Raw genomic sequence first — 54,976 nt, 5'->3', positions numbered from 1 at the left:
CTGTCGCTCCACCGCTCACCAATCAGCAGATTCACCGGCTGACTGCACTCCTGCGCACGTCGGGCGGTGCGAAATGAGCACCCTGGCAGTCGCGCCCTTCACCGAAGCCGAGTACCCGTCGAAGCTGAGGCTGTCACGTTCCGAGGCGATGGTTGTGCTGCGCCTCGGTCCTCCGATCGAGTGGTTCCGCCCGTTCGCTGAGCACGCAGGCGTAGCTCCACGCACCGCCCCGCCGTGGGGGATCATGCACATCCACGGCGAGTGGGGTGAGCCGCCCGTGTGGGAGAACGTGGGGTTCTGGTCGCCGGATGAGCTGCGCTGGGGCATGGAACGCCTGTACGCCGCGCACGACTGGCACCTGCTCGACATCAACGGGTACCTGAACGATCACGAATGCCACGGGGTGTTCTACTGGCTCCCCTCCGATCCGCGTGTGCTGCGGCTGCCGGTGGGGGTGACCCGATGACTCCCATGCTGCGGGCTGCGCTCAACCTCGCTGAGAACGGATGGGCGGTGCTGCCCCTCGACGGCAAGACCCCCACCACGGGCCACACGCCGAACGGTCACCTGAGCGCCAGCACCGACCCGCGCACCATCCGGCGCATGTGGGCCGACGGCGACTGGAACATCGGCTGCCCGGTTCCTGACAGCTTGCTTGTGCTCGACGTTGACCCGCGCAATGGCGGCAGCCTCGAAGCCTTGGAGCAGCGCGCCGGGGTGGAGCTACCGCCCACGCTCGAGGTCATCAGCGGTCGCCGTGACGGCGGGCGTCACCTGTACTACATGCGCCCATTTCGGCAGCCGTACAGGGGCGCTATCCCCGCAGGCATCGACCTGAAGACGAACGGGTACATGGTCATGCCGCCGAGCGTGCATCCGGACACCGGCAAGCCCTACGAGTGGGTCTATCGCGAAGCTGGGCACCTGCCGCGTCAGGTAGTGGCGCTGATGCTGCCTCGCACCCGGATCACCCGCCGCAATCCCAGGGCCACGGACCCTATCGCGCTCGCCGCTTTCGTCCGCACCTTGCAGCCGGGGGAGAAGCATGACGGGCTGCACTGGGCCGCGCGCCGTGCACACGAGGCCGGGGTGGATCAGCGCGGGCTGGATCGCCTCATCGACGCCGCCGAGGACATCGGCATGGACCCCAGGGAGGCCCGCCGTGTGGTCGAGTCGGCCGGGAAGGGGTTGGGCGCATGACCGTCCGCAAGAAGAGCGCGCCCGTGGTGCCGGAGGCCGACCTGGTGCCGGAGGACGAAGTGCAGGAGCTAGAAGCCGAGGCGTCGGGCTGGGTTCCGGAGGACTTCGGCAAGGTGCTGCGGGGCATCGTCAACGGCACGCTCGCACCCATCGAGCCGGAGCTACTGGCCGTCGAGGGCGCGGGGTACCTGCTGTACGCGGGGCGCGTCAATGGCATCCACGGGCACAGCAACGCCGGGAAGTCATGGTCGGCCCTGATCGCCTGCGCGCAGGAGCTCAAGGCAGGCAACCGCGTGGTCTACATCGACTACGAGGACACGACGCAGGGCATCCTGGAACGCCTGGTTCACAACTACAAGGTGCCGCCGAGGGTGATCCGTAACCGGTTCACGTACATCTCGCCTACAGGCCGGTTCGCGCCGCTGGTGGTTCATGACCTGATCGAGAGGCTGTCGCCGTCGCTGGTTGTGTTCGACTCCACGGGCGAATCGCTCGCGATGGACGGCTTCAAGCCGAACGACGATGACGACATTGTCGAGTGGTTCCAGCTGGCTCCGCGCTTCGTGTCCAGGTTCGGGCCTGCGGTGCTGCTGCTGGATCACAGCCCGAAGAACACCGAGGGTGACAGCCTCTGGCCTATCGGCAGCCAGCGCAAGCGGTCTGCAATCACCGGCGTTCAGTACTTGCAGAAGGTGGTGACGCCGTTCAGCAAGAAGCAGTCGGGCAGGGCACGGCTGGTGTGCGCGAAAGATCGCCTCGGCAACTTCGCGGAGGGCGAGACGGTAGCCGAGCTGAAGGTTGATGTGGTCGCCGGCCGGAGCAGCAGGTTCCACCTGGTGGCGCCGATGCCGCGTGAGCTTGCTGACGAGATCGCCTACAAGGCGCGGCTCGTGAAGATCTGCAAGGTGCTGGCCGAGGCCGACAAGCCCATGTCGAAGACGGCGCTGCGCATGGCAGCCGGGGGTGACTCCACGAAGGCGGGCGCTGCTATCGACTGGCTCGTTGACAGCGGATACATCGAGCAATCACCGGGTGCGCGGGGCGGGCTGCTGCACACCCTGATCCGGATGTACGAAGCCGGCTCGGAGGACTCCGAATGAGCACTCGTCGTTTGCCGTTTGCACCCGTTTTCAGCGGTTTGCCAAAAGGTGCCAGCGAGCCGTTTTCCCGTTTGCCGCCCTTAGGCAAAACGGTAAACGGGTCCAGGCGGGGGTGGGAAATGACCCCGAGTCGTTTTCGCCCTCGCAGCGCGTATCGGCGGGCGCAGGCCATGGAAAAGCTTCACGGCTGTACGGCGGTTCTCGTCAGCACGCAGGAGGGCTGGCATGAGCGCTGATGACGCCTGGGAAGACCTGAAGGCCGTGCTGGAACACTACGCACCGCCTTGCAGCGGCCTGCACCTGTTTACCGCCGACTCTCGAACCGACGACCAGCGGGACGCATGTGCCGTCATCTGCGGGCGCTGTCGCATCCGTGACCTGTGCAACCACTACGCCGTCGCATCGCGAGTCGATCACGGCTTCTGGGCTGGCATCGACCGGGCCGGACGTGGCAGGGGTCGCCCGCGCACATCAACCACCGACGCCGGGGCGGTATCTCCGGCACTCATAACACAGAAGGAAGAACCATCATGAGCAAGGCAACCGCTAAGTCCGTCGAGCAGACCCTCCCCGCCGCCCTGAACGGCTTCAAGGAGCAGGCCGCGCAGGTGAAGGAGGCGCACCGCGCCACCCGACAGGCGATCAAGGACGACCCCATGACGTCCGACCTGGCCAAGCGCGGCAAGCTGGAGGCCCTGGACAAGGACACCCGCAGCAAGCTCGACAACATCAAGGCCGAGCAGGAGGCGTTCGTCAAGAACCTGCGCGACCAGGTTGAGAAGGAGTTCCGGGGCACGCAGCCGATGGACGCCAACTCGATCATGCTGCGCCGTGACGCCGCCGACCGTGCCCGCAAGATCATCGACCAGCAGGAGGCGGTGGACATGCTCAACGACTCCATCGCCAACGGTGACGCCGAAATGGCACACGCCATCGGCAACCGGGCGCGCTTCACGGGCATGACCGGCGTGGTCGAGACCTGGCAGGCCGCGTTCCCGGAGACGGCCGACGCTGCGGCTGCACTGGCCTACGTCGAGGCGAACACCTCCGGCGGCGCATACAACCTCGCGAATCAGATCAGCTTCTCGGCTCCGACCGACTGAGGCTCACACACGGGGTGAGGGATCTTCCTCCTTTCAGCCCTCACCCGCTGGGCGGTGCATCGCCCGGCACCCGGAGGCTCCCTGGCACACGCTAGGGGGCCTCTGGCGTACCTGGGGCCATGGTGTGGGCGCTAGGCCGGCGAGCACCCGCTCAGAAGTGCTCGCGGACGGACGCTCAGCACGGCCAGACGACCAGCAGTGCCGAACGGGTCGGCAGAATGCAAAGCGGCAGGCGTAGTAACTGCACATTGTGTTTGCTGAAGGGTCCCCTTGTGGCTAAGGTTCACACATTCGAACAGATGTTCGATATCTAGGGAGCTCTCATGAACGCCGCACAACGCCGTCACTACGCCGCCATCCACCAACTCGCTCGCGACGAGTGGCCAGCCGAGACTCCGCTTGAAGGTGACCTCAGCGACCGGCACGAACTGGATGAGGCCGAGGTGAAATGACCACGATGGTCGGCTACCTGCGTGTGTCCACCGAGGAACAGGCGAGCAGCGGCCTCGGGCTCGACGCGCAGCGTGACACTATCCAGCGCTACGTGGACGCGCAGGGGTGGGACGTCGTCTGGTACGTCGATGAGGGGCTATCGGCTAAGTCCCTGGCCCGCCCGCAGCTACAAGCTGCGCTCACCCGCCTGCGCGTCATCCCTAAGCGTCGAGATGTTGAGGGGATTGTGGTGGCCAAGCTCGACCGCCTGAGCCGCAGCGTGCATGACTTCTCGGGCATCCTCAAGCTCGCCAGCGCTCGCAAGTGGGCCGTCGTGGCCATCGACCTTGGTGTGGACACCAGTACACCAACGGGCAAGCTGGTAGCCAACGTGATGATGTCTGTAGCCGAGTGGGAGCGAGAGGTCATCGGGGAGCGCACGTCAGCCGCCATGCAAGCAGCTAAGCGGGCGGGGAGGCATATGGGGCGGGTGTCAACGCTGCCGCGCCACACGGGTGAGCTTCTCATGAGCCTGCGAACCCGCCACACTCTCGCTGATACTGCAGGGCAGCTAAATGCCGCGGGGCTCACCACCGCCACCGGCAAGCCTTGGACGGGTAACGCCGTCGCGAAGGCGCACCGGCGCCTCTCTGCTGTTGGCGTGGCCACGACATCCTGAGGCGGCTAGCTCACCTTGTTCCGGTGAGCCTCGAAGTAAGCGTGGCGGCTGTGGTCCTCCTGGCCCGTAAACCCCTTGAATTCGCCGAGGCGGTACGCGGTGCCCTTGGAAGTTGTCCGTACGTCCAGCTCAAAGTCTTGGGCTAGCACGGCAAGCCGTCGCTCGACAGAAGCCTCGCCGAACTCGTTCAGCGCCTCGATAAGTCGCTCTATGCTGACGTAGCCGTCGGCGGAGGCAAGCGCCCTGTATACCGGGTCGTGGACGTCCGCGCTCAGTTCAGGGATCTCGTGAGGAACGCCCTTGTGCTCGAGGGCATCACGGATAGCTCGACCAACTGCTTCAGCTACGGGCGGCGGGAAGGCATTTCCGATCTGGCGATACTGCGAGGTTTTGCGTCCCGCGAACTGCCAGTCATCTTCCTCGCGCCAACCCTGCAGGCGGGCGACCATCTCCACCGTCAGCCGGGGGAGCTTCACGGATGGTGGCGGCGCGTCTGGCCCCGGTGCCTCGTCTGCGACTCCCTTGCCGTCGACACCAAGCGCCGCCCACGCGGCCTTGGCGCGAGTCGGACCCAGGTCAGCACCGCCGTGCTTCTTGCTACCGCCGACGATGGTGGGCCCCACGCGGTTGGCAAGGGCTGCCCACTCATCGACGTGCTTCCATCCATTAGCGCCCATCAAGTCACGCAGCGCCTCGCCGACAGTTATGTGCGTCTCGCGCGGTTCAGGCCACCGGAAGTAGGCCGCATCTTCTGGCTTCATGGCCACCAGCACAAAGCGGGGCCGAAGCTGGGCCAATCCAAAGTCCGAAGCCTGGATTAGTCGCCAATCCGCAACGTAGCCAAGTTGGGTCAGCCGGTCCAGGACGCGCTGTCGATAACCGGAGAAGCGTGCGGCAGCCAGCCCACGGACATTCTCAAGGAGCAGTGCTCTCGGCTGGATGACGGCGACTTGCTCGATGGCCCATGCGAAAAGGTCACGCTCGTCCGAAGATCCCAGCTGCTTCCCCGCGAGGGAGAACGGCGGGCAGGGGACTCCGCCCGCGAAAAGGTCAACCCCTTCGTAGTCCGCAGGGGACCAGACGGTTGGGTCGGCGACGTCGCCAACTTCCACGCGCCCCTTGCTGTTCAGCCGCAGGGTTTCTGCTGCTGTCGGGTCTAGCTCGACTGCGAGGGCATGCTCGAAACCGGCCCGGTGCAGCCCAAGGGCCTGACCGCCCGCTCCGGCACAGATCTCGACCGATGTCAGCTTGCTCATCCTCAGTGCTCCAGAATCAGTTGGCCAGTGGGAAGGTAGGTGTCAGGCATCTCTATTCTCGCTTCTATCGAACGGAAACCGGCCACACGATGACCGATGAGTCTGCGACGGCCCCGAGCGCGGGTCGGTCGCGCAACATGGCTGCGATCCGCCGGTCCGAGACCAAGCCGGAACGCGAGTTCAGGTCCGCGTTGCATCGTGCGGGCTACCGGTTCCGGAAGGACCTGCGCATGCCTGTCGAGGGCGGCTATGCCCGCCCTGACGTGGTCTTCACTCGCCGTCGTATTGCGGTGTTCATCGACGGCTGCTTCTGGCACTCGTGTCCGGCGCACGGCACTGAGCCGGGAGTTAACCGCGGCTACTGGGGACCTAAGCTGCAGCGCACGCGCGAGCGCGACGCTCGCGACAATGAAGCGCTCTTGGCCGATGGTTGGGTTGTGGTCCGCATTTGGACGCACGTCCCTCTGGCGCAGTCGCTGGCGGTCTTCGAACACATATTCGAGAATACGTCACGGCCAGGTGATGCGCGCGCAGGCGCGCCGGAGCGGATGTGGCGGGTGGAGTGAAGTCTTCGGCAACGTTCGGCACAAGGTGCGGCGAGGAATGGCTATTGACTCGGCGGTGATCGGCTGTCAGGATGGCAGTGCGAGGCGAGATGCGTCGCGCAGAAAGGAGCCGAACATGGCGGATGCACCGCGGCAGTCGTCCCTTGTGAAGGTGGCCACGTTCGTGGCAAGCGTGGGTGAGGGAGGCAAGTTCACAAAGTTGAACCTGCTGGAGGCGGTGCCAGGCGTAGCGCAGGCCGACCGCCGTATGCGCGACCTTCGCTCAATGGGCTGGGTCATCGACAACTACAAGATCAATCCGAACCTCTCGCCGGACCAGTACCTGCTGCGCACCATCGGTACGCGTGTGGACCTTGGCGAGAAGCCGACCGGGCAGCGCAAGACCATCACTGGCGCAAAGCGCCGCCGCATCCTCGACCGTGATGGACACGTTTGCCAGTCATGTTTCACCGCGGGCGGCGAGGAGTTTGCGGACGCGCCCGGACGCCGCGCCACTCTCACCATCGGTCACATCGAGCCAGTCGCGCGGGGCGGATCCGATGACGACTCCAACCTGCGCGCGGAGTGTCAGCGCTGCAACGACGAGGCACGCGACAATACGGACAATCCGCCCGACCCGGACGAGGTTCTTACACAGGCCTCACGGGGCAGCCGGAAGGACAAGCGTGAGCTGTACCTGTGGATGCAGCAAAACCGCCGCTCCATCAGCGACCGGGAGCAGCTTTTCATCAAGTGGCGACGTCTTCCTGCAGATCAGCGCGAGCGGGTTATGAATGCGCTTGCCGCTCAGGTGATCACCGAAGAGGGGTGAAACGGGGCCGGGCGATCGACCGCCTTCCTCTCGGGGCGGCCGGTTGCCGGAACGGCACCCTTCCGGCAAAGTAAGGTAAAGGCATGGTGAGAAGGGTGAGCGATGCGGTTCATCGTTGACGCGACCTGGGACGCACCCCGTCAAGCAGACTCCCTGGTGCTGCGCCTTCGGAATTGGAATGACTGGTACCAATACCGCACCACGTTCCTCTTGACCTATATCGACAGCGAGTTGACCACTACACGCATTGGCGTCGTGAAGATCGCTGACATCACCCACGAGTATGTGAACGAGCCTGGATCGGCTACGCCGCTTCCAGCTGAGTTCAGCTCCCCGTTGCCTCGTGACCGGTACGCGTCGATTGGTCAGACGGAGGAATACTACGAGCGTATGCGTTCCCTTCTGGGCGCGGAGCGGATGCAAGAAGCGCTGCACGCTCTTGGCGACCTCGCGGAGGATCCGACTCGACTTGACTTTTTCCGAGAGCATGATGTCGTCTCGTCATCGTTGATGCGCGAGGTCTCCGCGGCGACCATCAAGAACAAGTTCCGTCGGATGGTCCTCAGTGGAGGTGGTAATGCCGCGTACGACTTCGTCTATGCGCGCCCGTCGCAGAGTCCGCTCCCAGTCCCGGACACGACACTAGAGTTCGAGGTTGTGCCTGGCTCCACGCCTCCGAGTAATGTGCACGCGCTCATCGGGCGAAACGGGAGTGGAAAGACCACAATCCTTCGCTCAATGGCGAGGGCGCTCTTGGGTGGGGGAATAGTCACTCCCAAGGACGGCAGCTTCCGATCCCGAGATGGAGGCAGCCTGGACATAGCGAATCTCGTCTATGTCTCCTTCAGTGCGTTCGATGAAGCGGAGCTGCCCGTCCTCGACAAGCAACTCCAGTGGAGTGTGCCTTATTCGTACGTTGGGCTGCAGTACATACCGGGCCACGAGCCTGACCCGCCCGGCCCCGAACTGCCAGAGCCGCTGACGATGGAGAAGGCGACGAGGCCGCCTTCAGCGCTCGGCACAGACTTCGCCGCGAGCGCCAAGAATGTGATCGCGAAGGGGTGGCGTGAATCATGGCTCACGGCGCTTCGCACTCTAGAGTCCGATCCCAACTTTCACGAGGCCGAAGTCTCGCAACTCGCCTCCGAATCGGCGGATGAAGATCGCATCGTCGCTGACGCATTGGCGCTGTGGCAGACTCTCAGCACCGGACACAAGATAGTGCTGCTTACGATCACGCGCCTCGTCGAGACAGTGGTCGAGCGGACGCTGGTCCTGGCCGACGAGCCCGAGGGCCACCTGCATCCGCCGCTCCTGGCCGCGTTGATCCGCGCCATTTCGGACCTGCTGCAGGAACGCAACGGCGTCGCGATAGTCGCTACCCACTCACCTGTTGTCCTACAGGAAGTGCCCCGTAAGTGCGCTTACAAGCTTCTCCGCGTGGGGCGATCCCAATCGGCCGAGCGGCCTACGATCGAGACGTTCGGGGAGAGCGTTGGCATGCTGAGTTCCGAGGTTTTCAGCCTTGAACTCTCCGACTCTGGGTTCCATCGAATGCTGACCGCGGCAGCCCTCCAGCTAGGATCGTACGAAGCTGTGGTGGACCACTTCCACGGTGAGCTTGGCTTTGAGGCGCGCGCGCTGCTGCGGTCATGGTTTGCAGCTCAGAGGGTCTGAATGATTGAGCTACCCCAGCCTCGCTTTGGCGTGAGCGAAATCGTGGCCGCGTGCACACTGGACCCAGAGACTGCCGCGTTCGCCGATGCCAGTGCCGCGTTGGCACGGGTCGAAGCGACCTATGCGGCGCTCGCGAGCGACGGCCGGATCTTTGAGTTTGAATCCCAGCAGCCAGGGATTTCTCCTGAGGTCGCGGACAACGTTTCCTGGGCCTATGACATTCGCCTCTCGTCGAAGAAGGGCCCGGGTCGGGCCTACTACGACGAGATGCGCCTGCAGGCGCCGGGCGGAAGTTGCACCAACTGTATGGCGCGCGACGCGGCCGCCCTCGACCACTACCTGCCCAAGATCGACTTTCCAGTCGTTGCGATCCAGCCCACGAACCTCCTGCCAATCTGTACGGCGTGCAATGGCACGAAGCTGAAGACGTCGGCGACCGAGGCGAACGAACAGTTCCTGCATCCGTTCTTTGATCGATTGGGACCGGAGCGCTGGATGGGTGTGACAGTGCTGGAGGAACCGTCGTCACCCACGGTTTTCGAGGTGAGAAGGCCTGCCAATTGGGATGACACGCTTTATGAGCGGGTGCAGAATCACTTCGAACGATTCCAGTTAGGCGTGCTCCTCAGTCAGAAGGCAGGCACGCTAATGGGTAACCATCGTTTGGCTTTCGAGTCATTCTTCGCAGATGCACTGGATGGTGATGGCCCGGCGGCCGTCCGGCGCGAGGCTGCGCGCCTGGCTCTCAGTTACGCGGCTCAGCCTCAGAGCGCGTGGGCTGCGGCAGCTTTCGAAGCGTGGAGTAACAGCACTTGGTTCTGCAGTGGCGGCTGGCGGATGGAGGACGACCGTCCCCTCGACAGTGCTATGGCCCATCGGCTTGCGCCTGCGGACTCGGCAAGCGCCGGTTAGGCGAAGTGCCTTGGAAACGTGGCGCACAACTCAGCGACGTGCGCGCCACGCAAGCGGGTGTGCCTGAATGGGGCCCTTCAAGCAATCGAAGCGCGCACGAGAGCTATCCGGGCAGATGCCTCACCGACCCCATTCCTGTGGGCGTGGCGGAAGCATCGGGTCGAGGATCGTGGGCTTTTTCACTCCCACTTGGTTTAGTGCTGAGGTCGCAAGCGCCATCGCGGCTCGGATGAATTCGGCGTCGCTAACCGAAGGATTGACGGTGGCCCGCACGGCGCGGAAGCGCGCACTGAGCGGGCGATGCACGCCTGACGGAGGGGCAGCGTTGCGTTCATGAAACTCAGGTGTCAGGCCAGTAGAGTCCTCGAACTCAACGCCGAGAATGACGTCGTAGTCTCCCGCCGGTCCGTCAGCCGCCACTGTGTGGACTAGTGCAAGTAATGCGGCAGCGAAGGCTTCGACCGCCAGTGTGGGGGACCTGATGCGCTTCGTAGTGCTTGCCCGACTTATCCCGCTCGTGGCCCCCGGCACGCCAGGACAGGCCCAACGACCCATCGTCCAGCACCACCGCATGAGCTTCCCGGTAGTCACCGGGACTGTTCGGTGGCAAGTACTGACCATTGAGCGTCGGGCGGGGACGATACGGCTCGACATCCTCGAGCGGACTGTACTTCTCGATGCCTGCCAACCACCAGCGGGTAACGAGGGACGCGCGGTCAACGAGGATCGGGACGTCGTCAGGCTCAGCGTGTCTCGAACTTCTAGTGCGAGGCCTTGCTGCCCCGACCAGTACTGCGCACTCAGTCTTGCCAGCGGCCGACGCTAGGTCGTCGTAAATCTGTTGCAGTGCTTCCTCGCCCCGGCGACCGCCCTCGAAGCGAGACCGGTATGCGGCTTCGATCTCGCGTTCCCTCATCCAGTGCGTGTCTGCTCCGACACGCAACGGTGCACCGAACTGGTCGTTTCGATACACCAAATGCGGGCCGTCCGGGCTAGCTGGGATCACGATTGCGACCGCTCGCACGCCGGTAGTAGAAGGAATAGCGATGGCCCGGACCCCGTGCACTGGGGGAGTGATGGCCGCCATGGTCACTTGCCGGATGGTTCGTTCGTAGCCCTCGGTGAGTTCACCCGCATCGTGCCGACCGTCTGCCGCAGCGCCTGTGTCCGTCACTCCGAAGACAAGCATGCCGCCACCTGCATTCGCGAACGCCGCGATGTCCTTCACGATGTCCGAGTCGCGAAAGCTCTTTTCGGGTGGCAGAGCCGTCTTCCAGTCGAGCTCGTCGCCCTCCGCGATGCGCTGAGCGACGGCGTCGTCAATCATCTGATCGGTAAGGGGGCCAGGGCGCTCCCCGAGTGCTCGGTGCAATGGCGTGTGCAGCATAGCCTCAGCATAGGGAGTGGGGTGAGAGGGAGCATCTAGCTCCTCCACGTGACGCGCACGGTGTTCGGGTCGAACGCCTTGCCGCTGCCGCTGGGCAGGATGGTCACCGTTACGAGGGTGTCCAGTACGGCGCGCTTGACGTCCATAGACAGCCGGTCCCACACCTGACGCGCGTTGGGCCCGATTAGCTCAGCAGGTACGGCGGGGGGCAGTGCAGCATCCACGGCAGCGGCAGCCAACGCACGGTCAGCCCGAAGCCGTTCAGTAATGCGCGTCAGCTGGGCCGCGTCAATGCTTCCCGAGGCGTACATGTCGGCCGCGTTGGCCAGGCGGGCATCCAGCGCGTCGATGGTGTCACGCGCCTCCTGCAGCGCAGCGGGGTCACCCTGGCTGAACAGCAACGCGGCATCAGGCATCTGCAAGCGCCCGATGACGAGGGCTTGCACGACCTTGTCCACGTCCTCTTGCTTGCGGCGCACGCGGTAGCACTCGCTGCACACGTAACTGGGGGGCTGACGCTTCGCCCCGCCCGTTTTGGTGGTGGTCTTTCGGCCCACGGCACGCACCATCACGCCGCCGCACTCCACCGGCTCGCCGGCCTGATCCCGCGCGCCGTCAGATCGGCCACATCGAGCGATGCCGCCCAGCAGGTACTTCGGCGCACGGCCTGCGGGACTGGTGCGGCGTAGCGGGTCAGTGAGCACGGCTTTCAGTCGCTCGTGAGTGTCCTCGTCGATGACGCGCGGGGAGTTGGCAGGGGAGCGGCCTATGACCTCGCCACGGTGCACCGTCAGCCCTGCCAGGCTGGGTCGTAGTAATAGCTGCTTCAGGGTCGTTGTGTTCCAGCCCGCGCCCCGTCCCGGGGTCGGCACATGCTGCGCGTCCAAGTTCTTGCACACCGCCCGCAGCGACTCACCATCGAGCACGCGCCTCACGGCTGCCCGGATGATAGCGGCCTCAGCATCGTCCAGCACCACGGCGGCACCGTCCCGCCGGTAGCCGTAGCCCACGCGCCCCTGATGCACTCCGCTGGCGGCGCGTTGCACGTTGGCGGCTACCTGACGCGTGGCTTTTTGCTCGCCCTCGTACTGGCTCCACGCGGCCACGGTGCGCGCCACGGCACGGCCTGCGGGCGTGGTCAGGTCCAGGGTGCCTGCGGTGACGGTGTAGACGGGCACGTTCAGCGCGATAACCCGCTCCAGGTCACGGGTCAGGCGCAGTAGCCGGTCCTGATGCCAGGCGACGATGGCCCCAGGTTGAGCGTCCAGCATGGCTTCAAAGCCGGGGCGCACCTTGCCGCTGGTGGCGCTGATGTCGTTGTCGCTATATACGTGGACAACCGTCATGCCCAGGCGCTCGGCGAGATCGCGGCACTCCTGCTCCTGGCGGGCCACCCCTAGTCCCTCACCCGTACGGTCGAGGCTGATGCGGGTGTAGATAACGCAGTCCATGAAGGTACGTTAACGCAATGCCTGTGCCGCTGGTGTTCCTGATCCTTCCGCTGTCGGTGCTGTTCGCCGTCTTCCCAGGACTCTTCATCCTCCGACTCGGCCTCGGCTGAGCCGGTTCGCATTCGACACCGATGGAAGGAACAGACATGAGACGACTGCAGCAATGGCGCATCCGGCTCGCGGGGCGCACACGCGCCCTCGTGGAGGACGAGACAGGCGACGTCCCGGGGTGGGTCCTGGTCACATTGATGACCGCCGGACTCGTGGTCTTGATCTGGGCCGTGGCAGGACCTGCGCTGACTTCGCTGTTCGAGCAGGCGATCGCGCGCGTCTCAGGGATCTGAGCGTGTTCCGGCGGATCGCGCGCGACGAGGACGGCTCCAGTCCCGTCGAGTTCGTGCTCGTCGGCACGATCCTGACCATCCTCACGCTCGCGATCCTGCAACTGGGCCTCGCGATGTACGTCCGCAACGTCGTGCACGATGCCGCGGCGGAAGGCGCCCACTATGCGGCGCTCGCGGATACCGGCATCGAGTCCGGCGCCGCGCGCACCGCTGACGTGATCACGACGGCGATCGGCGGCGACTACGCCGAGGACATCACGGTCAGCACGAGCCGGACACCCGGCCACGAGGTGGTGGTCGTGCGGGTGCGCACGACACTGCCCGTGCTGGGTCTGGTCGGGATCCCGTTCGGGCTGGAGGTGGAAGCGGATGCGCCGATGGAGTCTCTGGGCGAGGGATGACGAGGGCTCGGCGGCGCTCGAGTTCATCGTCGTCGGCGTGATCCTGCTCGTTCCGCTCGTGTATCTCGTGCTCACGCTCGGGGCTGTCCAGGAGCAGACGCTCGGCGCGGAAGCCGCCGCACGGCACACGGCCCGCGCCATGGGGCAGGCTCCGGACGCGGAGACGGCCGCAGCGCGGGGCGATGCCGTCATCGCCGCCGTCATCGAGGAGTACGGCATGGATCCCGAGGCCGTCCAGGTCTCGATCACGTGCACCCCCGCATCCGCGACCTGTCCCGCGCCCGGCGCGACCGTCATCGTCACCGTGTCGAGCAGGGTCTCTCTGCCGTTCGTGCCGCCGATCCTCGGCCTCGACTCGGTCGCGGCGATTCCGGTCGAGGCTGTGGCGGCGCAGAAGATCTCGCGCGTCTGGGGCACGGGATGACCGGGTGGCGCGGACGGGCGGCAGCCGACGACGGCAGCATCCTGCCGCTCATGCTGGGCTACGCCGTGCTCGCGATCGCCGTCATCTTCGCCTGCGTCTGCGCCACGGACCTGTACATCGCGCAGAAGCGCCTCGACTCCCTTGCGGATGCGGCGGCGCTCGCCGGCTCGGACGGGTTCACCCTCGTCGTCGAGGCGGAGTCGGTGCGTGCCGAGCTGAGCGATGCCGGAGTGCGCGAGCAGGCCGCGGCCGTCGTCGCCGCGATGCCCGGCGGAGCTGATCTGGTGTCGGCGGAGGCCCCGGACGGCGTGACCGCACGCGTCACCGTGGTCGCGACCTGGCATCCGCCGCTGTTCTCGCCGTTCGTGCCCGACGGCGTCGCGCTGGAGGCGACGGCGACGAGCCGCACCGCGCTGCGCTGACCGGCCTCGGTCAGTCGCGCTGACGCGGGCTGAACCTCGGGATCCAGCGCAGGAATCCGACCGCGCCGATGAAACCCAGCGCGCCGATGAGCCCGGTCGCCACCGACAGCGACGCCAGAGCCGTCACGCCGGACACGACGAGCGGGGCGACCGCGCCACCGGCATCCGTCAGCGTCCGCCACGACCCCAGGAACGCGGCCGGCTCCGCCTTCGGGGCGACATCAGCACCGAGCGTGAGCAGGATGCCGCTGGAGAGGCCGTTGCCCACGCCGAGTACCGCCGCGCACATCCCGAACCACAGCACCGCAGCGTCGCCGTCGTGCGTGAACGACAGCACGACGAACCCGCTGCCCATCAGCACCATGGCCGGCACGGCGGCCCAGAGCCTGCCGAACCGGTCCATCACCTGCCCGCTGACGTAGAACAGCGCGAAGTCGATCGCTCCGGAGACGCCGACGACCAGGGCGATGGTCTGAGCATCCAGACCCAGCGAGACGCCCCACAGCGGCAGCACGACCTGGCGAGCGGACCGGACCGCCGACAGAGATGCCGCGGCCAATCCGAGTCTGCCCAGCACGCCCCGGTGGTGCCACATGGTGCGGAAGATCCCCGGCCGCCGGATCGTCGGGATCGACCCGGACACGGGCTCGCCGGTGTCCTCGGCGAACGTCCCGTTCGAGGTGACAGGGGGAGTGGTCTTCTCCGGGTCCGGCCCGAACAGCACGAGGACGACCATGACGGCCAGGCATGCGAGAAAGAACCAGATCGCGACCGTCTCGTCGCCGAACACCTGCAGGAGCGCGGCGGTGACGAACGGTCCGATGAAGATGCCGAGCCGGAAGCTGCCGCCCAGCAGCGACAGCGCACGAGCGCGGAACGCGATCGGCACCCGCGTCGTCATGAACGCATGCCTGGCGAGTCCGAACGCTGCGGCGCAGAAGCCGAGGAGGAACACGGCGGCGGCGAAGACGCCGATCACCGGGGCGAAGATCATCCCGACCACGGCCAGCATCGACACGACGCCGGCGATGACCATCGTGAACCGCTCCCCGATGCGGGCGACCGCCCAGCCTGCTGGGAGATTGCCGCAGAGCTGACCCACCACGAGAGCCGACGCGACCAGCGCGGCCGAGGCGACGTCGGCGCCCATGTTCGCCGCGATCACGGGGATCAGCGGCAGGACGGCGCCCTCGCCGAGCGAGAACAGGATGGTCGGCAGGTACACCATCGGCCCGAAACTCCTCAGGACCGCTGATGCGCTGCTCATCGCTGGCCACTCTACTCGCGGCGCCTCGGCCTCTCGCAGTCGCGCGAAGCAGGATAGGCTGGGGTGTCATGCTCGAACTCGATCTCTCCGCCGAAATCCAGGCGCTCAGGCAAACCTTCGGCGACATCAGCGAGGTCGTCGATGTCTCCCGGCTCCGCGACGACATCGCGCGACTCAGCGAAGAGGCCGGTGCGCCCGATCTCTGGGACGACACCGAGCGCGCTCAGAAGGTGACCAGCGCCCTCAGCCACCGCCAGTCCGAGCTCGCGCGCATCACCGGCATCGCGCAGCGTCTCGACGACCTCGAGGTGCTCATCGACCTCGCCAACGAGATGGGCGACGAGGAGTCGGCCCTGGAGGCCCGAGCCGAGCTGACCGCGCTGACCGAGATGATCAACCAGCTCGAGGTGCAGACGCTGCTGGACGGCGAGTACGACGACCGCAGCGCGATCATCACGATCCGCTCCGGCGCCGGCGGCGACGACGCCACCGACTTCGCCGAGATGCTGATGCGCATGTACCTGCGCTGGGCCGAGCGGCACAAGTACCCGGTCAAGGTCATGGACACGTCCTACGCCGAGGGCGCGGGCATCAAATCCGCGACGTTCGAGATCGACGCGCCCTATGCCTTCGGCACCGTGTCGGTCGAGGCCGGCACGCACCGTCTCGCCCGCATCAGCCCGTTCGGCTCGGCCGACAAGCGGCAGACCTCGTTCGCCGCCGTCGAGGTCATTCCGCTCATGGAAGAGGCCACCGAGGTCGACATCCCCGAGAGCGACATCCGCGTCGACGTCTTCCGCTCCTCCGGCCCCGGCGGCCAGTCCGTCAACACGACCGACTCGGCGGTGCGCATCACGCACCTTCCGACCGGGATCGTCGTGTCGATGCAGAACGAGAAGTCGCAGATCCAGAACCGTGCCGCCGCCATGCGCGTCCTGCAGACTCGCCTGCTGCTGCTGCAGAAGGAACAGGAAGCGGCGAAGAAGAAGGAGCTCGCGGGCAACATCACTGCGAGCTGGGGCGACCAGATGCGCTCGTACTTCCTCTACGGCCAGCAGCTCGTCAAGGACCTGCGCACCGGCTACGAGTCCGGCAACCCGGCATCGGTGTTCGACGGCGACCTGGACGGGTTCATCTCCGCCGGCATCCGCTGGCGCAAGCGTCGCGACGACGACTGACCCGTCGGACACGAAAGCGGCCCCGGTGATCCACCGGGGCCGCCTTCGTCATGTCGTGGCTGTCACTGAACGGCGACGAACACCTCGTCCGACAGGATGCCGGGCGTGACACGCAGCAGGCCGTCGTCACCCACCGGTACCTGGAGCACGACGTTGCCGGTAGCGGATGCGTCGGTGTAGATCTCCTGGAGCGCGAGCGCGGGCTCCGGCGGGAGGACGAGCGCGTCCGTGCTGGAGACGACTTCTCCGTCGGCGGTCACGTAGTCGAACATCACCATGGCGGCGTAGCCGGAATCCTCGCCCTTGTACGTCACCGTCGCGTTGATGAGAGCGTAGGTGGTGCCTTCGGCCGGCGCCTCGTTGTACGGGTTGGCCGCCAGGATGTCCTCGGTCGCATCCAGTGTCACCGTGTTGACGACGACGTCGTACTCGTCGCCGCTGATCGTGCTGCCGAGCGCCGCGGGGTTCTCACGCGAACCGACCTCGCCGGAACCGGCGTCCGCGTCCTCGTCCGCGTCATCCTGCGGGGACTCGGACACCGTCGTGTCGGACATCTCATCGATCGCCTGCACGCCGGCCGCGATGAGTGTGCCGACCAGCACGATCGAACCGATGATCCCGCCGACGACCGCGAGGATGAGGCCGGTGATGGCCGGCCACTTCGCACCCTTCAGGAAGAACGCGACGATCGAGAGGATCAGGCCGATCGGAAGCAGGATCAGACCGAGGATCACCGTCGCCGGGATGCAGGCGAGCAGGAACCCGAGAGCCGCGACGCCGAGGGCGATCCAGCCGATCACGTGGGGCTTGGGCTTTCCCGCGGTCGCTGCCGCGACGGGGGCCTCCGTGTACGGAGCCGCGTCGGCGCGGGCGCCCGGCCCCGCGAGGGGGGCGGCGGCATACGGCGAAGTGCCGCTGTCAGCCGGGCTCGGGACGGCCGGCGGCGTGAAGGCAGATGCCTCTGCCGCGGGAGCAGGTGCCTCTGCCGCGGGTGCCTCGGGTGCGGACGCGGCTTCGGGAGCGAAGTGCTCCGTCCACTTCGCGCCGTCCCACCAGCGCTGGCGCCCCGAACCGTCGTCGTACCAACCGGCAGGCGTGCTCATGATGTCCTCGAGTTCTCGCACCGTTGCTGTGCGCGGCACGGGCGCAGGACGCACCCTCCCGGCGTCCACTCCTATCTATAGCAGTCCTATGAGACATCTGTGAGCGGGCGTCGACCCCGCACCGGATGGGGTGTCGCTCGCAGGCAGCGCCGCACCCGCGCTTAGGCTCGTACCGCCATGATTCGGTTCGAGAACGTCACCAAACGCTATCGGGGCACCAAGCGCCCTGCCCTGTCGGGCGTCGACTTCGAAGTGCAGCGCGGGGAGTTCGTCTTCCTCGTGGGCGCTTCGGGCTCCGGCAAGTCGACCTGCCTGCGACTGATCCTCCGGGAAGAGGTCCCCTCGACCGGTCGCGTCGCGGTCCTCGGGCGCGACCTGCGTTCGCTCGCGAACCGGAAGGTCCCCTACTTCCGCCGGCACATCGGCTCTGTGTTCCAGGACTTCCGTCTGTTGCCGTCCAAGACGGTCTACCAGAACGTCGCGTTCACGCTGCAGGTGACCGGTTCCTCCCGCGGGTTCATCCAGCAGGCCGTCCCCGAGGCGCTCGCCCTGGTGGGTCTGGACGGGAAGCAGAAGCGGATGCCGCATGAACTGTCCGGCGGTGAGCAGCAGCGCGTCGCGATCGCCCGCGCGATCGTCAACCGTCCGCAGGTCCTGCTCGCCGACGAGCCGACCGGAAACCTCGACCCGGCGACCTCCGTGGGCATCATGCAGCTGCTGGCCCGGATCAACGCGGGCGGCACGACGGTCCTCATGGCCACGCACGAGGCCGGATTCGTCGACCAGATGCAGCGCCGCGTGATCGAGCTGCGCGACGGCGAGATGGTGCGCGACGAGGTCCACGGCGGCTACGGCGACACCTCGGCCATTCCGACGCTCTCGCCCGAGCAGGTCCGCGGTGCTGCGGCCGCGGCCGCGCTCACCGCGGTGCAGGAGGTGCAGCGCGAGACCGCCTCGATCCCGCCGTTGGATGCCGAGACCCTGGCGCGCATGCGCGAATCGAAGAACCGCGCCGCCACCGGCCCCGTCGTGACGACGGCGCCGGCGGAGCCCCGAGCCACCGAGGCACCTGCGCCGGCCGCGGAGCGCACATCGACGAGCGCCGATGCGACCGCGCCGGCATCCGCACCGGTTCCGCCGCGAACGCATCCGATCGTGCTGCCAGAGGTGGACATCGCCGAAGTGGGGGTCGCCGATCGTCTCGGCCTCGGGGACAAGGACGACGACGAAGTGGGGCCGACGACATGAGGATCGGACTCATCCTGACCGAAGCCCTGGTGGGGCTTCGCCGCAACGCCTCGATGGTGATCTCCGTGGTGCTGGTGACCTTCGTCTCCCTGACGTTCGTCGGCGCCGCGATCCTGATGCAGGAGCAGATCTCCACGATGCGGGCCTACTGGTCCGAACGCGCCCAGGTCGCCGTGTACATGTGCTCGCCGGTCTCCGAGACCGACACATGCGTGGACGGCGAGGCGACCCAGGAGCAGCTCGACTCGGTGTCCGGCGAGCTCGAGGGCGATGCCCTCGCACCGCTGATCGGCAGCGTGCGCTTCGAGGACAAGGCCGAGGCGTACGCCAACCTCATCGAGCTGGTCGGCGAGGAGCAGGCCAGCGTCCTCACCGAGGACCAGATGCAGCAGAGCTACTGGGTGACGCTGAAGGATCCAGCCCAGTCCCGGGTGATCACCGAAGCCTTCACAGGCAAGCAGGGCGTCGAAGAGGTCGTCGATCAGCTCAAGTACCTCGATCCGCTGTTCTCGGCGCTCACCGTGGCCACGTACATCGCTGTCGGCATCGCGGCGCTGATGCTCATCGCCGCCGTGCTGCTGATCGCGACGACGATCCGATTGTCCGCCTATGCCAGGCGCAAGGAGATTGGCATCATGCGCCTTGTGGGCGCGTCGAACAGGGTGATCCAGACGCCGTTCGTGCTGGAGGGCGTGTTCGCCGCGTTCCTCGGCTCGGCCCTCGCGAGCGCAGCCGTGATCGCCGGAGTCCACTTCGGCGTCGACGGCTACCTCCGTGGACGGGTCCCGTCGATCACGACCTGGGTGACGATGCAGGATGCCGCATTCGTCGTGCCGATCCTGATCATCATCGGCGTCGTGCTGGCTGCCCTGTCGGCCGGCTTCGCGATCCGTCGCTGGCTGCGCACCTGATAAGCTGACGGGCTGTCGTGCGCCCGCACGGCACGGAATCAGGAGAGCATCATGCCCAGGGAACGCGGGGAGAAGGTCATCGCGACCAATCGTCGCGCACGTCACGACTACAACATCGAGAAGTCGTACGAGGCGGGACTCGTGCTCACCGGCACCGAGGTGAAGTCGCTGCGTCAGGGACGAGCCAATCTCTCGGACGGCTACGCGTTCATCAAGGGCAATGAAGCGTTCCTCGATGCCGTGCACATCCCGGAGTACTCCCAGGGCCACTGGACGAACCATTCCGCCAAGCGGATCCGCAAGCTCCTCCTGCACCGCGAAGAGATCGCGAAGCTGCAGCACGCGGTCTCGGCCGGTGGCTACACCCTGATCCCGCTGAAGCTGTACTTCTCGGACGGCCGGGCCAAGATCGAGATCGCACTGGCCAAGGGCAAGCGCGAGTTCGACAAGCGCCAGACGCTCCGCGAGCGTCAGGACACCCGCGAAGCCGAGCGCGCGATGCGCCTTCGCAACCGCGTCGGCGAATAGGCTCTACCGTTTCGGACTGAACCCGAAGACTCGACCGAGGAAGGCGAGTTCGCGCTCGAGCGCGTCCACGATGGTCGACGCCGTGCGGAATCCGTGCCCCTCACCCGGGTAGATGACGTACTCGTGATCGATGCCGCGTGCGGCCAGGGCGTCGCGGATCGCCTCGGACTGCGCGGGCGGGACGACGGGGTCGTCCGCCCCCTGCAGCAGAAGCACCGGAACGTCGATCCGGTCGGCGTGCGTCAGCGGCGACCGTTCGATGTAGACGGACTCGGCTTCCGGCAGCGGACCCACGAGCCCGTTCAGGTACTCCTTCTCGAAATCGTGCGTGTCGGACACGAGCGCGCGCAGATCGGAGACGCCGTAGCGGCTGATGCCCGCGCGGAACACGTCTCCGCGCACGAGGGCGCCGAGGACGGTCCAGCCGCCCGCTGAACTCCCGCGGATCGCGATGCGTTCGGGATCGGCGAGGCCTGCTTCCGCGAGGCCTCTGGCTGCGGCGAGCACGTCGTCGACGTCCACGATGCCCCAGTCGCCGTCCAGTCGCTCGCGATAGGCACGGCCGTATCCGGTCGAGCCGCCGTAGTTGACGTCCAGGACGCCGATGCCCCGGCTCGTGTAGAACGCGATGCCGGCCGAGGCTGCGCCGGTCACGTGCGCGGTCGGCCCGCCGTGCACGAACACGACGTAGGGCGGGCGCTCGCCCTCCGGCGTCTCGACGTCGGGGTTGGCGGGGGCATAGGCGAACGCGTGCACCGGTCCGTGCTTCCCGTCGACGACGATCTGCCGTGCGGGCGGCATCCAGGCCGGGTTCACGGCGCCGCCGCCCGAGATCGCGACAGTGGCGCCCGAGTCGATGTCGACGCACCACAGGCCGGGGGCGACCGTCGAGCCGGTGCCGGTGACGAGGATCCGGCTGTCGGAGACGTCGTCGATGCTGATGTGCCCATCGCACGGGATAGGCAGATCGCGGGCTTCGCCGGCGCGGTCGATCACGACGAGCTCGTCACGGCCGTTCGTGCGCACGGCGACGATGCGCCCGTCGGCGAGGGGCTGGAACCAGCGGTTGCCCAGCACCCAGAGCCCGTAGCCGGTGTCCGCATCGGCCGGCGCGATCATCGACGAGCGCCCGGCAGGATCGACGCCATCGAGGCCCATGCGGTGCAGCGTCCAGCGGTCGTCCGGGATGTCGGCGTACAGCAGCGTCCGGTCATCGGTCCACTCCGGCTGCAGCGCGGCCCGTGCCGACACGGTGCCGATCTCGTCGGTGCCGATCCTGGCGATGCGCACCTGGGCGCTCTCCCACGGCATCCGCTCGCCCGACCACTGCACCCAGGCGATCCTGGTGCCGTCGGGGGAGAGCGCCGGATGTGCGAAGAACCCGGTGCCCTCGGCGTGCACGATGACGCCGGACGGGTCATCGGCCGCGGAGCCGTCGGTCGGGATCTCGACGATCGCACGTCGATGCGGGGTGACCGTCAGGTCCTCGCGGACGGCCAGCAGCCGGCCCGCCTGCACGCGCAGTCCGCCGTGGGCCGGACCAGGCGCAGTGAGCGGCTCAGGAGCGCGCCCGGGCGCGAGCCGGTGCACCCGCTGGCCGCGTGCCTCGACGAAGTACAGGATGCCGTCGGCATCCGCTGTCCAGGAGCCGCCGCCGTACTCGTGCACGCGAGAGCGAGCGCTCCAGGGGGAGGGCAGCACCTCGGCGCCCGTCGAGCTGCGCACAGTGACGCGGCCCGCCTCGGTCGGCACGGACTCGCCCCACCAGATCTCGTCGCCGACGAATCGCGCGCCGTCGAGTCGGGGAGCTGCGGACGCGATGTCGGCGGCATGGAACGGGGATGGCCAGGAACCGAACGGCTGGGGCATGCTTCGAGCCTACGAGAGCGGCGCGACACATGGCGTCACAGAGATGCGCGGTCGTCGCGGCGTGCCCTACGTTCGTGGAAACGCCCCGTTCATCTGGAGCGTGGAGCGACAGCCGAGCCCGGCATCCGCTTGCGAAGCGCAGCGCTCTTCGCAGCCGCCCCGTGTCCGCCCTGTCAGCAGGAGAGAAACATGTCCTCCGAGGACTCCACCACCGCCGGTGCCTCGCGCGTGCCGTTCTCCTTCGAGCTCTACCCGCCGCGCACCGCCTCCAGCGAGGACGCGCTGCACGAGACCGTGCGCCGCCTCGCCGCAGCAGGGCCCGCATTCCTCTCCGTCACGTACGGCGCGGGCGGTTCGACGGGTGGACGCTCCCTCGAGGTGCTCCGGTTCATCCGCGCCAACACCGATGTCGAGCCGCTCGCGCATCTCACCTGCGTCGGGAACACGTACGCCGGTGCCACGCAGCTCATCCGCGAATTCCTGGATGCCGGCATCCGGAGCTTCCTCGCCCTGCGCGGAGATCCGCCGCTCGGGCAGACCGAGCCGTTCCTCGGGGATCTGGAGAGCGCCGCGCAGCTCGTGCAGCTCATCGACCGGGTGCAGGCCGAACGGGCGCCGTACGAGGAGTCGCCAGTGCCCGGCCTCCCGGGTGCTGCCAGGGTCGCACCTCGACGCAAGGTGAGCATCGCCGTCGCCGCCTTCCCGAAGGGGCACCCCCGCGCGGTGCACCGCACCCAGGACGTCGATGCGCTGCTGGCCAAGCAGGCCGCAGGCGCGACTTTCGCGATCACGCAGCTGTTCTTCCACGCCGACGACTACCTCGCCTTCGTCGAGCGCGCACGACGCGCCGGCGTGACGATCCCGATCCTGCCCGGAATCATGCCGATCACCTCACCCGCGCGGCTGTCCCGCGTGCTGGAACTCACCGGCGAAGAGATCCCCGGCGAGCTGCAGGTGGCTCTCGAGGTCGAACCGACCGCCGAGGGGCGCCGGCAGATCGGCGTCGACTGGGCGGCCGAACTCGCCCGCGAGGTCGTCGCCGGCGGTGCGCCCGGTGTGCACCTGTACGCGTTCAACCAGCACGAGACCGTCCTGGACGTGCTCGAGTCCGCCGACATCCTCCCTGCTCTTCATCGTTAGACCCCGCTGAAAGGACCCACCATGACTGCATTTCCCGAGGGAACCATCCTCGGCTACCCGCGCATCGGGCGCCGCCGCGAACTGAAGAAGGCCGTCGAGGCGTTCTGGGCCGGTCGGATCGATGAGCAGGAGCTCGAGGCCACGAGCGCCGAGCTGCGTGCCGCGACCCGCGAGCGACTCGCATCGCTGGGGCTGGGCCGTGCGGATTCCGCGATCCCGGAGTCGTTCTCGTACTACGACCAGGTGTTGGATGCCGCCGTCACCGTCGGTGCGATCCCCGCACGCTTCGAGAACCTGCGCTCCGCGGACGGAACCATCGGGCTTCCCGCGTACTTCACCGTCGCCCGTGGCGAGGGGGACCGTGCTCCGCTGGAGATGACGAAGTGGTTCGACTCCAACTACCACTACCTCGTGCCCGAGATCGGTCCGGAGACGACGTTCTCGTTCTCCAGCGACCGCCTCGTCCGCGAGGTCTCCGAGGCCGCCGCGGCGGGCTTCGTCACCCGTCCGGTGATCGTCGGACCGGTGACGCTCCTCGCACTGGCGAAGGCGTCGGACGACGCTCCGGAGGGCTTCGACCCGCTGTCCCGTCTCGAGGACGTGCTCCCTGTCTACGTCGAACTGCTCGCACGTCTGCGCGCGGCGGGTGCCCAGTGGGTCCAGATCGACGAGCCGGCTCTGGTCAGCGAGTCGCTTCCTGCCTCGACGGCGCAGCTCTCGGCCGCAGCCGAGCGTGCGCTCGCGGTGCTCGGCGGCGCGACCGACCGCCCGGCGATCCTCGTCGCGGCACCGTATGCCGCGCTCGACGCCGTCTTCCCCGTGCTCGCCGCGGCCCCGATCGAGGCCATCGCGGTCGACCTGATCCGCGGCTCCGTGCCGGCTGCCGCCGAAGGGCTTGCGGACAAGGTGCTCGTCGGCGGCGTGGTCGACGGTCACAACATCTGGCGCGGGGATCTCGCGGCGGCGTTCGACAAGCTCGAGGCGCTGCGGGCCCTCGGCGCGGCGCAGGTCGCGGCGTCGAGCTCGACCTCGTTGCTGCACCTGCCGCACGACGTCGAGGACGAGTCGAAGCTCGACAGCCGTCTCGTCTCCTGGCTCGCGTTCGCCGACCAGAAGGTCGCGCAGGTCGTGACGCTGGCGCGGGGTCTCGATCAGGGCCGCGCTGCCATCCAGACGGAGCTCGACGCGGCATCCGCGGCTCTCGCCGACCGTCTGTCGGCTCCTGGTGTGCGCGACGGCGCCGTCCGAGCGCGCACCCTGTCGGACGCCGACTTCTCGCGTGTCTCGTACGCGGAGCGCGAGGCGGCGCAGGAGGAGGCTCTCGGTCTACCTGCGCTCCCGCTCACGACCATCGGGTCGTTCCCGCAGACCGGAGACATCCGCCGTGCTCGCGCTCGGTTCACGCGCGGTGAGATCACCGAGGCGGAGTACCAGGAGTTCCTGCGTGCCGAGATCGACAGCGTCGTGGCGCTGCAGGAGGAGCTCGGTCTCGATGTCCTCGTGCACGGTGAGCCGGAGCGCAACGACATGGTGCAGTACTTCGCCGAGAACCTGGACGGCTTCGCCGTGACCGAGAACGGCTGGGTGCAGTCCTACGGGTCCCGCGCGACGCGTCCGTCGATCCTGTGGGGCGACGTGTCGCGTCCCGCTCCGATCACGGTGGACTGGTCGACCTACGCACAGGGACGCACGTCCAAGCACATGAAGGGCATGCTGACCGGTCCGGTCACGATCCTGGCGTGGTCGTTCGTCCGCGATGACCAGCCGCTCGGGGAGACCGCCAACCAGGTCGCTCTGGCCCTGCGCGAGGAGATCGCCGATCTCGAGTCGGCCGGCATCGAGATCATCCAGGTCGACGAGCCGGCGCTGCGCGAACTGCTGCCGCTCAAGCAGGCCGACCAGCCGGCGTACCTGAAGTGGTCCGTGGACTCGTTCCGCCTCGCCACCGGCGGCGCCGTCGCGGCGACCCAGATCCACACGCACCTCTGCTATTCGGAGTTCGGCGTCGTGATCGATGCGATCCGCGCTCTCGACGCCGATGTGACGTCGATCGAGGCTGCTCGCAGCCGCATGGACGTCGTGGACGACATCTCCGCGGTCGGCTTCGACCATGGCATCGGCCCCGGCGTGTACGACATCCACTCGCCGCGCGTTCCCTCCACGGACGAGATCGAGGCGCTGCTGCGTCGCGCGGCCGCGGAGATCCCGAACCGTCAGCTGTGGGTAAACCCGGACTGCGGTCTGAAGACCCGCGGCTACGACGAGACCACCGCGTCGTTGCGCAACATCGTCGAGGCCACGCGTCGCGTCCGCGAGGACGTGTCGGTCGCCGTCTGACGTCCTGTCGCAGCAGAACGGCCGCTCCCGATCGGGAGCGGCCGTTCTCGTCCACGCGGATCACACGGCCCGAAGCACCGCCACGACCTTGCCGAGCACCGTCGCGTCGTCGCCGGGGATCGGCTCGAACGCGGAGTTCCGGGGGAGCAACCAGGTGTGTCCATCGCGTCGACGGAACGTCTTGACCGTCGCCTCGTCGTCGAGCATCGCGGCGACGATCTCGCCGTTCTCGGCGGTGTTCTGCGTGCGCACCACGACCCAGTCGCCGTCGCAGATGGCGGCGTCGATCATCGACTCGCCGTTCACCTTGAGCATGAACAGGTCACCCTTGCCGACGAGCTGACGAGGCAGGGGGAAGATCTCCTCGACCTGCTGTTCGGCGGTGATCGGCACACCGGCGGCGATCTGTCCCACGAGCGGGACCAGGGCGGCGTCGCCGACCGGGGGAGCGGTGTCAGCGGGGTTCTCGGTACCCGAGCCGGGGAGGTCGATGAGGACCTCCATGGCCCTGGTCTTGCCGGGATCCCGGCGCAGGTAGCCGCTGAGCTCGAGCTGACCGAGCTGGTGGGTGACGCTGGAGAGGGACTTGAGGCCGACGGCATCGCCGATCTCCCGCATGCTCGGCGGATACCCGTGCCGGGCGATCGAGGTCTGGATCACCTCGAGGATGGCCATCTGCTTGGCGCTGAGGCTCTTGCGTCGACGAGTGCGCGGTGCCTCGGTGCCGGGGGCTGTTGCGTCGCTCATGGCTGCTCCTTGGTTGCCGATCGGGTGCCCCGGCGGCGATGTCGGAGGCCCGTGGTGAGGTGTCGTTAGCGAAACCGTATCCGAGGTTCCCCGGTTCGGGGAAGATCTGTTCGAGCGTGTCGGACGATTCGACGGAAAGGTTTCGAAAAATGCTTGACAGAGATTCGAAATCGAAGATACATTCGGTACGTAGCTTCGCATCCCCCGCTCCCGGCCGAGCGGGGAATGCGAACGCTACGCCAAGTTCTCCCGATCGGGAGAGGGAGCACGAGGAGCAGCGATCATGAGCAGCATCACCGTCACGGCACCGTCCATCCGTCCGTCTGCGGCAGCCACGCGGCTGCGGCTGACGACGCGCGGACGCCGGGTGCTGCTCGCCCTGGCTGCGCTCCCTCTCGCCGTCGGTCTCGCCTTCGCAGCGCTCAGCGGCGGCTCCGCGTACGCCGGGGGTGAAGAGGTGGTCACGTCGTTCGAGACGGTGACCGTGATGCCCGGCGACACCCTGTGGTCGATCGCAGAGGAGATCGCTCCGGCGGCCGATCCGCGTGAGGTCGTCGATGCTCTGCAGCGGCTGAACCTGCTCGAGGGCGGCGCACTGATGATCGGCGACGAGTTGGCCATCCCAGCGGGTTACGAGAGCTGAGACGATTCGTCACATCGACACGGCCGTATAGAGCCGTCTCGGTAGCATGGGATGGATGACCTCCCTCGACGATCTCCCGCTCCGTGACGACCTCCGCGGGCTCACCCCGTACGGCGCTCCGCAGGCTCCGCTGCCGGTGGCCCTGAACGTCAACGAGAACACGCATCCCGTTCCGGATGCTGTCGCCAGCGACATCCTCGACGACATCGCCGTCGCACTGCGCGATGTGAACCGCTACCCGGATCGGGAGTTCACGACGCTGCGCGAGGGGTTCGCGGAGTACCTCGGGCACGGACTGTCCGCAGACCGGATCTGGGCGGGCAACGGTTCGAACGAGGTTCTGCAGCACATCGCCCAGGCCTTCGGCGGGCCGGGGCGCACGGCTTTCGGGTTCGCGCCGACGTATTCGATGTATCCGCTCATCACACAGGGAACGGGGTCGACCTGGGTCGCCGGGACGCGGCAGCCCGATTACACGCTGTCCGCGGAGGAGGCCGCCGAGCAGGTGGCGGCTGCTGACCCCGACATCGTCCTGCTGTGCTCGCCGAACAATCCGACCGGCACCCCCCTCGGCCTGGATGTCGTCGAGGCGGTGTACGAGGCATCCCGTGGCGTGGTCGTCGTGGACGAGGCCTATCAGGAGTTCGCGCCCCGTGACGCGCCTTCCGCGCTGACGCTGCTCGACGGACGCCCGCGGCTGGCGGTGTCGCGCACGATGAGCAAGGCGTTCGCGTTCGCCGGCGCCAGGGTCGGGTATCTCGCTGCCGACCCGGCGTTCATCGACGCCCTTCGTCTGGTGCGTCTGCCGTATCACCTGAGCGCACTCACGCAGGCTGCCGCCGTCGCCGCGCTGCGCAACGCCGAAACCATGCTCGCGATGGTCGACGAGATCGTCGAGCAGCGCGATCGCATCACGGCGACGCTCGAGGCTCTGGGGTACGCGCCGCACGAGTCGTGGTCGAACTTCGTGCTCTTCGGCGGGGTGTCTGACCCGAAGGCGACCTGGCAGTCGCTCTACGACAAGGGGATCCTCGTGCGCGATGTCGGCATCGCCGGTCACCTGCGCGTGACCGCAGGAACCGAGGCGGAGACCACGGCGTTCCTGGACGCTCTCGCGTCGATAGAATCGGCTTCATGAGCCGCACCGCCAGCCGTACCCGCAGCACGTCCGAGTCGTCCGTCGAACTCGAGCTGAACCTCGACGGCTCAGGCATCAGCCACATCGACACGTCGGTGCCGTTCTTCGACCACATGCTGACGGCGTTCGCCAAGCACTCTCTCACTGACCTCACGGTGCGTGCGTCCGGCGACACGAACATCGACGCGCACCACACTGTGGAGGACATCTCGATCGTTCTCGGCCAGGCGATCCGCGAGGCACTGGGCGACAAGTCGGGCATCTCGCGCTACGGGGACGCTCTGGTCCCGCTCGATGAGGCCCTCGCGCAGGCCGTGGTCGACATCAGCGGCCGGCCCTATCTCGTGCACACCGGCGAGCCGGCCGGGTTCGAGCACCACCTCATCGGCGGTCACTTCACGGGCTCGCTGGTACGCCACTCGTTCGAAGCCATCACGTTCAACGCGGGTCTCACCGTGCACGTGCGCGTGCTGGGCGGGCGTGATCCGCACCACATCGCCGAGGCCGAGTACAAGGCGTTCGCACGTGCCTTCCGCCAGGCCAAGGCCCTCGACCCGCTCGTGAACGGCATCCCGTCCACCAAGGGCGCGCTGTGAGCCGCCCTCGCGTCGCGGTCTTCGACTACGAGTCCGGCAACGTCCACTCCGCCGTCAAGGCGCTGATCGCCGCCGGCGCCGACGCGGTGCTGACCGGTGACCGGACGGAGGCGCTGGAGGCGGATGGTCTCGTGGTGCCCGGCGTCGGAGCGTTCTCCGCCGTGCGCGAGGCGCTCGCGGCGCACGGCGGCGACGAGATCATCGAGCGCCGTCTCGCCGGCGGACGCCCGGTGCTGGGTATCTGCGTGGGCATGCAGGTGCTGTTCGAGCACGGCGTGGAGCGCGGCATCGACACCGAGGGCCTGGGGGAGTGGCCCGGCGCGGTCACTGAGCTCGACGCGCCTGTCCTGCCGCACATGGGCTGGAACACGGTGACGCCGGACGAGGGCAGCGTGCTGTTCCGCGGCATCGAGGACGAGCGGTTCTACTTCGTGCACTCCTTCGCGGCCCAGCACTGGGGGCTCGACGTCATTCCCCCGTTCCCGAAGCCGTCGCTGACCTGGACGACGTACGGTTCGCCGTTCCTCGCCGCCGTCGAGAACGGGCCGCTGTCCGCGACGCAGTTCCACCCCGAGAAGTCGGGCGAGGCCGGCATCCAGCTGCTGCGCAATTGGGCGGGAACGCTCTGATCCGAGTCGATCCTGCCGACGGCGTCAGAACCCGCGGGCGACGGATGCGGCGGCCGTGAGCCACGCACGCTGCGTGCGCTTCGCGAGCGCTCCGTAGCGCAGATGACCGTCGACGATCTCGTGATCGAACGGGATCGAGACGACATCGCGCGCAAGCGGGCGGTACCCCTCGACGACATGGGCGACGTCCGCGGACGATGCCTTCGGATCCGCTTGCGACACGACGACGACGGACCGGCGTGCGAGCCGGGCAGAGCGCTCGTCCCGCTCTTCCAGAGCCTCCAGGAGCAGTGCGCCGGCTTCCGCATGGTCATCGCGGGTCGTGGTCGCGACGACGAGCTGGTCGGCGTGATCGATCATGCGCAACCACATCGGATCGGACTCGTCGTTACCGGAGTCGATGATGATCAGCCGGTAGAACTTGGCAGCGACGGAGTGGATCGCGTCGACGTCTTCCGGATTGAGGCGGTTCTCGTGAGCGAGGCGGATCGGCTTCGATCGCAGTACGTCGTACTTCTCACGCGGCTGGTGGTGGACGAAATGTGCGAGGTCGGCGGACTGGGCGCCGGTCCCGAGCAGGCGCTCGGCCTCAGGGAGCATTTCGAGCAGAGTGCGATCATGCGCACCCGCTTCGGTGCGCCATCCGAGCGTTCCGCGGGTCTGATTGTTGTCCCAGGCCAGGACGCCGGCGCCCCCGAAACGGGCGAAGACCGCGGCCAGCAGGATCGTGGTCGGCGTCTTGCCCGCGCCACCCTTGCCGTTCACGACGGCGATCGTCCGCGGGCCGGGCCAGTGCTGGCTCACGGCGACCTCGTCATCACGGACGGACTGCTCCGCGGCGCTCGGCGGCACTTTGAAGCCCAACCGGTTCAGCGCGCCGCGTGCGCCCTCGCGCGCCGGTTCCTCCGGCCGCTCGGTCTGCAGGAACGACTGCCGCTCGCGCATCTCCCGCCTGGTGCGAGGGTCCGGGGCTGCGCCGTCGGGCGCGTTCGTCTGAGCGGCGCCCGCGCTGCGGTGATACTGCGGCATGACGTCGGCGGCGACCGGCGCCGGAGGCGCCGGATTCGTGGGGACCGACTGGATCAACGGCATCGACTGGTCGACGCTGTTCCCACGCTCGGGGTTCGCGGGCAGGTGGTCGTTCGAAGCTCCGGTCATCGTCGACGAGCCTACCGGCATTTGGGCTTCCCCCGAACGCCGAGTACCCTCGGTTCTCGTGCCCGCGAACGGTGCACTTCCATCCACCCGAGGACGACATGAACGACTTCGCGTCAACCCCCAGCCTGACCCTTCTCCCTGCTGTCGATGTCGCAGGCGGCAAGGCGGTGCGTCTCACCCAGGGTGAGGCGGGCAGCGAGACCAGCTACGGCGACCCGCTGGACGCGGCGGGGGAGTGGGTCGATCAGGGCGCCGAATGGATCCACCTCGTCGACCTCGATGCCGCTTTCGGGCGCGGTTCGAACGCCGGCATCCTGCGCAAGGTGATCAAGCAGTTCCGCGGCGTCAACGTCGAGCTCTCCGGCGGTATCCGTGACGATGCGAGCCTCGAGGCTGCGCTCGAAACCGGAGCATCCCGCATCAACCTCGGTACCGCGGCCCTCGAGAACCCCGAGTGGGCGGCCGACGTCATCAGCCGTTACGGCGAGGCCGTCGCCGTCGGCCTGGACGTGCGGGGCACGACGCTCGCCGCCCGCGGCTGGACCGAGGAGGGCGGCGACCTCTGGGAGGTGCTCGACCGACTCGAGGAAGCCGGCTGCAGCCGCTACGTCGTGACCGACGTGACGAAGGACGGCACGCTGCGAGGACCCAACCTCGAGCTGTTGCGCGAGGTGACCTCGCGCACGCCGAAGCCCGTCGTGGCCTCGGGAGGCATTGCGAACCTCGACGACATCGCCGCGCTGCGTGAGCTCGTCCCCCTGGGCGTCGAAGGCGCCATCGTCGGCAAGGCGCTCTACGCCGGTGCGTTCACGCTGGCAGAGGCACTGGATGTCGCAGGGGACTGATTCCTGCGACCACGGCGCCGGCGACGATCGGACGGGTCTGCCGGGCGGCGATTCCGCCGGCGTCCCCTGGGAAGGGCGCAGCTTCGAGGCGAACCCGCACGCGGCCGACGACGGATCCGCCGACCCCGCGCTGCTGGACGCGCTGCTGCGCTTCCGCGCCGGTGAAGGCAGTCAGGTCGCGGTCGTCGATGCCTTCCGCACGTCCCGCGTCCTGATCCCCCTGATCGCCGAGAAAGGGGAGGAGGGTGTCGCCCCTTCAGGACTCGCCGTCGACAAGACGCAGGAGCTGTCGATCGTGACGGTCGCTGCACCGGATGGGCGCCGCGTGCAACCCGTCTTCTCCTCGGTGCAGACGATGCAGCGCTGGGATGCCTCAGCGCGTCCGATTCCCGTCGAAGCCGTGCGGGCCGCATTGGCCGCCTCGTCCGAGGACACGGACCTGATCGTGCTGGATCCGACCAGCGATACCGAGTTCGTCCTCCGCCGTCCTGCGGTGTGGGCCGTCGCGCAAAGGCACGCCTGGGAGCCGAGCTTCCTGTCACCCGAGGTGTTCTCCGCGCTCCAGGAGAGCGTCGCCCACGAACTCGCCGTCATCGACGTCGCCGTCGCAGCTGGGGACCCTGAGGCGCGTCTGCGCGGTCCGGAGCTCGTCGTGATCCTCGAACTCGTGGACGGGCTCGAACGCGAGGTCCTGGACGCCGTCCTCTCCCGCCTTGCGCAGCGCTGGGCCGCCGACGACCGCATCGCGGTCCTCGCCGACTCCCTGACAGTGAAGCTCCGCCGCTCCGCCTGACGCTAGGCTCGCCGCATGAGAGGGCGACCGGCGATGGCGTCCGTCGCACTCGTGTGCGCCGCCGTGCTGCCCACGACGGCCTGCCAGGCCGAGGCGGTGTGCCCGGCGATCGGATGGAGCAACGCGATCACCGTGGACGCATCTGCGCTGGGTGACGACGTGTTCGTCCAGATGTGCGTCGCGTCCGCGTGTTCACCTGCACCTGGCGCGACGGCGACCGCACCTTCGGATGCGCGAACGCCGATTCACGACGGTGACGGGGTCTTCCAGCTCGGTATGACAGCGCCGGATGCCGTCACGGTGCGGGTGTACGCCGGCGACGGCGGCCTGCTCGACGAAGCCGAACACGACCTCGACTGGGAGCACTCCGATGCTCCGTGCGGTGGCCCGTCCGCGACGGACCCGATCGTGCTGACGCCGTGAGGCGCGGCGCTCGGATCAGTTGACCGGCCCGGTCCACTTCTCGCCTGGACCCTTGCCGATCGGGTCGGGGATGGACGACGCCTCGCGGAAGGCCAGCTGCAGAGACCGCAGGCCGTCTCGCAGCGAGCGCGCGTGCATGTCGCTGATCTCCGGCGCTCCGGCGGTGATGAGACCGGCCAGCGCGTTGATGAGCTTGCGCGCCTCGTCGAGGTCGAGCTGGGTGTCCGGGTCGTCGGCCAGGCCGAGCTTGACGGCCGCCGCGCTCATGAGATGCACCGCGGTCGTGGTGATCACCTCGACGGCCGGGACATCGGCGATATCGCGGGATGCGGAGCTCGCGGCATCCTCCTGCCTCGCCCACTCGTCGTGTCGGTGGTCGTCGCCTGCTGCCTGAGTCGTCACTTCGCCTTGCCTTCTGTTAGACTGTGCCGGGCTCCGGAACGTTTTGTTCCGGTACGAAAGAGGATTCACTTCCCACCCGCGCTTGCCGTTCCAGGCTACCGGGTCTTGCACTCCACCGGTTCCGTTCGCAAGGACGACCGGTAGACAGGGTGCCAGCCGGCGTCTGGATGCCGGTGGGTGGGAGACGATTCTGATTTCGCCCGGGATGCTGACGGCATCCTGGTGGCTTGAAACCATCGTCTAAGGAGTTCCGCATCAGCGATCCCCGCACCAATGAGCGCATCCGCGTCCCCGAGGTCCGCCTCGTCGGACCCGCGGGTGAGCAGATCGGCGTCGTCCGCATCGAGGCGGCGCTGCGCCTCGCGCAGGAAGCCGACCTCGACCTCGTCGAGGTTGCCCCCAACTCGAAGCCGCCCGTGGTCAAGATCATGGACTACGGCAAGTTCAAGTACGAGGCTGCCCAGAAGGCGAAGGAAGCTCGCCGCAACCAGGCGAACACGATCCTCAAGGAAGTCCGCTTCCGTCTGAAGATCGAGGCTCACGACTACACGACGAAGCTCAAGCGTGCCGAGGGCTTCCTGAAGGCCGGAGACAAGGTCAAGGCGATGATCCTGTTCCGCGGGCGCGAGCAGTCCCGCCCCGATCAGGGTGTGCGTCTGCTCCGCAAGTTCGCGGAGGATGTCGCCGAGTTCGGAACCGTGGAGTCCAACCCCACGATCGACGGACGCAACATGGTCATGGTCGTCGCTCCGCTGAAGAACAAGTCCGAGGCGAAGGCCGAGCAGAACGCCGTCCGCGACGCGCAGCGCGCCGCGAACAAGCAGGCCGCCCGCGAGGCCAAGACCACGGATGCCGTGGACGAGGCTGCCGCGGAGTAACGCCCGCCCCACATACTCCCGCATTGCGCGGGTGAACACCGTCGCCTGAGAAGGCGCCATACGAAGGAAGAGAAGATGCCGAAGCAGAAGACCCACTCGGGTGCGAAGAAGCGCTTCAAGATCACCGGAAGCGGAAAGCTGAAGAAGCAGCAGGCCGGTATGCGCCACAACCTCGAGCACAAGTCGAGCCGTCGCACCCGCCGCCTCAACCAGGACCAGGTGCTGTCGAAGGCTGACACCAAGGTCGCGAAGAAGCTTCTCGGTCGCTGACGCGACCGAACGCACGAACAGGAATACAGGAAAATGGCAAGAGTCAAGAGGGCGGTCAACGCCCACAAGAAGCGTCGCGTCATCCTCGAGCGCGCGTCCGGTTACCGCGGTCAGCGTTCGCGCCTCTACCGCAAGGCCAAGGAGCAGGTCACTCACTCCCTCGTCTACGCGTACCGCGACCGTCGCAAGCGCAAGGGCGACTTCCGCCGTCTGTGGATCCAGCGCATCAACGCTGCGGCCCGCCAGAACGGCATCACGTACAACCGCTTCATCCAGGGCCTCGGCCTCGCGGGTGTGCAGGTCGACCGCCGCATGCTCGCTGAGCTCGCGGTGAACGAGCCCGCCACGTTCGCCTCGCTCGTCGAGACGGCCAAGAAGGCTCTGCCTTCGGACGTGAACGCGCCGAAGTCGGCTGCGTAAGCATCCTTCGAGAACGGGCGTCCTCCTTCGGGAGGGCGCCCGTTCCTCGTCTCAGTGCGGCCGGCGCCGGCCGCGGGCGGCTGACCGGGAGATGCCGGCATCCAACAGCAGCGCGAGAACCACCGCGGCGGCGTAGACGAGCAGGTCGCGCTGGTCGAACCCGGCACCGAGCACCAGGACGGCCGGGGGGAACACGTCCGCCGCGTCGCGGGGGATGCCCGTGAGCTGCAGGAACTCGACCGTCGCGCACAGGATGAGGGCCAGGGCGGCGATCATCCGACGGGGAGCACGCGGCGCGAGCAGCACGAGCACCAGGTAGACGAGGACGGCGTAGAGCGCGTCGCCGATCACGTCGCCGGCGAGGCCTGAACCGAACCGGTGCACGAGCAGTCCCGCAGCGATCGTGACCACCGCGATCGAGCCGACGGCGACCCGCCGGGGCGTCGGGGAGCGGTGGTCGGCAGGAGGCACCCGGGCACACTAACCCGCGCAACTGCGTGGACGCCGAGTGAACAGCGTTCATCCGTGCGCGGAAGCATCGCTGCTGTCCCTAGACTGAGACCGTGCTGGAGAATCCCCGGTCCCCCCGTGTGCGCGCGGTCGCCAAACTCACCAAGCGCAGTGCCCGCACCGAGACGGGCCTGTTCCTCTTGGAGGGTCCGCAGGCGGTGCGCGAGGCGCTGTCGTATCGACCGGACGCGATCGTCGAACTCTTCGCGACCCCGACCGGCTGGGAGCGGCATCCGGACATCCGGGCCAAGGCGGCCGAGCATGACGTCGAGGTGGAGTACGTCACCGAGTACGTGCTCAACGCGATGGCGGACACGGTCACGCCGCAGGGCCTGGTCGCCGTCGTGCAGCAGACCCCGACCGCCGTGAAGGAGATCTTCGCATCGTCCCCGCGTCTCATCGCCATCTGCGAAGAGGTGCGGGACCCGGGCAACCTCGGCACGATCATCCGTGCCGCGGACGCCGCAGGTGCGGATGCCGTGGTCCTCACCGGCCGCACGGTCGACCCGTACAACCCGAAGGTCGTCCGGGCGACGACCGGCTCGCTCTTCCACCTCCCTGTCTCCGTCGGCGGCGATCTCGTCGACGTCGTGACGCGCGCGCGTGCGGCCGGCATCACGGTGCTCGCGGCCGACGTGAAGGGCGATGACCTGCTCGCCGCTCGCGCGGAGGGCGCCCTGGACGGCCCGACCGCGTGGCTGTTCGGGAACGAGGCCCGGGGGCTCGAGGACGCCTCGCTCGCTCTCGCCGATCGCGCGTTGAAGCTGCCGATCTTCGGACGTGCCGAATCGCTCAACCTCGCCACGGCTGCGAGCGTGTGCCTGTACGAGAGCGCCTTCACGCAGCGCGCAGCCGCCGCGCGCTGAGCGCGCATCCGGGTTACAACTATGTAACTCGGGCGATTCCGCACTGGTCCAGGGCCCTGCCGACTCCTAGTGTGGGGTTCATGACCGAGACTGGTGCACCCCTTGTCGTCGTCGACAACGTTCAGAAGCATTACGGTGACTTCCAGGCGCTGACGGATATCAACCTCACCGTCAACAGAGGAGAGGTCGTCGTCGTTATCGGCCCCTCCGGGTCCGGCAAGTCCACGCTGTGTCGCACGATCAACCGACTCGAGACGATCACGAGTGGCAAGATCTCGATCGACGGCAAGGAGCTGCCCGCCGAGGGCAAGGGCCTCGCCCACCTGCGCGCGGACGTGGGCATGGTGTTCCAGTCCTTCAACCTGTTCGCCCACCTGACGATCCTCGAGAACGTCACGCTCGGCCCGATCAAGGTCCGCGGCCTCAAGAAGGCGGATGCCGAGAAGGAGGCGATGCTCCTGCTCGAGCGGGTCGGCGTCGCCCAGCAGGCGTCCAAGCTCCCGGCTCAGCTCTCCGGTGGACAGCAGCAGCGCGTCGCCATCGCGCGCGCACTGGCCATGAACCCCAAGGTCATGCTGTTCGACGAGCCCACCAGCGCCCTGGACCCGGAGATGATCAACGAGGTCCTCGACGTCATGGTCGAGCTCGCCCGCGACGGCATGACGATGATCGTCGTGACGCACGAGATGGGCTTCGCCCGCAAGGCGGCGAACCGCGTGGTCTTCATGGCGGACGGGAAGATCGTCGAGGAGGCGACGCCCGAGGAGTTCTTCACGAACCCGAAGAGCGACCGCGCCAAGGACTTCCTCTCGAAGCTCCTCACCCACTGACTCCCCTTGACCCATCTGCACACACGGCACACGAAGGAGACGCACATGCGACGCACACGGACACTGGCAGGGATCGGGGTCGCGGCAGCCGCACTGCTCGCGCTGACCGCCTGCAACAGCGGCACCCCGTCCGACCCGGGCGGCGACACCGACGGCGGCGACGCCGCCGAGGAGACGACCTGGTTCGAGGTCGCCGACGACGTCACGCTCGAGGGCAGCCCGACGTTCGACAACATGACCTCGCGCGACGGCGTCATCATCGGCGTCAAGGAGGACCAGCCCGGTCTCGGCTACCTCGACGTCACGACGGGAGAGCGTACCGGCTTCGACGTCGACATCGCCCGCTGGATCGCCGCCTCGCTCGGGTACGACGAGGACCAGATCGAGTTCAAGGCCATCGCCTCGGCGAACCGCGAGCAGGCACTCGTGAACGGCGACGTCGACTACTACGTCGGCACGTACTCGATCACCGACAAGCGCAAGGAGCAGATCGACTTCGCCGGTCCCTACTTCATCACCGGTCAGGGACTGCTCGTCGGCGCGGACAGCGACATCGAGAGCGAAGCGGACCTCAGCGCCGACACCACCGTCTGCTCGGCGACGGGTTCCACGCCGATCCAGAACATCAAGGAGAACTACCCCGAGGTCCCCACGCGCGAGTTCGACCTGTACTCCGCATGCGTCGAGGAGCTCCTCAACGGCGGCGTCCAGGCGGTCACGACCGATCAGGCCATCCTGATCGGCTATGCCGCGCAGGACCCCGACAACCTCAAGGTCGTCGGGGAGCCGTTCACAGAGGAGCGCTACGGCGTCGGCCTCGCGAAGGGCGACGCGGTGCTGCAGGAGCACATCAACACGCTCTTCACGGACGGCGGAGACATCTGGCAGGCGATCTTCGACAAGAACCTCGGTTCCTCCGGAATCGAAGTCGAGCAGCCCGCGGTCGACTGACCGACGCAGGGGGCGGCCCGCACGGGTCGCCCCCTCTCTGACTCTCAGAAGGGGAGGACGGCGGCGTGAACGTCATCTTCGACAACCTGGACATCTGGGGCATAGCCCTGCGCAACACCGTGGTGCTGTTCTTCGCCGGCGGCGCGCTCGCGCTCGTCATCGGGGTGATCGTCGGCGCGATGCGGGTGGCTCCGGTGCCCATCGCCCGTGCGGTCGGCACGGTCTATGTGAACCTGGTGCGCAACACCCCGTTGACGCTCGTCTTCTTCTTCTTCATCTTCGGATACCCGCAGCTGGGCCTCCCGCGGGTCGACCCGACGGTGCTGGGCGTCTTCGCCCTCGGCATCTACACGGCGACCTACGTCGCGGAGGTCCTCCGCGCCGGCGTGAACACCGTGCCGGTCGGTCAGGCAGAGGCCGCGCGGGCGCTCGGTCTCCCGTTCGGGCAGGTCATGAGCCTGGTCGTGCTCCCGCAGGCGTTCCGCTCGGTCGTGCCGCCCATGATGAGCGTCTTCATCGCTCTGCTCAAGAACACCACGGTCGCGGCCGGATTCTCGGTCGTCGAGCTCGGAGCGGTCCGCTCGAATCTCAGCGAACGCGGCGAGAACGCCCTGGTCGTGCTGCTCTGGGTCGCCGTCATCTTCGTCGCCCTCGTCCTGCTGCTCAGCTGGCTGCAGCGCTATCTCGAGAACAAGTGGAGGATCGCGCGATGACTTCCGTGCTCTATGACGTGCCGGGTCCCAAGGCCATCATCCGCAACAGGCTGATCGGCATCGGCACCGTCCTCCTGGTGCTCGCCGTCCTCGGGTTCATGATCTACCAGTTCTGGAAGAGCGGGCAGTTCGACGCCGACCGCTGGTACGTCTTCACTTTCTCGGCCGTGTGGATGCAGATCTTCGAGGCCCTGGGGCGCACGCTCGCCGCGTTCGCCGTCGCGGCGGTGCTCAGCCTGGCGCTCGGTTTCATCCTCGCGATCGGTCGACTCTCCGACCACGCGTGGATCCGCGTGCCGGTCACCGTGGTCACGGAGTTCTTCCGCGCTGTCCCCGTGCTCGTCTTCATGATGCTGCTGTACTACGGCCTCCCCGTGATCGGTGTGAAGATGCCGCCGTACTGGGCGGTCGTCATCGCGCTGATGGTCTACAACGGGTCGGTGCTCGCCGAGGTGCTGCGTGCGGGCGTCGAGGCGCTCCCACGGGGTCAGAAGGAAGCCGGCTACGCGATCGGCCTCCGCAAGAGCGGCGTCATGCGACTCATCCTGCTGCCGCAGGCCGTGCGGGCGATGCTGCCGGTCATCGTCGCCCAGCTCGTCGTGACGATGAAGGACACCGCGCTCGGGTTCATCATCACGTACCCCGAACTGCTGTACTTCGCCAAGCTGCTCGGTTCGCAGCAGGGCCGTCCCATCCTGCAGGCGGCGTTCGTCATCGGCGGCATCTACATCATCATGTGTCTGATCCTCTCCGGCATCGCGAAGTACGTCGAGATCCGCACGCGCCGATCGCCGAAGCTGCGGGCCATCGCGACGGCCCACAACCCGGCGGCGGACGACGAGTCGACTCTCACCGAGGCCATCGCCCTTCAGAAGGGCGCGGGCAAGTACGACGGGACCACGACGGGCGGCTGACGGCACGGCGCGCTCACCGCGCGCCGGTAGACTCGTCTCTCGTGTCAGACGTACCTGAGATCACGCCCGAGGCGGTGGAGACCGCCGTCGCAGCAGCGCTCGACGCGATCGGCGCCGCTGCCAGCACCGCAGAGCTGAAGGCCGCGCGCGCGGCGCACGTGGGGGAGGGGTCGCCGTTGGCGGTCCTGAACGCCTCGATGCGCCAGGTCGCCCCCGAGCACAAGGCGACCTTCGGCAAGCTCGTGGGTCAGGGCCGCGGCCGGGTCACCCAGGCGCTCGCCGCCAAGGAGGCCGAGCTGGCCGAGGCTGAGACCGCCGCACGCCTGGAGGCGGAGCGCGTCGACATCACGGCGGTGTCCTCCCGCACGCGCGTGGGTGCGCGGCATCCCCTCACCTTGCTGCAGGACGAGGTGTGCGACATCTTCGTCGGGATGGGCTGGGAGATCGCGGAGGGACCGGAACTCGAGCACGAGTGGTTCAACTTCGACGCCCTGAACTTCGACGTGGATCACCCCGCCCGTCAGGAGCAGGACACGTTCTACGTCGACCCGACCTCGCGCCACCTCGTGATGCGGACGCACACGAGCCCCGTGCAGGTGCGCACGATGCTCGACCGCGAGGTGCCGATCTACGTGCTGTGCCCCGGTCGCGTGTACCGCACCGACGAGTTCGACGCGACGCATCTGCCGGTGTTCACCCAGTTCGAGGGGCTCGTGATCGACAAGGGGATCACGATGGCTCATCTGAAGGGCACCCTCGACCACTTCGCTCGGCAGCTGTTCGGCCCGGAGGCCAAGACGCGCTTCCGCACCAATTACTTCCCGTTCACCGAACCGTCCGCTGAGCTGGACCTGTGGCACCCGACCTTCAAGGGCGGTGCACGCTGGATCGAGTGGGGCGGCTGCGGAATGGTGAACCCGAACGTGCTGCGTGCCGCGGGCATCGACCCCGACGAGTACAGCGGATTCGCGTTCGGCATGGGGATCGAGCGGGGCCTGATGTTCCGCAGCGATGTGAAGGATATGCGCGACATGGCCGAAGGTGATGTCCGCTTCAGCGAGCAGTTCGGGATGGTGGTGTGATGCGCGTCCCGCTTTCGTGGTTGCGTGAGTACGTGGATGTGGCACCGGATGCCGCGCCTGAGGACGTCTTCGCGGCGCTCGTCGCGGTCGGCTTCGAGGAGGAGGAGATCCACCGTTTCGAGATCTCCGGCCCCGTCGTCGTCGGACAGGTGCTCTCGTTCGAGGAGGAGCCGCAGTCCAACGGCAAGACGATCCGGTGGTGCCAGGTGGATGTCGGCGAAGCCGAACCGCGCGGCATCGTGTGCGGCGCGAGCAACTTCGCCGTCGGCGACAAGGTCGTCGTGACCCTGCCCGGCGCCGTGCTCCCCGGTCCGTTCCCGATCGCCGCGCGCAAGACCTACGGTCACGTCTCCGACGGCATGATCGCCTCGGCGCGGGAGCTGGGCCTCGGCGACGAGCACAACGGCATCCTGATCCTGTCCTCGCTGGGGCTCGACCCCGAGGTCGGCGTCGACGCGCTCGCCCTGCTGGGGTTGGACGACGTCGCCGTCGAGATCAACGTCACGCCCGACCGCGGCTACGCGTTCTCGATCCGCGGCGTCGCACGCGAGTACGGTCACGCCACCGGGGCCGACTTCCGCGACCCGGCGGAGCACGAGTGGGACGAGGTCGCCCCCGGCACCGGCTTCCCGCTCGCCGTCACGGCTGAACCGTTGCGCGATGCGCCCGCGGTGCAGGAGTTCGTGGTGCGCGTGGTCCGCGGCGTCGATCCTTCTCGTCCGACCCCGCCGTGGATGGTGGCTCGTCTGGCGCTCGCCGGCATCCGCTCGCTGGGCGTGCTGATCGACATCACCAACTACGTCATGCTCGAACTCGGCAACCCGATCCACGGCTACGACCTGGACAAGCTGTCCGGCGGCATCACGGTGCGTCGCGCTCAGCAGGGCGAGAAGATGACGACCCTGGACGGTCAGGAGCGCAGCCTGCACATTGAGGACCTGCTGATCACCGACGACTCGGGTCCCATCGGTCTCGCCGGCGTCATGGGCGGCGGAACGACCGAGATGAGCGACGAGACGCGTAACGTCCTCATCGAGGCCGCGAACTTCGACCCGGTGTCGATCGCCCGTACGGCGCGACGGCACAAGCTGCCCAGCGAGGCGTCCAAGCGCTTCGAACGCGGCGTCGACCCGCTGATCCCGTTCGTGGCGGCACGTCGCGTCGCCGACCTGATGGTCGAGCTCGCCGGAGGCACGCTCGATGAGGTCGGTGGAGCGCTGTACACCGAGGTGGAGATCGCCGGGATCGACCTTCCGGCCGAGTTCGTGCCGGGGCTGATCGGCGTCGACTACGAGGATGCCGAGATCGTCGACGCCCTCGAGACGATCGGCGCCGAGGTCGCGGAGACCTCGGACGGCTGGTTCGTCATCCCGCCGAGCTGGCGCCCTGACCTCACCGACAAGTGGACGCTCGCCGAGGAGGTCGCCCGCATCCACGGGCTCGACCGCATCCCGTCGGTTCTTCCGACGCCGCCGTCCGGCCGAGGACTCACGGCGATGCAGCACGGCCGCCGACGCGTCGCGAACGCCCTCGCCGCCGCCGGCCTCGTCGAGACCCCGGCGTTCCCGTTCACGACCGAGGCGCACAACGACCTGCACGGATCGGCGACGGGGGAGCACCTTCCCAGCATCCGCCTGGCCAACGCGCTCGACGGACAGGCGCCGTTCCTGCGCCGCTCGCTCGTTCCCGGCCTCCTGCAGATCGCGCACCGCAACATCGCACGAGGACTGACCGACATCGCGATCTTCGAGGCGGGCATCGTGTTCCTCCCCGAGGCCGACGTCCGGTACGGCACGGAGGAAGTGCCGCCGCTCGGTGAGCGGCCCACGGACGAGACGCTCGCCGCTCTGAACGCCTCGATCCCGCCACAGCGCCGCCACATCGCGGCCCTGTTCGCCGGCAACGTGACTGCTCGGCAGCCCGGCCGTGCGGCCGAGGCGTACGGGCTCAGCGAGGCGCTGGATGCGGTACAGGTGATCGCCGTGGCCGCCGGCGTCGAGATCGACGTCGTGCAGGGGCAGCGCGCGGCGCTGCACCCCGGGCGCACCGGAGTGCTGAGCGTGCGCGGCGCCGAGGTGGGCTATGTCGGTGAACTGCATCCGAACGTCGCCGCCGACGCCGATCTGCCAGGACGCGCCGTCGTGCTCGAACTGGATCTCGACGGCATCCTGGAGCTCGCGGGCGCCGGTGTCGTGGCGGAGAGCCTGTCGACGTTCCCCGCGGCGACGCAGGACGTCTCGCTCGTCGTGCCGGCCGCAGCGGCCGCAGGCGATGTGCGCGCGGCGCTCGTAGAGGGCGCCGGAGACCTGCTCGAATCGCTGCGACTCGTCGACGACTACCGTGGCGAGGGGCTTCCCGATGGCACGAAGAGCCTGACGTTCGCCCTCCGCTTCCGCGCGCCGGACCGCACGCTGACCGCTGCCGAGGCGACCGAGGCGAAGCTCGCCGGAGTCGCCGTCGCCGCCGAGCGCTTCGGAGCGACCCTGCGGGAGTGACCTGTCTCGTTCGTTCAGTGGCGAAGGCACGAGGCCCCAGCCCTCGTTCGTTGAGCGGCGAGGCGAGCCGGGTACCACACCCCCTCGTTCGTTGAGCGAGCGAAGCGAGCCGAAACGGGCGGATCGCTGAGCAGCAGTGACTCCGTTCGTCTCGGTCGCTTCGCCGTAATCGCTCGACGAGCGAGCGAGTAGCGCAGGATGGATGCATGACGATCTCACGGCGACGCCTCCTGTCCGTCGCGGTGCTGGTGTCGCTGGGCCTCGGTCTTGCGGCATGCGCACCGGACGCGCAGCCGTCGCCGAACGCGTCAGCGCCGCCATCGGCGACCTCGACGCCGACACCGTCACCGACTCCGAGGACCCCGCTCGAGCAGGCCGCGGAACGCGTCGACCGGATGCCGTTGCGCGAACGGGCCGCGCTCATCGTGATGGGGTATGCGGCCGGCACCGATTCGGCGGCGCTCTCCGCGTATGCCGCAGGCGGACCGCGAGGGCTGATCCTCATGGGCAACAACGTCCCCGGTGCGCCGGAGCAGCTGCGCGCGCTCACGGACGCCGTGCACGCGACATCCGCGGATGCCCTGATCGCGACCGATCAGGAGGGCGGCGCGGTCGCCCGTGTGCCCTGGGATCAGCTGCCCTCCGCCCGCACGTTGAAGAGCGAGGAGCCCGCAGCCGCCCAGACCGCGTTCGCCGCTCGGGCGCAACTGCTGGACGACGCGGGGATCGACATCAACTTCGGCGTCGTCGCCGACGTGCCGCGTTCCGACGGCTCCTTCATCCACAGCAGGTCCTACGGCACCGACGCGCAGGCGGTCGCCGATCGTGTCGCGGCCATCGTCGCGGGGGAGCGCGGACGCGTCGCCACGACCCTCAAGCACTTCCCCGGGCACGGCGCGGCCGAGGGGGACTCGCACCACAGCATCCCGACGACCGGGATGGGGCTGGCCGAATGGCGAACCGTCGACGCGCTTCCGTTCCGCGCCGGCATCGACGCCGGTGCGGAGCTCGTCATGATGGGGCACCTGAGGTTCACCGAGGTGTCCCCGCTTCCGGCGACGCTGTCGCCGGAGTGGTACGGCGTGCTCCGCGACGAACTCGGGTTCGAGGGCGTCGCGGTGACCGACGACCTCGGCATGCTGCTCTCGTCCGGCGATCCGGCCTATGCCGACCCCGTCGCGAACGCCGTCACCGCGGTCGCCGCCGGCGCGGACATGGTGCTGACGATCGCCGGGTCCACTCCTGAGACAGCGGGGCTGATCATCGATGCCCTGGTGGTCCGCGCCGAGTCGGATCCCCGCTTCGCGGCTCGCGTGTCCGAGGCGGCGGCACGCGTGGCGGCACTCGCCGACGCGGCCCGCACCTGAGCCGCCTGCGCCAGGATGGACGCATGACGACTTCTCCGGCCGACTGGCTGCGCGGATTGCCCTCGCTCACCGGCACACCTCCGGATCCGGATCCGGCCGCCGTGCCGGACGATCCGGAGACGCTGTTCGTCGAGTGGATCGTCGGAGCGGTCCAGGCCGGCGTCCCTGAGCCGCACGCCATGACGCTCGCGACCGTCGATGCGGAGGGAGCACCGGACGCCAGGACCGTGATCCTCAAGGACGTCGGAGGCCGCGGCTGGGCGTTCGCCGGTCATCGCGCGTCCCGAAAGGCCGAGCAGCTGGCCGCGCGGCCGGTGGCCGCCTTGGATTTCTGGTGGCAGCCGGTGATGCGCGCCGTACGGGTGCGCGGTTCGGTCGTCCAGGCGGATGCCGCCGACAGTGCGGCGGATCTCGCCGCGCGGTCGCCCGCCGCGCGCGACGGCATCGCCCCGGAGGACTGGCTGCTCTGGCGGCTCGTCCCCGATCGCGTCGAATTCTGGCAGGGGGCCGTCGATCGACGGCATCTGCGCCTCGTGTACGAGCGGACAGACACGGGCTGGACCCACCGCATCGCCACCGGCCACACCGAACCACAGCAGAGCGGAGAGCGCATCGCATGAGCGACTACGAAGTGATCAGCATCGGAGCACCGGACGCATGGCGCGACCATTTCGGCGGATTCGCGCCGTCGCGTTCGCGCGACGGACGTCGCGTGGTCGATCACGAGCTGACGATGCAGTACATCGGCATGACCGCCAACGCCCTGCTAGCGGGCGAGGAAGCCGGCTACTGGCACACGCACGAGCGTGTCGAAGAGCTGTACGTGTTCCTCGCCGGACGCGGACAGATGGGACTGGACGACGACGTCGTCGAGGTCGAGGCGGGCACGGTCATCCGCGTCGGCCAGGGCGTCTGGCGCACATGGCGTGCGCGGCCGGACAGCGACGGCGAACTGCGCTGGCTGTGCATCCGCGCCGGCGGCGAGCAGCTCCCGCACCTGCCCGACGACTCGGAGCGCGCCGAGGGTCGTCCGATGCCGTGGGCGAAGGGATGACCGATCGGTCGCACTAGACTGCGAGGCAGTGACACGGGGTGCCGCGACCGCGGCTGAGAACAGACCCGTCGAACCTGATCTAGTTCGTACTAGCGAAGGGATGTCGCGTTGAGCGATCTTCTGCGTCCGATTTCCGAAACCGGCCTCGTGACCGAGGCCGCGACCCTCCTCGAGGAGCTGCGCGCGGCTCCTCCGCTGACCCACTGCATCACGAACGCGGTGGTGACCGGTTTCACCGCGAACGTGCTGCTCGCCCTCGGTGCGGCCCCCGCCATGGTCGACATCGTCGACGAGGCAGGGATGTTCGCCTCGATGGCGTCCGGGATGCTCATCAACCTGGGCTCTCCGCGATCCGAACAGCGCGCGGCCGCCCGAGAAGCGGTCGACGGAGCCGCCGAGGGCGGTACACCATGGGTGCTTGACCCTGTGGCGATCGGTGTCCTGCCCGTGCGCACCGGTCTCGCCCACGAGCTCGTCGCGCTGCGCCCCACCGCGATCCGTGGGAACGCGTCCGAGATCCTCGCCCTGGCAGGTGTCGGCAGTGGCGGGCGCGGCGTCGATACGACCGACACGACGGATGCCGCCGCGGACGCCGCTTTCACGCTCGCCGAGCGTCACAGCAGCGTCGTCGCAGTGTCGGGTCCTGTGGATCTGATCACGGATGGCCGGCGGGTGATCCGCATCGCGAACGGTGATGCCCTGCTGACGAGGGTGACGGGCGGCGGATGCGCGCTCGGTGCGGTGATGGCCGCGTTCCTCGGCACCGCTCGGGAGTCGGATGCCGACGCGCTGACGGCCGTCGCCGCCGCGAACCTGGTGTACACGATCGCCGCCGAGCGGGCGGCGACCCGAGCCGAGGGCCCAGGGACCTTCGCCGTCGCCCTGCTCGACGCGCTCGCCGCCATCGACTCGGACGACCTCGCCGTCGCGGCACGCATCGAGGAGGCGACCCGATGACCGTGGACCTGTCGCTCTACCTCGTGACCGACCCTGCGCTCTGCGGCGAACGCGGCGTCGTCGAGACGGTCAGGCAGGCCGTGGACGGCGGCGTGCGCATCGTCCAGCTGCGCGACAAGACGGCGACGGATGCCGAGATCACGGCCCAGCTCGTCGCACTGTCGCAGGTGATCGACGGACGCGTGCCGCTCGTCGTGAATGATCGCCTCGAGGCGGCGCTCGCTGCGCGTGCGCTGGGCGCGCGCGTGGACGGCGTGCACCTCGGACAGCGCGACGCCTCCGTGATCCGCGCCCGAGAGCTGCTCGGCCCGGATGCGCTCATCGGCCTGACGGCCAACAACCCGGCGCATCTGGAAGCCGTGCGCGCGCTGCCCGCGGGAACCGTGGACTATCTCGGCGTCGGCGTCATCCGCCCCACCCGCACGAAGCCCGACCATCCTGCGCCGCTCGGGATCGACGGGTTCCAGGCGTTCGCCGTCGCGAGTCCGTTGCCGTGCGTCGCGATCGGCGGCGTCGGACTCGACGACACCATCGCTCTGCGGGATGCGGGAGCGGCCGGTGTCGCGGTCGTGTCGGCGCTCTGCGCCGCGGACGACCCGCGCACCGCGGCCGCCGAGTTCGTGCGGCGCTGGCGTTCAGGGTCCGCGCCGCGGGTGCTGAGCATCGCCGGCAGCGACCCGTCCGGCGGCGCGGGGATCCAGGCGGATCTCAAGTCGATCGCCGCGAACGGCGGCTACGGCATGGCAGCCGTCACCGCGCTGACCGCGCAGAACACGCAGGGCGTGCGGGCCGTGCACGTGCCGCCGCCCTCCTTCCTCCGCGACCAGCTCGATGCGCTCTCGGACGACATCGTGATCGACGCGGTGAAGATCGGCATGCTTGCGAACGCCGACGTGATCCGGACCGTGATCGACTGGCTCGACGCGCAGCGGCCGGCGATCGTGGTCGTGGATCCGGTGATGGTCGCCACGAGCGGCGACCGACTTCTCGACGCGGATGCCGAAGAGGCCCTCGGCGCACTCCTCACGCGCTCGCACCTGGTGACGCCGAACCTCGCCGAGCTCGAGGTCCTGGCAGGTCGCGCGGTCGACGGCTGGACCGACGCGCTCGCCGCGGCACGGACGCTGTCGGAGCGCATCGGTGCCGCCGTCCTGGTCAAGGGCGGTCACCTTCCGGGAGACGAGGCCCCGGACGCGCTCGTCGACGCCGACAGGGTCACTGTGCACGAGTTCCCCGGTGCGCGGATCGCGACAGCCAACACGCACGGCACCGGATGCTCGCTGTCGTCCGCGGTCGCCACGCGGCTCGCAGGCGGGGATGACCCGCGACAGGCGGTCGCGGGGGCTCGGACCTGGCTGCGCGAGTCGATCCGGGAGAGCGATCCGCTGCGCGTCGGCGCCGGCCACGGCCCGATCAACCATTTCGCGGGGCTGTGGGGCAGAGGCGGCCTCGAGACCCGCCCGTCGTCAGCGCAGATCGCCGACGACTGGTGGGTCCGCATCCGCGGCATCCGCGACGGCATCGACGAGCTCGCGTTCATCCGCGGCCTCGCCGACGGAACGCTCGAGCGCGAGCCGTTCGTGTTCTATCTCGGTCAGGACGCGCTGTACCTCCGTGAATACGCGCGGGTCCTCGCCGAGGCGGCGCGGCGGGCACCGACCTCTGCAGAGCAGGCGTTCTGGGCCAACTCCGCCCATGGGTCGATCGTCGGCGAACTCGAGCTGCACGCGTCGTGGCTGACCCCGGATCGCGGGGTCACATCGGCGACGTTCCGCGCCGAACCGTCCGCGACCACCACGGCGTATCTGGACCACTTGCGCTCCGTCGCGTTCGGGGGCGAGTACGCCGAGCTGATCGCAGCGGTCCTGCCGTGCTTCTGGTTGTACACGGACCTCGGCCGGCGTCTGCACGCGGGCGAGTTCGGCGCGTACGCGCGCGATCCGCGGCATCCGTACGCCTCATGGCTCGCCACCTATGCGGACCCGGCGTTCGAGGCGGCGACCGCGCAGGCGATCGCGTACGTCATGGAGACGGCCGCCGTATCCGGGGCCGAGACGAGGGCGAGGATGTTCCGGGCGTTCGAGCGCTCGAGCGCGTTGGAGCTGCAGTTCTTCGCCGCACCGCTTGACCCGGCTCTGCTCTGAACGGAAACGCTTCCCATCACCGCAGCCGGCATGCTGACATGGGCGTATGACGGAAGTGCTGATCCTGGGGGGAACCGGCTGGCTCTCCGGCCGCGTCGCGCGACGATGGCGGGATGCCGGCGCGCGCGTGACGTGCCTCGCACGGGGAGCGCGGCCGGTTCCCCGAGGCACCGTGCTCGTGGCAGGGGACCGGGATGACGCCTCCGCCTACGACGTGCTGCGTCGGGACTGGGACGAGGTCGTCGATGTGTCATCGCGTGCACGCCACGTCCGTGCGGCCGTCGACGCGCTCGGTACGCGCGCCGGGCGGTGGACGTACGTCTCGTCCGTTTCCGTGTACGCGGACGAGGCGACCGTGGGAGCCGACGAGTCAGCCCCGCTGCACGCCGCGGCGCCGGACGACCAGGACGACTACGCCGGGCAGAAGGCGGCGGCGGAGGACGCGGTGCGGGCGCTCGACGAGCGCTTCCGCATCATCCGGCCCGGTCTGATCGTCGGAGCGGGCGACCCGAGCGACCGATTCGGCTATTGGGCTGCGGCCTTCGACCGCGCGGGTTCTCAGCCGGTGCTCGTCCCGCCGCTCGCAGACCGCTGGACCCAGGTGATCGACGTCGATGACGTCGCAGCGTTCGTCGTCGCGGGCGGCGGTCGCTCGATCGTCAACGCGGTCGGCGACCCTCAGCCGCTCGCCGATGTGCTCACGCGAGTCCGCCGGCGCACCAGCCACACGGGCGACGTCGTCGAGGCGGACGCCGAGTGGCTGACCGCACACGGGGTCGCCCACTGGATGGGGGATCGGTCGCTGCCGCTGTGGCTGCCCGCGGAGATGACCGGCTTCATGCGCCACGCGAATCGAGCGTTCCTCGACGGAGGCGGGTCCCTCACCCCGCTGGACGAGACGATCGTGGAAGTCGTCGCTGACGAGCGCGAGCGCGGCACCGACCGCACGCGGCGTGCGGGGCTGACGCGCGCCGAAGAGGCCGATCTGCTGGATGAGCTGCGCTCGCCGCGACACGTATGACGTCCCGGATTTGCGCCGGTTGCGCCGCGGGCGCTACCGTCGCGGCATGCCCTCGGCCGCACCCGCTTCGCTGACGCTCGTCCCGAGCGTCGCTCCGGTGCGCCGACGCCGCGGCGGCCGCCGACTCTAGGCGACCCTCGCGCCATGCGCCCTGTACGGGCACGGCTGTGAGCGTCGCCGCCTCCGTCGACGACCATCCCGACCGTTAAGGTGGAACCATGACGTATACCGTCGCCGTCTCCGGCGCATCCGGCTATGCGGGCGGCGAGATCCTGCGCCTGCTGGCCGATCATCCCGATATCGAGATCCGCACCGTGACCGCGCATTCGAATGCCGGCCAGCCGCTGATCCAGCACCAGCCGCACCTGCGCTCGCTCGCTCATCTGGACCTGCAGGACACCACGCCCGCGATCCTCGCCGGGCACGACATCGTGTTCCTCGCGCTTCCGCACGGTCAGTCCGGCCAGTACACGGATGCCCTAGGGGACGTCCCGCTCGTGATCGACGCCGGTGCCGACCACCGGCTCACCTCGCAGGCGTCCTGGGATGCCTTCTACGGCGGCGCGTTCCACGACGCGTGGACGTACGGCGTGCCCGAGCTGCTCGTGGAAGGCGTGAAGCAGCGCGAACACCTCCGCGGCGCCAGCCGCATCGCCGCCCCGGGATGCAACGCGTCGACCGTGAGTCTCAGCCTCGTCCCCGGCGTCGCAGCAGGCGTCATCGACCCGACCGACATCGTGTCGGTCCTCGCGGTGGGGCCCTCGGGGGCAGGCAAGAGCCTGAAGACCAATCTGCTGGGCAGCGAGATCCTCGGCACCGCGAACCCGTACGCGGTCGGAGGCACCCATCGGCACATCCCCGAGATCCAGCAGGCGCTGATCGCCGCCGGCGGCACCGACCCGCGGATCTCGTTCACGCCGGTGCTGGTCCCGATGTCCCGCGGCATCCTGGCCACCTCGACCGCCCCGATCGCCGGCGACGTCAGCGACGCGCAGATCCGGGACGCCTGGCAGAGCGCGTACGGCGACGAGACCTTCGTGCAGCTGCTGCCCGAGGGACAGTTCCCCCGGACCGCTGACGTCCTCGGCGCGAACACCGCGCTGATGGGGATCGCGATCGACCGTGCCGCGAACCGGGTGACCGTCGTCACCGCGGTCGACAACCTCGTCAAGGGCACCGCCGGTGCCGCCATCCAGTCCATGAACATCGCGCTCGGCCTCCCGGAGTCCCGCGCCCTCACCGTGAATGGAGTCGCCCCGTGAGCGTCACCGCCCCCGCAGGATTCGAGGCGGCCGGAGTCGCCGCCGGCCTGAAGTCCACCGGCAAGCCCGATGTCGCCGTCGTCGTCAACCGCGGCCCGCGCAAGGTCGGTGCCGCCGTCTTCACGAGCAACCGCGCGAAGGCGAACCCGATCATCTGGTCGCAGCAGGTCATCCAGGACCGCATCGTCGAGGCCGTCGTGCTCAATTCCGGTGGCGCGAACTGCTTCACCGGCACCTTCGGCTTCCAGACCACGCACCAGACCGCCGAGAAGGTGGCCGAGCTGCTCGACATCAGCGCCGGCGACGTCCTGGTGTGCTCGACGGGCCTCATCGGCACCGGTGACGACGAGTTCCGCTCCAAGGTGCTCGCCGGTACGGAGCAGGCGATCTCGGAGTTGTCCGACGAGGGCGGGGATGCCGCAGCACAGGCGATCATGACGACGGACACGGTCGCCAAGACCGCTGTCGTCTCGCGCGACGGCTGGACCATCGGCGGCATGGCCAAGGGTGCTGGCATGCTCGCCCCGGGGCTCGCGACCATGCTCGTCGTGCTCACGACGGATGCCGATCTGGAGGCGCTCGAGGCCGACACCGCGCTCCGCGCGGCCACCGGGACGACCTTCGACCGGCTCGACTCGGACGGTTGCATGTCCACCAACGATCAGGTGACGCTCCTCGCCAACGGTGCGAGCGGCGTCAAGCCCGATCTCGAGGAGTTCGCCGCCGCCCTGCGCGAGCTCTGCCAGGAACTGGCGGTCAAGCTGCAGGGCGATGCCGAGGGTGCGAGCCACGACATCACCATCCGTGTGACGAACGCCGTCAGCGAGCAGGAGGCCGTCGACGTCGGACGCTCGGTGGCGCGCAACAACCTGTTCAAGGCCGCGATCTTCGGCAACGATCCGAACTGGGGGCGCGTCCTGGCCGCGATCGGCACGACGAGCGCGCAGTTCGACCCGTACGACGTCGACGTGTGGATGAACGGGGTGCGGGTGTGCACGGCAGGTGGGCCCGACCGTCCGCGCGAAGAGGTGGACCTCGCACCGCGGGCGACCGACGTACTCATCGACCTCAAGGTCGGCGACGCCGAGGCCACGATCCTCACGAACGACCTCACCCACGACTACGTCCACGAAAACAGCGCGTACTCCTCATGACGGATCTCCAGGACACCACACCGGACATCGCGGCCGAGAAGGCATCGACCCTCATCGAGTCGCTGCCGTGGCTGAAGAAGTTCCGCGATCAGATCGTCGTGGTCAAGTACGGCGGCAACGCGATGGTCTCCGACCAGCTCCAGGACGCGTTCGCGCAGGACATCGCCTACCTCCGCTACGTCGGTGTGCTGCCGGTCGTCGTGCACGGCGGCGGACCGCAGATCTCCGACATGCTGGACCGCCTCGAGATCCCGAGCGAGTTCAAGGGCGGGTACCGGGTCACCAACACCGAGGCGATCAGCGTCGTCCGGATGGTGCTGACCGGTCAGGTGAACCCGCAGCTGGTCGGGCGGATCAATTCGCACGGTCCCATCGCGACCGGGCTGAGCGGTGAGGACGCCGGCCTGTTCGGCGGTCGGCGCCGCGGCGTCGTCATCGACGGCGAGGAGGTGGATCTCGGCCGCGTCGGCGACGTCGTCCAGGTCGACCCCACCCCCGTCCTCGATCACCTCGCGTCCGGGCGGGTGCCCGTCGTCTCGAGCATCGCGCCCGATCTCGACCACCCTGGTCAGTCGCTGAACGTCAACGCGGATGCCGCGGCATCCGCTCTCGCGACGGCTCTCGGGGCACGCAAGCTCGTCATCCTCACGGACGTCCCCGGGCTCTACGCCGACTGGCCGAACCGCGACTCGCTGGTGTCCCACATCACGTCCGGCGACCTGATCGACATGCTGCCGACGCTCGAATCCGGCATGATCCCCAAGATGCGGGCGTGTCTGGATGCCGTGGAGAGCGGCGTGGACGCCGCGGCCATCATCGACGGGCGAGTGCCGCACTCGGTCCTCGTCGAACTGTTCACGAGCAAGGGAATCGGGACCGAAGTGGTCGCGGGAGAGAGGACGAAGGCATGACCGTCTGGCAGGAGGACGCCGCACGCGATCTGGTGCTCAACGCGGGGGATCGGCTGGCGCTGCTCACCCGTGGTGAGGGCTCGTACCTGTACGACGGCGACGACCGACGCTACCTCGACTTCCTCGCGGGCATCGCCGTGACGTCGCTCGGCCACGCGCATCCGGTGTTCGTGGAGGCCGTCTCGCGGCAGGCCGCGACGCTCGCACACGTGTCGAACTACTTCGCGACGCCGCCGCAGCTCGCGCTCGCCGCACGGCTCAAGCGCCTCGCGGGTGCAGGCATCGACGGCCGGGTGTTCTTCTCGAACTCCGGTGCCGAGGCGAACGAGGCGGCGTTCAAGCTCGCCCGCCTGCACGGCGGCGACGAGCGCCCGCGCATCATCGCCCTCGAGAACGCGTTCCACGGGCGCACCATGGGATCGCTCGCCATGACGGCGAAGGCCGCCATGCGCGCGCCCTTCGAGCCGATGCCCGGCGGCGTCGAGCACATCCCCGCGACCATCGAGGCGCTCGAGGGTGCGATCGACGACCGCGTCGCGGCCGTCATCGTCGAGCCCATCCAGGGCGAGGCCGGTGTGGTCGAGCTCCCCGAGGGCTACCTCGCCGCCGCCCGATCGCTGACGCTCAAGCACGGCGCGCTGCTCATCGTCGACGAGATCCAGACCGGAGCCGGGCGCACCGGTGCCTGGTTCGGGTACAGCCACGAGGGCATCACGCCGGACGCCATCACGCTCGCCAAGGGCATCGGAGGCGGCTTCCCGATCGGCGCGCTCGTGACCTTCGGCGCGGCCAGCGCGCTGTTCACGCCGGGTTCGCACGGGTCGACCTTCGGCGGCAACCCGCTGGCCACCGCCGTGGCCGATGCCGTGCTCGCCGAGATCGAGCGCGCCGGCCTCGTCGAGAACGCGGCCGCTCGAGGCGCGCAGCTGCGCGAGGTCATCGAGAAGATCGACTCGCCGCTCGTCACCGGCACCCGCGGCCAGGGCCTGCTGATCGGTGTTGCGTTGAGCGCACCGGTCGCCGGTGCCGTCGTCGCGGCGGCGCAGGAGCGCGGCCTGATCATCAACGCCGCGAATCCCGAGAGCGTGCGCATCGCGCCGGCGCTGAACATCGGCGACGCCGAGATCGAAGAGTTCCAGACCCTGTTCGCCGCTTCGCTCGCCGATGTGCAGGCGCTGCTCGCGGCATCCGAGACCGAAGGTGTTTCCGCATGACCCGCCACCTGCTGCGCGATGACGACCTGACCCCGGCCGAGCAGGCCGAGATCCTCGACCTCGCCGTCGAGCTGAAGAAGGACCGCTGGGCCGACAAGTCCCTCGCCGGCCCGCAGACCGTGGCGGTCATCTTCGACAAGTCCTCCACCCGCACTCGCGTCTCGTTCGCGGTCGGCATCGCGGATCTGGGCGGCTCGCCGCTCATCATCACCACCGCGAGCAGCCAGCTCGGCGGCAAGGAGACCCCGTCCGACACCGCCAGGGTGCTCGAGCGGCAGGTCGCCGCGATCGTCTGGCGCACCTACGCGCAGGCCGGGCTCGAGGAGATGGCCGCAGGGACACGCGTGCCGGTCGTCAACGCCCTCTCGGACGACTTCCACCCCTGCCAGCTGCTGGCCGACCTGCTCACGATCCGCGAGCACAAGGGAGAACTCAAGGGCCTGACCCTGACGTTCTTCGGCGACGGCCAGAGCAACATGGCGCACTCCTACGCTCTCGCGGGCGTCACTGCCGGCATGCACGTGCGCATCGCGTCCCCGGCCGAGTACGCGCCGCGAGCGGACATCGTGGAGGCAGCCGATCGCCGAGCCGCCGAGACCGGCGGTTCGATCGCGTTGTACACCGATCCGCATGAGGCGGCGGCTGGCGCGGACGTGGTCGTCACCGACACCTGGGTGTCGATGGGCAAGGAAGAGGAGAAGCTGGCACGCATCCGCGATCTCGGCGGGTACAAGGTCACCACCGAGACCATGAAGATCGCCGATCCGAATGCGATCTTCATCCACTGCCTGCCTGCCGACCGCGGGTACGAGGTGGATTCCGAGGTGATCGACGGTCCGCAGA

At 68.3% G+C, this 54,976-nt stretch carries 60 protein-coding genes and 1 riboswitch (2 of these 61 running past the window's edge); of the genes, 50 read left to right on the top strand and 10 right to left on the bottom strand.

What is annotated here, in order from left to right:
• The 8 genes from OED01_RS10635 to OED01_RS10600 all read left to right on the top strand — a co-directional run.
• Window positions 1–77, top strand: the 3' portion of a protein-coding gene (locus tag OED01_RS10635; protein WP_264155252.1) for a hypothetical protein. The gene continues 160 nt to the left of window position 1, outside the view; 77 of the gene's 237 nt are visible here — the last part of the coding sequence; its start codon lies off the left edge, out of view; it ends in the stop codon at window positions 75–77.
• Entirely contained in the window at window positions 74–466 is a 393-nt protein-coding gene (locus OED01_RS10630; RefSeq protein WP_264155251.1) for a hypothetical protein, read from the top strand. The genes OED01_RS10635 and OED01_RS10630 overlap by 4 nt, the downstream gene beginning before the upstream one ends.
• Window positions 463–1,200 (top strand): bifunctional DNA primase/polymerase, encoded by a 738-nt coding sequence (locus OED01_RS10625; RefSeq protein WP_264155250.1) that lies wholly within the window; start codon window positions 463–465, stop codon window positions 1,198–1,200. Before OED01_RS10630 ends, OED01_RS10625 begins: the two co-directional genes overlap by 4 nt.
• On the top strand, window positions 1,197–2,300 hold the full coding sequence (locus OED01_RS10620; RefSeq protein WP_264155249.1) for an AAA family ATPase: 1,104 nt from the start codon (window positions 1,197–1,199) through the stop codon (window positions 2,298–2,300). The genes OED01_RS10625 and OED01_RS10620 overlap by 4 nt, the downstream gene beginning before the upstream one ends.
• A gap of 225 nt (window positions 2,301–2,525) precedes the next feature.
• Window positions 2,526–2,834 carry a WhiB family transcriptional regulator gene (locus OED01_RS10615; protein ID WP_264155248.1) on the top strand — a complete coding sequence of 103 codons (309 nt, stop codon included), beginning with the start codon at window positions 2,526–2,528 and terminating at the stop codon, window positions 2,832–2,834.
• Window positions 2,831–3,403, top strand: coding sequence for a hypothetical protein (locus OED01_RS10610; protein ID WP_264155247.1), 573 nt, complete (start codon window positions 2,831–2,833; stop codon window positions 3,401–3,403). The genes OED01_RS10615 and OED01_RS10610 overlap by 4 nt, the downstream gene beginning before the upstream one ends.
• Window positions 3,404–3,726: 323 nt before the next feature.
• A complete protein-coding gene (locus tag OED01_RS10605; protein ID WP_264155246.1) occupies window positions 3,727–3,855 on the top strand; it encodes a hypothetical protein in 129 nt (42 codons plus the stop codon).
• The gene (locus OED01_RS10600) at window positions 3,852–4,514 is read left to right on the top strand and encodes a recombinase family protein (RefSeq protein ID WP_264155245.1); all 663 of its coding nucleotides are present in this window, start codon (window positions 3,852–3,854) and stop codon (window positions 4,512–4,514) included. The genes OED01_RS10605 and OED01_RS10600 overlap by 4 nt, the downstream gene beginning before the upstream one ends.
• Before the next feature lie 5 nt (window positions 4,515–4,519).
• Here the strand turns inward: OED01_RS10600 and OED01_RS10595 are convergent, their stop codons facing one another.
• Window positions 4,520–5,770 (bottom strand): DNA cytosine methyltransferase, encoded by a 1,251-nt coding sequence (locus tag OED01_RS10595; protein WP_264155244.1) that lies wholly within the window; start codon window positions 5,768–5,770, stop codon window positions 4,520–4,522.
• Here OED01_RS10595 and OED01_RS10590 point away from each other — a divergent pair.
• From OED01_RS10590 to OED01_RS10575, 4 genes are all read left to right on the top strand, one after another.
• Window positions 5,755–6,336, top strand: a complete 582-nt coding sequence (locus OED01_RS10590; RefSeq protein ID WP_318841101.1) for a very short patch repair endonuclease — start codon at window positions 5,755–5,757, stop codon at window positions 6,334–6,336. The genes OED01_RS10595 and OED01_RS10590 overlap by 16 nt on opposite strands.
• A gap of 115 nt (window positions 6,337–6,451) precedes the next feature.
• Entirely contained in the window at window positions 6,452–7,147 is a 696-nt protein-coding gene (locus tag OED01_RS10585) for an HNH endonuclease (protein WP_264155242.1), read from the top strand.
• A gap of 255 nt (window positions 7,148–7,402) precedes the next feature.
• Window positions 7,403–8,824 (top strand): ATP-binding protein, encoded by a 1,422-nt coding sequence (locus OED01_RS10580; RefSeq protein WP_264155241.1) that lies wholly within the window; start codon window positions 7,403–7,405, stop codon window positions 8,822–8,824.
• Window positions 8,825–8,854: 30 nt separating this feature from the next.
• Complete coding sequence (locus tag OED01_RS10575) at window positions 8,855–9,736, top strand: hypothetical protein (protein WP_264155240.1); 882 nt, start codon at window positions 8,855–8,857, stop codon at window positions 9,734–9,736.
• Window positions 9,737–10,145: 409 nt separating this feature from the next.
• On the opposite strand, the gene OED01_RS10570 is transcribed toward OED01_RS10575, so the two are convergent.
• Together OED01_RS10570 and OED01_RS10565 are read right to left on the bottom strand one after the other, a co-directional pair.
• Window positions 10,146–11,123 carry an AlbA family DNA-binding domain-containing protein gene (locus OED01_RS10570; protein ID WP_264155239.1) on the bottom strand — a complete coding sequence of 326 codons (978 nt, stop codon included), beginning with the start codon at window positions 11,121–11,123 and terminating at the stop codon, window positions 10,146–10,148.
• Window positions 11,124–11,158: 35 nt separating this feature from the next.
• Window positions 11,159–12,574 (bottom strand): recombinase family protein, encoded by a 1,416-nt coding sequence (locus tag OED01_RS10565; RefSeq protein ID WP_264155238.1) that lies wholly within the window; start codon window positions 12,572–12,574, stop codon window positions 11,159–11,161.
• A 146-nt stretch (window positions 12,575–12,720) separates the two neighbouring features.
• Between OED01_RS10565 and OED01_RS10560 the strand changes: the two genes are divergently transcribed.
• From OED01_RS10560 to OED01_RS10545, 4 genes are read left to right on the top strand one after another with little or no spacing between them, the layout of a single operon-like run.
• Entirely contained in the window at window positions 12,721–12,918 is a 198-nt protein-coding gene (locus OED01_RS10560; protein ID WP_264155237.1) for a hypothetical protein, read from the top strand.
• Between the two features lie 2 nt (window positions 12,919–12,920).
• Complete coding sequence (locus OED01_RS10555) at window positions 12,921–13,319, top strand: TadE/TadG family type IV pilus assembly protein (RefSeq protein WP_264155236.1); 399 nt, start codon at window positions 12,921–12,923, stop codon at window positions 13,317–13,319.
• Complete coding sequence (locus OED01_RS10550) at window positions 13,288–13,743, top strand: TadE family protein (protein ID WP_264155235.1); 456 nt, start codon at window positions 13,288–13,290, stop codon at window positions 13,741–13,743. Before OED01_RS10555 ends, OED01_RS10550 begins: the two co-directional genes overlap by 32 nt.
• The gene (locus OED01_RS10545; RefSeq protein ID WP_264155234.1) at window positions 13,740–14,165 is read left to right on the top strand and encodes a hypothetical protein; all 426 of its coding nucleotides are present in this window, start codon (window positions 13,740–13,742) and stop codon (window positions 14,163–14,165) included. Before OED01_RS10550 ends, OED01_RS10545 begins: the two co-directional genes overlap by 4 nt.
• 10 nt (window positions 14,166–14,175) lie before the next feature.
• Here the strand turns inward: OED01_RS10545 and OED01_RS10540 are convergent, their stop codons facing one another.
• Window positions 14,176–15,432, bottom strand: a complete 1,257-nt coding sequence (locus OED01_RS10540; RefSeq protein WP_264155233.1) for an MFS transporter — start codon at window positions 15,430–15,432, stop codon at window positions 14,176–14,178.
• 68 nt (window positions 15,433–15,500) lie between these two features.
• Between OED01_RS10540 and prfB the strand changes: the two genes are divergently transcribed.
• Window positions 15,501–16,610 carry a peptide chain release factor 2 gene (prfB, locus tag OED01_RS10535; RefSeq protein WP_264155232.1) on the top strand — a complete coding sequence of 370 codons (1,110 nt, stop codon included), beginning with the start codon at window positions 15,501–15,503 and terminating at the stop codon, window positions 16,608–16,610.
• Window positions 16,611–16,672: 62 nt separating this feature from the next.
• Here prfB and OED01_RS10530 read toward each other — a convergent pair whose 3' ends face one another.
• Entirely contained in the window at window positions 16,673–17,752 is a 1,080-nt protein-coding gene (locus OED01_RS10530; protein WP_264155231.1) for a DUF2510 domain-containing protein, read from the bottom strand.
• Window positions 17,753–17,890: 138 nt separating this feature from the next.
• Here OED01_RS10530 and ftsE point away from each other — a divergent pair, with 138 nt between their 5' ends.
• The 3 genes from ftsE to smpB are packed head-to-tail and all read left to right on the top strand — an operon-like array spanning window position 17,891 to window position 20,400.
• Window positions 17,891–18,961, top strand: a complete 1,071-nt coding sequence (gene ftsE / locus OED01_RS10525) for a cell division ATP-binding protein FtsE (protein ID WP_264155230.1) — start codon at window positions 17,891–17,893, stop codon at window positions 18,959–18,961.
• Window positions 18,958–19,872, top strand: a complete 915-nt coding sequence (ftsX, locus tag OED01_RS10520) for a permease-like cell division protein FtsX (protein WP_264155229.1) — start codon at window positions 18,958–18,960, stop codon at window positions 19,870–19,872. Before ftsE ends, ftsX begins: the two co-directional genes overlap by 4 nt.
• Before the next feature lie 51 nt (window positions 19,873–19,923).
• On the top strand, window positions 19,924–20,400 hold the full coding sequence (gene smpB, locus OED01_RS10515) for an SsrA-binding protein SmpB (RefSeq protein ID WP_264155228.1): 477 nt from the start codon (window positions 19,924–19,926) through the stop codon (window positions 20,398–20,400).
• Between the two features lie 3 nt (window positions 20,401–20,403).
• On the opposite strand, the gene OED01_RS10510 is transcribed toward smpB, so the two are convergent.
• Window positions 20,404–22,269: a dipeptidyl-peptidase 5 gene (locus tag OED01_RS10510; RefSeq protein ID WP_264155227.1), complete on the bottom strand. Its 1,866-nt coding sequence runs from the start codon at window positions 22,267–22,269 to the stop codon at window positions 20,404–20,406.
• A 189-nt stretch (window positions 22,270–22,458) separates the two neighbouring features.
• On the opposite strand from OED01_RS10510, the gene OED01_RS10505 reads away from it, so the two are divergent.
• On the top strand, window positions 22,459–23,409 hold the full coding sequence (locus OED01_RS10505; protein ID WP_264155226.1) for a methylenetetrahydrofolate reductase: 951 nt from the start codon (window positions 22,459–22,461) through the stop codon (window positions 23,407–23,409).
• Between the two features lie 21 nt (window positions 23,410–23,430).
• Window positions 23,431–25,746: a 5-methyltetrahydropteroyltriglutamate--homocysteine S-methyltransferase gene (metE, locus tag OED01_RS10500; RefSeq protein ID WP_264155225.1), complete on the top strand. Its 2,316-nt coding sequence runs from the start codon at window positions 23,431–23,433 to the stop codon at window positions 25,744–25,746.
• A gap of 60 nt (window positions 25,747–25,806) precedes the next feature.
• Here the strand turns inward: metE and lexA are convergent, their stop codons facing one another.
• Window positions 25,807–26,493 (bottom strand): transcriptional repressor LexA, encoded by a 687-nt coding sequence (lexA, locus tag OED01_RS10495; protein WP_264155224.1) that lies wholly within the window; start codon window positions 26,491–26,493, stop codon window positions 25,807–25,809.
• Window positions 26,494–26,776: 283 nt separating this feature from the next.
• Here lexA and OED01_RS10490 point away from each other — a divergent pair, with 283 nt between their 5' ends.
• The 4 genes from OED01_RS10490 to hisH are packed head-to-tail and all read left to right on the top strand — an operon-like array spanning window position 26,777 to window position 29,499.
• A complete protein-coding gene (locus tag OED01_RS10490) occupies window positions 26,777–27,136 on the top strand; it encodes a LysM peptidoglycan-binding domain-containing protein (protein ID WP_264155223.1) in 360 nt (119 codons plus the stop codon).
• A gap of 55 nt (window positions 27,137–27,191) precedes the next feature.
• A complete protein-coding gene (locus OED01_RS10485; protein WP_264155222.1) occupies window positions 27,192–28,274 on the top strand; it encodes a histidinol-phosphate transaminase in 1,083 nt (360 codons plus the stop codon).
• Window positions 28,271–28,870 carry an imidazoleglycerol-phosphate dehydratase HisB gene (hisB, locus tag OED01_RS10480; protein ID WP_413231578.1) on the top strand — a complete coding sequence of 200 codons (600 nt, stop codon included), beginning with the start codon at window positions 28,271–28,273 and terminating at the stop codon, window positions 28,868–28,870. Before OED01_RS10485 ends, hisB begins: the two co-directional genes overlap by 4 nt.
• Complete coding sequence (hisH, locus tag OED01_RS10475; protein WP_264155221.1) at window positions 28,867–29,499, top strand: imidazole glycerol phosphate synthase subunit HisH; 633 nt, start codon at window positions 28,867–28,869, stop codon at window positions 29,497–29,499. The genes hisB and hisH overlap by 4 nt, the downstream gene beginning before the upstream one ends.
• Before the next feature lie 24 nt (window positions 29,500–29,523).
• On the opposite strand, the gene OED01_RS10470 is transcribed toward hisH, so the two are convergent.
• Complete coding sequence (locus OED01_RS10470) at window positions 29,524–30,657, bottom strand: MinD/ParA family ATP-binding protein (protein ID WP_264155220.1); 1,134 nt, start codon at window positions 30,655–30,657, stop codon at window positions 29,524–29,526.
• A gap of 98 nt (window positions 30,658–30,755) precedes the next feature.
• On the opposite strand from OED01_RS10470, the gene priA reads away from it, so the two are divergent.
• The 3 genes from priA to OED01_RS10455 are packed head-to-tail and all read left to right on the top strand — an operon-like array spanning window position 30,756 to window position 32,718.
• Window positions 30,756–31,502, top strand: a complete 747-nt coding sequence (priA, locus tag OED01_RS10465; RefSeq protein WP_264155219.1) for a bifunctional 1-(5-phosphoribosyl)-5-((5-phosphoribosylamino)methylideneamino)imidazole-4-carboxamide isomerase/phosphoribosylanthranilate isomerase PriA — start codon at window positions 30,756–30,758, stop codon at window positions 31,500–31,502.
• The gene (locus tag OED01_RS10460; RefSeq protein WP_264155218.1) at window positions 31,486–32,295 is read left to right on the top strand and encodes an SseB family protein; all 810 of its coding nucleotides are present in this window, start codon (window positions 31,486–31,488) and stop codon (window positions 32,293–32,295) included. The genes priA and OED01_RS10460 overlap by 17 nt, the downstream gene beginning before the upstream one ends.
• Window positions 32,296–32,310: 15 nt before the next feature.
• Window positions 32,311–32,718: a hypothetical protein gene (locus OED01_RS10455; protein ID WP_264155217.1), complete on the top strand. Its 408-nt coding sequence runs from the start codon at window positions 32,311–32,313 to the stop codon at window positions 32,716–32,718.
• Window positions 32,719–32,733: 15 nt separating this feature from the next.
• On the opposite strand, the gene OED01_RS10450 is transcribed toward OED01_RS10455, so the two are convergent.
• Window positions 32,734–33,120: a DUF1844 domain-containing protein gene (locus OED01_RS10450; RefSeq protein WP_264155216.1), complete on the bottom strand. Its 387-nt coding sequence runs from the start codon at window positions 33,118–33,120 to the stop codon at window positions 32,734–32,736.
• 227 nt (window positions 33,121–33,347) lie between these two features.
• Between OED01_RS10450 and infC the strand changes: the two genes are divergently transcribed.
• The 3 genes from infC (at window position 33,348) to rplT (ending at window position 34,688) form a co-directional block, all read left to right on the top strand.
• Window positions 33,348–33,998 carry a translation initiation factor IF-3 gene (gene infC / locus OED01_RS10445; RefSeq protein ID WP_264155215.1) on the top strand — a complete coding sequence of 217 codons (651 nt, stop codon included), beginning with the start codon at window positions 33,348–33,350 and terminating at the stop codon, window positions 33,996–33,998.
• Between the two features lie 75 nt (window positions 33,999–34,073).
• The gene (gene rpmI, locus OED01_RS10440) at window positions 34,074–34,268 is read left to right on the top strand and encodes a 50S ribosomal protein L35 (RefSeq protein WP_017828564.1); all 195 of its coding nucleotides are present in this window, start codon (window positions 34,074–34,076) and stop codon (window positions 34,266–34,268) included.
• Between the two features lie 33 nt (window positions 34,269–34,301).
• Entirely contained in the window at window positions 34,302–34,688 is a 387-nt protein-coding gene (gene rplT, locus OED01_RS10435; RefSeq protein WP_243232623.1) for a 50S ribosomal protein L20, read from the top strand.
• Between the two features lie 51 nt (window positions 34,689–34,739).
• Here rplT and OED01_RS10430 read toward each other — a convergent pair whose 3' ends face one another.
• Window positions 34,740–35,159 (bottom strand): DUF2809 domain-containing protein, encoded by a 420-nt coding sequence (locus tag OED01_RS10430; protein ID WP_264155214.1) that lies wholly within the window; start codon window positions 35,157–35,159, stop codon window positions 34,740–34,742.
• 92 nt (window positions 35,160–35,251) lie between these two features.
• Here OED01_RS10430 and OED01_RS10425 point away from each other — a divergent pair, with 92 nt between their 5' ends.
• The 18 genes from OED01_RS10425 to argF form a co-directional block, all read left to right on the top strand.
• Window positions 35,252–36,064, top strand: a complete 813-nt coding sequence (locus OED01_RS10425) for a TrmH family RNA methyltransferase (RefSeq protein WP_264155213.1) — start codon at window positions 35,252–35,254, stop codon at window positions 36,062–36,064.
• 80 nt (window positions 36,065–36,144) lie between these two features.
• Window positions 36,145–36,894, top strand: coding sequence for an amino acid ABC transporter ATP-binding protein (locus OED01_RS10420; RefSeq protein ID WP_264155212.1), 750 nt, complete (start codon window positions 36,145–36,147; stop codon window positions 36,892–36,894).
• 45 nt (window positions 36,895–36,939) lie between these two features.
• Complete coding sequence (locus tag OED01_RS10415; RefSeq protein WP_264155211.1) at window positions 36,940–37,845, top strand: glutamate ABC transporter substrate-binding protein; 906 nt, start codon at window positions 36,940–36,942, stop codon at window positions 37,843–37,845.
• Between the two features lie 65 nt (window positions 37,846–37,910).
• A complete protein-coding gene (locus OED01_RS10410) occupies window positions 37,911–38,558 on the top strand; it encodes an amino acid ABC transporter permease (RefSeq protein ID WP_264155210.1) in 648 nt (215 codons plus the stop codon).
• Complete coding sequence (locus OED01_RS10405) at window positions 38,555–39,472, top strand: amino acid ABC transporter permease (RefSeq protein WP_264155209.1); 918 nt, start codon at window positions 38,555–38,557, stop codon at window positions 39,470–39,472. Before OED01_RS10410 ends, OED01_RS10405 begins: the two co-directional genes overlap by 4 nt.
• Window positions 39,473–39,513: 41 nt before the next feature.
• A complete protein-coding gene (gene pheS, locus OED01_RS10400) occupies window positions 39,514–40,554 on the top strand; it encodes a phenylalanine--tRNA ligase subunit alpha (RefSeq protein WP_264155208.1) in 1,041 nt (346 codons plus the stop codon).
• Window positions 40,554–43,049 carry a phenylalanine--tRNA ligase subunit beta gene (gene pheT / locus OED01_RS10395; protein WP_264155207.1) on the top strand — a complete coding sequence of 832 codons (2,496 nt, stop codon included), beginning with the start codon at window positions 40,554–40,556 and terminating at the stop codon, window positions 43,047–43,049. Before pheS ends, pheT begins: the two co-directional genes overlap by 1 nt.
• A 206-nt stretch (window positions 43,050–43,255) precedes the next feature.
• A complete protein-coding gene (locus tag OED01_RS10390; RefSeq protein ID WP_264155206.1) occupies window positions 43,256–44,416 on the top strand; it encodes a glycoside hydrolase family 3 N-terminal domain-containing protein in 1,161 nt (386 codons plus the stop codon).
• A 23-nt stretch (window positions 44,417–44,439) separates the two neighbouring features.
• Window positions 44,440–45,036 (top strand): pyridoxine/pyridoxamine 5'-phosphate oxidase, encoded by a 597-nt coding sequence (locus OED01_RS10385; RefSeq protein ID WP_264155205.1) that lies wholly within the window; start codon window positions 44,440–44,442, stop codon window positions 45,034–45,036.
• Window positions 45,033–45,470, top strand: a complete 438-nt coding sequence (locus OED01_RS10380) for a cupin domain-containing protein (protein ID WP_264155204.1) — start codon at window positions 45,033–45,035, stop codon at window positions 45,468–45,470. The genes OED01_RS10385 and OED01_RS10380 overlap by 4 nt, the downstream gene beginning before the upstream one ends.
• Before the next feature lie 24 nt (window positions 45,471–45,494).
• Window positions 45,495–45,588, top strand: a riboswitch (TPP riboswitch).
• Complete coding sequence (gene thiM, locus OED01_RS10375) at window positions 45,579–46,427, top strand: hydroxyethylthiazole kinase (RefSeq protein WP_264155203.1); 849 nt, start codon at window positions 45,579–45,581, stop codon at window positions 46,425–46,427. It overlaps the preceding riboswitch by 10 nt.
• Window positions 46,424–48,571, top strand: coding sequence for a bifunctional hydroxymethylpyrimidine kinase/phosphomethylpyrimidine kinase (thiD, locus tag OED01_RS10370; RefSeq protein WP_264155202.1), 2,148 nt, complete (start codon window positions 46,424–46,426; stop codon window positions 48,569–48,571). Before thiM ends, thiD begins: the two co-directional genes overlap by 4 nt.
• 46 nt (window positions 48,572–48,617) lie before the next feature.
• A complete protein-coding gene (locus OED01_RS10365) occupies window positions 48,618–49,592 on the top strand; it encodes an NAD-dependent epimerase/dehydratase family protein (protein ID WP_264155201.1) in 975 nt (324 codons plus the stop codon).
• 218 nt (window positions 49,593–49,810) lie between these two features.
• Window positions 49,811–50,854, top strand: a complete 1,044-nt coding sequence (argC, locus tag OED01_RS10360) for an N-acetyl-gamma-glutamyl-phosphate reductase (protein WP_264155200.1) — start codon at window positions 49,811–49,813, stop codon at window positions 50,852–50,854.
• Complete coding sequence (gene argJ, locus OED01_RS10355) at window positions 50,851–52,008, top strand: bifunctional glutamate N-acetyltransferase/amino-acid acetyltransferase ArgJ (protein WP_264155199.1); 1,158 nt, start codon at window positions 50,851–50,853, stop codon at window positions 52,006–52,008. The genes argC and argJ overlap by 4 nt, the downstream gene beginning before the upstream one ends.
• Window positions 52,005–52,919, top strand: coding sequence for an acetylglutamate kinase (gene argB, locus OED01_RS10350; protein ID WP_264155198.1), 915 nt, complete (start codon window positions 52,005–52,007; stop codon window positions 52,917–52,919). Before argJ ends, argB begins: the two co-directional genes overlap by 4 nt.
• Window positions 52,916–54,133, top strand: a complete 1,218-nt coding sequence (locus tag OED01_RS10345; RefSeq protein ID WP_264155197.1) for an acetylornithine transaminase — start codon at window positions 52,916–52,918, stop codon at window positions 54,131–54,133. Before argB ends, OED01_RS10345 begins: the two co-directional genes overlap by 4 nt.
• Window positions 54,130–54,976, top strand: the 5' portion of a protein-coding gene (argF, locus tag OED01_RS10340) for an ornithine carbamoyltransferase (protein ID WP_264155196.1). The gene runs 77 nt beyond the window's last position; the window shows 847 of its 924 coding nt (coding positions 1–847); its start codon is at window positions 54,130–54,132; its stop codon lies off the right edge, out of view. The genes OED01_RS10345 and argF overlap by 4 nt, the downstream gene beginning before the upstream one ends.

This window comes from Microbacterium sp. M28, assembly GCF_025836995.1.
Lineage (GTDB): Bacteria > Actinomycetota > Actinomycetes > Actinomycetales > Microbacteriaceae > Microbacterium.
Note: the sequence above shows the minus strand (reverse complement) of the source record. Positions and strands in the feature narration are given on the sequence as shown.

Excerpts from the sequence above, each read along its gene's own strand:
- pheT (WP_264155207.1), top strand. The coding sequence starts at position 40,554 with ATGCGCGTCCCGCTTTCGTGGTTGCGTGAGTACGTGGATGTGGCACCG.
- thiD (WP_264155202.1), top strand. The coding sequence starts at position 46,424 with ATGACCGTGGACCTGTCGCTCTACCTCGTGACCGACCCTGCGCTCTGC.
- OED01_RS10630 (WP_264155251.1), top strand. The coding sequence starts at position 74 with ATGAGCACCCTGGCAGTCGCGCCCTTCACCGAAGCCGAGTACCCGTCG.
- lexA (WP_264155224.1), bottom strand. The coding sequence starts at position 26,493 with ATGAGCGACGCAACAGCCCCCGGCACCGAGGCACCGCGCACTCGTCGA.
- OED01_RS10390 (WP_264155206.1), top strand. The coding sequence starts at position 43,256 with ATGACGATCTCACGGCGACGCCTCCTGTCCGTCGCGGTGCTGGTGTCG.
- OED01_RS10405 (WP_264155209.1), top strand. The coding sequence starts at position 38,555 with ATGACTTCCGTGCTCTATGACGTGCCGGGTCCCAAGGCCATCATCCGC.
- OED01_RS10470 (WP_264155220.1), bottom strand. The coding sequence starts at position 30,657 with ATGACCGGAGCTTCGAACGACCACCTGCCCGCGAACCCCGAGCGTGGG.
- OED01_RS10485 (WP_264155222.1), top strand. The coding sequence starts at position 27,192 with ATGACCTCCCTCGACGATCTCCCGCTCCGTGACGACCTCCGCGGGCTC.
- OED01_RS10415 (WP_264155211.1), top strand. The coding sequence starts at position 36,940 with ATGCGACGCACACGGACACTGGCAGGGATCGGGGTCGCGGCAGCCGCA.
- OED01_RS10565 (WP_264155238.1), bottom strand. The coding sequence starts at position 12,574 with ATGGACTGCGTTATCTACACCCGCATCAGCCTCGACCGTACGGGTGAG.
- OED01_RS10455 (WP_264155217.1), top strand. The coding sequence starts at position 32,311 with ATGAGAGGGCGACCGGCGATGGCGTCCGTCGCACTCGTGTGCGCCGCC.
- OED01_RS10560 (WP_264155237.1), top strand. The coding sequence starts at position 12,721 with ATGAGACGACTGCAGCAATGGCGCATCCGGCTCGCGGGGCGCACACGC.
- OED01_RS10590 (WP_318841101.1), top strand. The coding sequence starts at position 5,755 with ATGTCAGCTTGCTCATCCTCAGTGCTCCAGAATCAGTTGGCCAGTGGG.
- OED01_RS10540 (WP_264155233.1), bottom strand. The coding sequence starts at position 15,432 with ATGAGCAGCGCATCAGCGGTCCTGAGGAGTTTCGGGCCGATGGTGTAC.
- OED01_RS10595 (WP_264155244.1), bottom strand. The coding sequence starts at position 5,770 with ATGAGCAAGCTGACATCGGTCGAGATCTGTGCCGGAGCGGGCGGTCAG.
- metE (WP_264155225.1), top strand. The coding sequence starts at position 23,431 with ATGACTGCATTTCCCGAGGGAACCATCCTCGGCTACCCGCGCATCGGG.
- smpB (WP_264155228.1), top strand. The coding sequence starts at position 19,924 with ATGCCCAGGGAACGCGGGGAGAAGGTCATCGCGACCAATCGTCGCGCA.
- ftsE (WP_264155230.1), top strand. The coding sequence starts at position 17,891 with ATGATTCGGTTCGAGAACGTCACCAAACGCTATCGGGGCACCAAGCGC.
- OED01_RS10345 (WP_264155197.1), top strand. The coding sequence starts at position 52,916 with ATGACCGTCTGGCAGGAGGACGCCGCACGCGATCTGGTGCTCAACGCG.
- OED01_RS10365 (WP_264155201.1), top strand. The coding sequence starts at position 48,618 with ATGACGGAAGTGCTGATCCTGGGGGGAACCGGCTGGCTCTCCGGCCGC.
- OED01_RS10510 (WP_264155227.1), bottom strand. The coding sequence starts at position 22,269 with ATGCCCCAGCCGTTCGGTTCCTGGCCATCCCCGTTCCATGCCGCCGAC.
- priA (WP_264155219.1), top strand. The coding sequence starts at position 30,756 with ATGAACGACTTCGCGTCAACCCCCAGCCTGACCCTTCTCCCTGCTGTC.
- OED01_RS10570 (WP_264155239.1), bottom strand. The coding sequence starts at position 11,123 with ATGCTGCACACGCCATTGCACCGAGCACTCGGGGAGCGCCCTGGCCCC.
- OED01_RS10460 (WP_264155218.1), top strand. The coding sequence starts at position 31,486 with ATGTCGCAGGGGACTGATTCCTGCGACCACGGCGCCGGCGACGATCGG.
- hisB (WP_413231578.1), top strand. The coding sequence starts at position 28,271 with ATGAGCCGCACCGCCAGCCGTACCCGCAGCACGTCCGAGTCGTCCGTC.
- OED01_RS10420 (WP_264155212.1), top strand. The coding sequence starts at position 36,145 with ATGACCGAGACTGGTGCACCCCTTGTCGTCGTCGACAACGTTCAGAAG.
- OED01_RS10550 (WP_264155235.1), top strand. The coding sequence starts at position 13,288 with ATGCGCCGATGGAGTCTCTGGGCGAGGGATGACGAGGGCTCGGCGGCG.
- rplT (WP_243232623.1), top strand. The coding sequence starts at position 34,302 with ATGGCAAGAGTCAAGAGGGCGGTCAACGCCCACAAGAAGCGTCGCGTC.
- OED01_RS10380 (WP_264155204.1), top strand. The coding sequence starts at position 45,033 with ATGAGCGACTACGAAGTGATCAGCATCGGAGCACCGGACGCATGGCGC.
- OED01_RS10490 (WP_264155223.1), top strand. The coding sequence starts at position 26,777 with ATGAGCAGCATCACCGTCACGGCACCGTCCATCCGTCCGTCTGCGGCA.
- OED01_RS10625 (WP_264155250.1), top strand. The coding sequence starts at position 463 with ATGACTCCCATGCTGCGGGCTGCGCTCAACCTCGCTGAGAACGGATGG.
- OED01_RS10620 (WP_264155249.1), top strand. The coding sequence starts at position 1,197 with ATGACCGTCCGCAAGAAGAGCGCGCCCGTGGTGCCGGAGGCCGACCTG.
- OED01_RS10605 (WP_264155246.1), top strand. The coding sequence starts at position 3,727 with ATGAACGCCGCACAACGCCGTCACTACGCCGCCATCCACCAACTCGCT.
- OED01_RS10610 (WP_264155247.1), top strand. The coding sequence starts at position 2,831 with ATGAGCAAGGCAACCGCTAAGTCCGTCGAGCAGACCCTCCCCGCCGCC.
- OED01_RS10545 (WP_264155234.1), top strand. The coding sequence starts at position 13,740 with ATGACCGGGTGGCGCGGACGGGCGGCAGCCGACGACGGCAGCATCCTG.
- prfB (WP_264155232.1), top strand. The coding sequence starts at position 15,501 with ATGCTCGAACTCGATCTCTCCGCCGAAATCCAGGCGCTCAGGCAAACC.
- OED01_RS10615 (WP_264155248.1), top strand. The coding sequence starts at position 2,526 with ATGAGCGCTGATGACGCCTGGGAAGACCTGAAGGCCGTGCTGGAACAC.
- OED01_RS10600 (WP_264155245.1), top strand. The coding sequence starts at position 3,852 with ATGACCACGATGGTCGGCTACCTGCGTGTGTCCACCGAGGAACAGGCG.
- rpmI (WP_017828564.1), top strand. The coding sequence starts at position 34,074 with ATGCCGAAGCAGAAGACCCACTCGGGTGCGAAGAAGCGCTTCAAGATC.
- OED01_RS10505 (WP_264155226.1), top strand. The coding sequence starts at position 22,459 with ATGTCCTCCGAGGACTCCACCACCGCCGGTGCCTCGCGCGTGCCGTTC.
- OED01_RS10385 (WP_264155205.1), top strand. The coding sequence starts at position 44,440 with ATGACGACTTCTCCGGCCGACTGGCTGCGCGGATTGCCCTCGCTCACC.
- argC (WP_264155200.1), top strand. The coding sequence starts at position 49,811 with ATGACGTATACCGTCGCCGTCTCCGGCGCATCCGGCTATGCGGGCGGC.
- argB (WP_264155198.1), top strand. The coding sequence starts at position 52,005 with ATGACGGATCTCCAGGACACCACACCGGACATCGCGGCCGAGAAGGCA.
- OED01_RS10585 (WP_264155242.1), top strand. The coding sequence starts at position 6,452 with ATGGCGGATGCACCGCGGCAGTCGTCCCTTGTGAAGGTGGCCACGTTC.
- ftsX (WP_264155229.1), top strand. The coding sequence starts at position 18,958 with ATGAGGATCGGACTCATCCTGACCGAAGCCCTGGTGGGGCTTCGCCGC.